Source organism: Pedobacter sp. MR2016-19 (assembly GCF_014947265.1).
Classification (GTDB): domain Bacteria; phylum Bacteroidota; class Bacteroidia; order Sphingobacteriales; family Sphingobacteriaceae; genus Pedobacter.
In genome coordinates this window covers 57,672-115,342 of sequence record NZ_JADCNK010000001.1, presented here as the reverse complement: position 1 = coordinate 115,342, position 57,671 = coordinate 57,672, and the positions used below count along the sequence as shown (strand labels likewise).

Annotated in this window: 51 protein-coding genes (2 of these 51 cut by a window edge); 29 read left to right on the top strand and 22 right to left on the bottom strand. The window is 38.1% G+C overall.

The window, feature by feature from the left end; translation table 11 throughout:
• A protein-coding gene (locus IM793_RS00520) for a TonB-dependent receptor (protein ID WP_193419247.1) crosses the window boundary here: on the bottom strand, positions 1-2,592 show its 5' portion. 591 nt of this gene lie to the left of the window's left edge; only the first 2,592 of its 3,183 coding nucleotides appear in the window; the start codon lies at positions 2,590-2,592; the stop codon falls past the left edge of the window.
• Between the two features lie 258 nt (positions 2,593-2,850).
• Here IM793_RS00520 and IM793_RS00515 point away from each other — a divergent pair, with 258 nt between their 5' ends.
• Positions 2,851-3,861: a LacI family DNA-binding transcriptional regulator gene (locus IM793_RS00515; RefSeq protein ID WP_193419246.1), complete on the top strand. Its 1,011-nt coding sequence runs from the start codon at positions 2,851-2,853 to the stop codon at positions 3,859-3,861.
• Between the two features lie 318 nt (positions 3,862-4,179).
• A complete protein-coding gene (locus IM793_RS00510; RefSeq protein WP_193419245.1) occupies positions 4,180-5,364 on the top strand; it encodes a class I SAM-dependent rRNA methyltransferase in 1,185 nt (394 codons plus the stop codon).
• Between the two features lie 112 nt (positions 5,365-5,476).
• Here IM793_RS00510 and IM793_RS00505 read toward each other — a convergent pair whose 3' ends face one another.
• The 4 genes from IM793_RS00505 to IM793_RS00490 form a co-directional block, all read right to left on the bottom strand.
• The gene (locus IM793_RS00505) at positions 5,477-5,911 is read right to left on the bottom strand and encodes a carboxymuconolactone decarboxylase family protein (RefSeq protein ID WP_193419244.1); all 435 of its coding nucleotides are present in this window, start codon (positions 5,909-5,911) and stop codon (positions 5,477-5,479) included.
• A 323-nt stretch (positions 5,912-6,234) separates the two neighbouring features.
• A complete protein-coding gene (locus IM793_RS00500; protein WP_193419243.1) occupies positions 6,235-6,804 on the bottom strand; it encodes a Crp/Fnr family transcriptional regulator in 570 nt (189 codons plus the stop codon).
• A gap of 55 nt (positions 6,805-6,859) precedes the next feature.
• Positions 6,860-7,642: a GLPGLI family protein gene (locus tag IM793_RS00495; RefSeq protein ID WP_193419242.1), complete on the bottom strand. Its 783-nt coding sequence runs from the start codon at positions 7,640-7,642 to the stop codon at positions 6,860-6,862.
• A 2-nt stretch (positions 7,643-7,644) separates the two neighbouring features.
• The gene (locus tag IM793_RS00490) at positions 7,645-10,449 is read right to left on the bottom strand and encodes a TonB-dependent receptor (protein ID WP_193419241.1); all 2,805 of its coding nucleotides are present in this window, start codon (positions 10,447-10,449) and stop codon (positions 7,645-7,647) included.
• Positions 10,450-10,585: 136 nt separating this feature from the next.
• On the opposite strand from IM793_RS00490, the gene IM793_RS00485 reads away from it, so the two are divergent.
• Positions 10,586-12,397, top strand: coding sequence for a DUF4153 domain-containing protein (locus tag IM793_RS00485; RefSeq protein WP_193419240.1), 1,812 nt, complete (start codon positions 10,586-10,588; stop codon positions 12,395-12,397).
• Positions 12,398-12,636: 239 nt separating this feature from the next.
• Complete coding sequence (locus IM793_RS00480; protein WP_193419239.1) at positions 12,637-13,275, top strand: GIN domain-containing protein; 639 nt, start codon at positions 12,637-12,639, stop codon at positions 13,273-13,275.
• Between the two features lie 142 nt (positions 13,276-13,417).
• Here the strand turns inward: IM793_RS00480 and IM793_RS00475 are convergent, their stop codons facing one another.
• Together IM793_RS00475 and IM793_RS00470 are read right to left on the bottom strand one after the other, a co-directional pair.
• Positions 13,418-14,959, bottom strand: a complete 1,542-nt coding sequence (locus IM793_RS00475) for an aldehyde dehydrogenase family protein (protein ID WP_193419238.1) — start codon at positions 14,957-14,959, stop codon at positions 13,418-13,420.
• 168 nt (positions 14,960-15,127) lie between these two features.
• A complete protein-coding gene (locus tag IM793_RS00470) occupies positions 15,128-16,240 on the bottom strand; it encodes a TlpA disulfide reductase family protein (RefSeq protein WP_193419237.1) in 1,113 nt (370 codons plus the stop codon).
• A 133-nt stretch (positions 16,241-16,373) separates the two neighbouring features.
• Between IM793_RS00470 and IM793_RS00465 the strand changes: the two genes are divergently transcribed.
• The 9 genes from IM793_RS00465 to IM793_RS00425 all read left to right on the top strand — a co-directional run bounded on the left by IM793_RS00465 (position 16,374) and on the right by IM793_RS00425 (position 26,525).
• The gene (locus IM793_RS00465) at positions 16,374-17,255 is read left to right on the top strand and encodes a TraB/GumN family protein (RefSeq protein ID WP_193419236.1); all 882 of its coding nucleotides are present in this window, start codon (positions 16,374-16,376) and stop codon (positions 17,253-17,255) included.
• 102 nt (positions 17,256-17,357) lie between these two features.
• Positions 17,358-19,868: a M1 family metallopeptidase gene (locus IM793_RS00460; RefSeq protein ID WP_193419235.1), complete on the top strand. Its 2,511-nt coding sequence runs from the start codon at positions 17,358-17,360 to the stop codon at positions 19,866-19,868.
• Positions 19,869-20,403: 535 nt separating this feature from the next.
• On the top strand, positions 20,404-21,807 hold the full coding sequence (locus IM793_RS00455) for a tetratricopeptide repeat protein (RefSeq protein ID WP_193419234.1): 1,404 nt from the start codon (positions 20,404-20,406) through the stop codon (positions 21,805-21,807).
• Between the two features lie 60 nt (positions 21,808-21,867).
• Positions 21,868-22,635 carry a phosphosulfolactate synthase gene (locus IM793_RS00450; protein WP_121285787.1) on the top strand — a complete coding sequence of 256 codons (768 nt, stop codon included), beginning with the start codon at positions 21,868-21,870 and terminating at the stop codon, positions 22,633-22,635.
• An 83-nt stretch (positions 22,636-22,718) separates the two neighbouring features.
• Positions 22,719-23,462 (top strand): shikimate dehydrogenase, encoded by a 744-nt coding sequence (locus IM793_RS00445; RefSeq protein WP_193419233.1) that lies wholly within the window; start codon positions 22,719-22,721, stop codon positions 23,460-23,462.
• A 75-nt stretch (positions 23,463-23,537) separates the two neighbouring features.
• Positions 23,538-24,125, top strand: a complete 588-nt coding sequence (locus tag IM793_RS00440; protein WP_132395499.1) for a gliding motility lipoprotein GldD — start codon at positions 23,538-23,540, stop codon at positions 24,123-24,125.
• 47 nt (positions 24,126-24,172) lie between these two features.
• Positions 24,173-24,811 carry an MBL fold metallo-hydrolase gene (locus IM793_RS00435; protein ID WP_193419232.1) on the top strand — a complete coding sequence of 213 codons (639 nt, stop codon included), beginning with the start codon at positions 24,173-24,175 and terminating at the stop codon, positions 24,809-24,811.
• A gap of 96 nt (positions 24,812-24,907) precedes the next feature.
• Positions 24,908-26,143: an ABC transporter permease gene (locus IM793_RS00430; protein WP_193419231.1), complete on the top strand. Its 1,236-nt coding sequence runs from the start codon at positions 24,908-24,910 to the stop codon at positions 26,141-26,143.
• 1 nt (position 26,144) lies between these two features.
• On the top strand, positions 26,145-26,525 hold the full coding sequence (locus IM793_RS00425; RefSeq protein ID WP_121285797.1) for a hypothetical protein: 381 nt from the start codon (positions 26,145-26,147) through the stop codon (positions 26,523-26,525).
• A gap of 372 nt (positions 26,526-26,897) precedes the next feature.
• Here the strand turns inward: IM793_RS00425 and IM793_RS00420 are convergent, their stop codons facing one another.
• From IM793_RS00420 to IM793_RS00410, 3 genes are all read right to left on the bottom strand, one after another.
• A complete protein-coding gene (locus IM793_RS00420) occupies positions 26,898-28,565 on the bottom strand; it encodes a sodium/sugar symporter (RefSeq protein WP_132395496.1) in 1,668 nt (555 codons plus the stop codon).
• 283 nt (positions 28,566-28,848) lie between these two features.
• The gene (gene xylA, locus IM793_RS00415) at positions 28,849-30,180 is read right to left on the bottom strand and encodes a xylose isomerase (protein WP_193419230.1); all 1,332 of its coding nucleotides are present in this window, start codon (positions 30,178-30,180) and stop codon (positions 28,849-28,851) included.
• A 60-nt stretch (positions 30,181-30,240) separates the two neighbouring features.
• Entirely contained in the window at positions 30,241-31,725 is a 1,485-nt protein-coding gene (locus tag IM793_RS00410; RefSeq protein WP_193419229.1) for a xylulokinase, read from the bottom strand.
• A 191-nt stretch (positions 31,726-31,916) separates the two neighbouring features.
• On the opposite strand from IM793_RS00410, the gene IM793_RS00405 reads away from it, so the two are divergent.
• From IM793_RS00405 to IM793_RS00390, 4 genes are all read left to right on the top strand, one after another.
• A complete protein-coding gene (locus IM793_RS00405) occupies positions 31,917-32,252 on the top strand; it encodes a tRNA-binding protein (RefSeq protein WP_193419228.1) in 336 nt (111 codons plus the stop codon).
• A 393-nt stretch (positions 32,253-32,645) separates the two neighbouring features.
• Positions 32,646-33,113: a nucleoside deaminase gene (locus IM793_RS00400; RefSeq protein ID WP_193419227.1), complete on the top strand. Its 468-nt coding sequence runs from the start codon at positions 32,646-32,648 to the stop codon at positions 33,111-33,113.
• A gap of 281 nt (positions 33,114-33,394) precedes the next feature.
• On the top strand, positions 33,395-34,003 hold the full coding sequence (locus IM793_RS00395; protein WP_121285811.1) for a superoxide dismutase: 609 nt from the start codon (positions 33,395-33,397) through the stop codon (positions 34,001-34,003).
• Between the two features lie 98 nt (positions 34,004-34,101).
• Entirely contained in the window at positions 34,102-34,563 is a 462-nt protein-coding gene (locus IM793_RS00390) for a hypothetical protein (protein WP_193419226.1), read from the top strand.
• Positions 34,564-34,837: 274 nt separating this feature from the next.
• On the opposite strand, the gene IM793_RS00385 is transcribed toward IM793_RS00390, so the two are convergent.
• Together IM793_RS00385 and IM793_RS00380 are read right to left on the bottom strand one after the other, a co-directional pair.
• Entirely contained in the window at positions 34,838-35,770 is a 933-nt protein-coding gene (locus tag IM793_RS00385) for a hydrogen peroxide-inducible genes activator (RefSeq protein WP_121285817.1), read from the bottom strand.
• A 137-nt stretch (positions 35,771-35,907) separates the two neighbouring features.
• Complete coding sequence (locus IM793_RS00380) at positions 35,908-36,834, bottom strand: GDP-L-fucose synthase (RefSeq protein ID WP_121285820.1); 927 nt, start codon at positions 36,832-36,834, stop codon at positions 35,908-35,910.
• Positions 36,835-36,947: 113 nt separating this feature from the next.
• Between IM793_RS00380 and trmB the strand changes: the two genes are divergently transcribed.
• The 6 genes from trmB to IM793_RS00350 are packed head-to-tail and all read left to right on the top strand — an operon-like array spanning position 36,948 to position 39,897.
• Positions 36,948-37,598 (top strand): tRNA (guanosine(46)-N7)-methyltransferase TrmB, encoded by a 651-nt coding sequence (trmB, locus tag IM793_RS00375; RefSeq protein WP_132395488.1) that lies wholly within the window; start codon positions 36,948-36,950, stop codon positions 37,596-37,598.
• Positions 37,598-37,933: an MGMT family protein gene (locus tag IM793_RS00370; RefSeq protein WP_193419225.1), complete on the top strand. Its 336-nt coding sequence runs from the start codon at positions 37,598-37,600 to the stop codon at positions 37,931-37,933. Before trmB ends, IM793_RS00370 begins: the two co-directional genes overlap by 1 nt.
• 59 nt (positions 37,934-37,992) lie before the next feature.
• Entirely contained in the window at positions 37,993-38,346 is a 354-nt protein-coding gene (locus tag IM793_RS00365; protein WP_193419224.1) for a carboxymuconolactone decarboxylase family protein, read from the top strand.
• A 57-nt stretch (positions 38,347-38,403) separates the two neighbouring features.
• Positions 38,404-38,766 carry a four helix bundle protein gene (locus IM793_RS00360; RefSeq protein WP_193419223.1) on the top strand — a complete coding sequence of 121 codons (363 nt, stop codon included), beginning with the start codon at positions 38,404-38,406 and terminating at the stop codon, positions 38,764-38,766.
• 1 nt (position 38,767) lies between these two features.
• The gene (locus IM793_RS00355; RefSeq protein ID WP_193419222.1) at positions 38,768-39,355 is read left to right on the top strand and encodes a DNA-3-methyladenine glycosylase I; all 588 of its coding nucleotides are present in this window, start codon (positions 38,768-38,770) and stop codon (positions 39,353-39,355) included.
• A complete protein-coding gene (locus IM793_RS00350) occupies positions 39,355-39,897 on the top strand; it encodes a GNAT family N-acetyltransferase (RefSeq protein WP_193419221.1) in 543 nt (180 codons plus the stop codon). Before IM793_RS00355 ends, IM793_RS00350 begins: the two co-directional genes overlap by 1 nt.
• Before the next feature lie 40 nt (positions 39,898-39,937).
• Here the strand turns inward: IM793_RS00350 and IM793_RS00345 are convergent, their stop codons facing one another.
• Entirely contained in the window at positions 39,938-40,618 is a 681-nt protein-coding gene (locus IM793_RS00345; protein WP_193419220.1) for a hypothetical protein, read from the bottom strand.
• A 58-nt stretch (positions 40,619-40,676) separates the two neighbouring features.
• Between IM793_RS00345 and IM793_RS00340 the strand changes: the two genes are divergently transcribed.
• The 3 genes from IM793_RS00340 to IM793_RS00330 all read left to right on the top strand — a co-directional run bounded on the left by IM793_RS00340 (position 40,677) and on the right by IM793_RS00330 (position 44,714).
• Complete coding sequence (locus IM793_RS00340) at positions 40,677-41,375, top strand: type II CAAX prenyl endopeptidase Rce1 family protein (RefSeq protein WP_193419219.1); 699 nt, start codon at positions 40,677-40,679, stop codon at positions 41,373-41,375.
• A 101-nt stretch (positions 41,376-41,476) separates the two neighbouring features.
• Positions 41,477-44,284: a DNA polymerase I gene (polA, locus tag IM793_RS00335; RefSeq protein ID WP_193419218.1), complete on the top strand. Its 2,808-nt coding sequence runs from the start codon at positions 41,477-41,479 to the stop codon at positions 44,282-44,284.
• Positions 44,285-44,375: 91 nt separating this feature from the next.
• Positions 44,376-44,714: a hypothetical protein gene (locus IM793_RS00330; RefSeq protein WP_193419217.1), complete on the top strand. Its 339-nt coding sequence runs from the start codon at positions 44,376-44,378 to the stop codon at positions 44,712-44,714.
• 200 nt (positions 44,715-44,914) lie between these two features.
• Here the strand turns inward: IM793_RS00330 and IM793_RS00325 are convergent, their stop codons facing one another.
• The 5 genes from IM793_RS00325 to IM793_RS00305 all read right to left on the bottom strand — a co-directional run bounded on the left by IM793_RS00325 (position 44,915) and on the right by IM793_RS00305 (position 48,833).
• Positions 44,915-45,592: a metal-dependent hydrolase gene (locus IM793_RS00325; protein ID WP_193419216.1), complete on the bottom strand. Its 678-nt coding sequence runs from the start codon at positions 45,590-45,592 to the stop codon at positions 44,915-44,917.
• A 71-nt stretch (positions 45,593-45,663) separates the two neighbouring features.
• Positions 45,664-45,969, bottom strand: coding sequence for a YbaB/EbfC family nucleoid-associated protein (locus IM793_RS00320; protein WP_121285851.1), 306 nt, complete (start codon positions 45,967-45,969; stop codon positions 45,664-45,666).
• A gap of 23 nt (positions 45,970-45,992) precedes the next feature.
• A complete protein-coding gene (locus IM793_RS00315) occupies positions 45,993-46,976 on the bottom strand; it encodes a hypothetical protein (protein ID WP_193419215.1) in 984 nt (327 codons plus the stop codon).
• 4 nt (positions 46,977-46,980) lie between these two features.
• On the bottom strand, positions 46,981-48,213 hold the full coding sequence (locus tag IM793_RS00310; RefSeq protein ID WP_193419214.1) for a serine hydrolase: 1,233 nt from the start codon (positions 48,211-48,213) through the stop codon (positions 46,981-46,983).
• A 68-nt stretch (positions 48,214-48,281) separates the two neighbouring features.
• Entirely contained in the window at positions 48,282-48,833 is a 552-nt protein-coding gene (locus IM793_RS00305; protein WP_132395476.1) for a cupin domain-containing protein, read from the bottom strand.
• A gap of 200 nt (positions 48,834-49,033) precedes the next feature.
• On the opposite strand from IM793_RS00305, the gene IM793_RS00300 reads away from it, so the two are divergent.
• Positions 49,034-49,411 carry a GxxExxY protein gene (locus IM793_RS00300; protein ID WP_193419213.1) on the top strand — a complete coding sequence of 126 codons (378 nt, stop codon included), beginning with the start codon at positions 49,034-49,036 and terminating at the stop codon, positions 49,409-49,411.
• A gap of 108 nt (positions 49,412-49,519) precedes the next feature.
• Here the strand turns inward: IM793_RS00300 and IM793_RS00295 are convergent, their stop codons facing one another.
• The 4 genes from IM793_RS00295 to pdhA all read right to left on the bottom strand — a co-directional run bounded on the left by IM793_RS00295 (position 49,520) and on the right by pdhA (position 55,510).
• On the bottom strand, positions 49,520-51,298 hold the full coding sequence (locus IM793_RS00295) for a DUF885 family protein (protein ID WP_193419212.1): 1,779 nt from the start codon (positions 51,296-51,298) through the stop codon (positions 49,520-49,522).
• A gap of 46 nt (positions 51,299-51,344) precedes the next feature.
• Positions 51,345-52,712: an InlB B-repeat-containing protein gene (locus IM793_RS00290; protein WP_193419211.1), complete on the bottom strand. Its 1,368-nt coding sequence runs from the start codon at positions 52,710-52,712 to the stop codon at positions 51,345-51,347.
• Between the two features lie 92 nt (positions 52,713-52,804).
• Positions 52,805-54,484, bottom strand: a complete 1,680-nt coding sequence (locus IM793_RS00285; RefSeq protein WP_193419210.1) for a pyruvate dehydrogenase complex dihydrolipoamide acetyltransferase — start codon at positions 54,482-54,484, stop codon at positions 52,805-52,807.
• A 30-nt stretch (positions 54,485-54,514) separates the two neighbouring features.
• A complete protein-coding gene (gene pdhA / locus IM793_RS00280) occupies positions 54,515-55,510 on the bottom strand; it encodes a pyruvate dehydrogenase (acetyl-transferring) E1 component subunit alpha (protein WP_121285870.1) in 996 nt (331 codons plus the stop codon).
• 485 nt (positions 55,511-55,995) lie between these two features.
• Here pdhA and IM793_RS00275 point away from each other — a divergent pair, with 485 nt between their 5' ends.
• Together IM793_RS00275 and IM793_RS00270 are read left to right on the top strand one after the other, a co-directional pair.
• Positions 55,996-56,553 carry a C40 family peptidase gene (locus tag IM793_RS00275; RefSeq protein ID WP_193419209.1) on the top strand — a complete coding sequence of 186 codons (558 nt, stop codon included), beginning with the start codon at positions 55,996-55,998 and terminating at the stop codon, positions 56,551-56,553.
• Between the two features lie 126 nt (positions 56,554-56,679).
• Positions 56,680-57,671, top strand: partial view of a CapA family protein gene (locus IM793_RS00270; RefSeq protein WP_227256084.1) — the 5' portion only. The gene runs 136 nt beyond the window's last position; 992 of the gene's 1,128 nt are visible here — the first part of the coding sequence; it begins with the start codon at positions 56,680-56,682; its stop codon lies beyond the right edge, outside the window.

Sequence of the window (57,671 nt, the reverse complement as noted above, 5' to 3'; positions counted from 1 at the left end):
TCCATCTCCGGAAATATCTTCTATTTTCATTGTACCAGGGCGTACTGTGCCTACAAATGAAGTCGCATCAACTATACCTGGCTTTAATGCCCATTTCCCGCTTGTAGCGTCGTAACCTGTAAAATCAGAAACTTCGTATCTGCCAGCGCTTTTATATCCGTAAATACGGCCAATTGATGCGCCTTCTTCCACCAGGTAATCTACACCAACTTCTGTTGATGCCCATCCCGAAGTACCATTAATGTTTTTAACCGAACCTAAAGAGATTACCTTGTTGCGGTTAAAGCTGATGTTTGCATTGACCGTTAGATCGAAATTCTTTTCTTTTATTGCATTCCAGTTTACAGAAAATTCTAAACCTTTGTTCTGCGTTTGACCAAGGTTACGGTATTGCGCATCATATCCTGTACCCCCAACCGGGAATAAGATCAGGAGGTCTTTTGTTTTATTTAAGTAGGCATCAATTGTACCCGTAACTTTCGAATTAAATAAAGAAAAATCCAGTCCGATGTTCCGCGTTACTGTTGTTTCCCATTTTAAATCAGGATTTGCCATGATCTTAGATGCCGCCCAGTAGTTATTGAAACCATTTATCCAGGTGGTGTTAAAATTCATGAACGATTGTGTAATCTGGCCGGCAGGGATATTGTTGTTACCTGCAGCACCATAACTTCCCCTTAATTTTAAATCGGTTAACCAGGATTTTGTATCCTTCATGAAATCTTCCTGAGAGATTCTCCAGCCGGCAGAAACTGATGGAAAATAACCCCAGTGGTTTACGGCAGAAAATTTAGAAGAACCATCTGCCCTGAATGTCGCGCTCAATAAATATTTGCCTTTGTAGTCGTAATTAGCCCTACCGAAGAAAGAGAACAATTTATCATCTGGCTGGAAATTGTTATCTATTATAGCGGCTTTACCTTGAGTGGTTAATACCCTTGTCTGCTCAAATCCAAATGTTTTTGGAAAACCATGAACTTCAGTCGTTAAGGTGTTCTGCTCCGTTTTGATAAATTCCTGACCCAATAAAACATTAAGGTTGTGGTTTTGGCCGAGGATTTTATTAAAGCTATAATTAAGTGTATTCGTATTCCTAAAACTATTTCTAGTGCTGTTCATCGAATTAAGTGTAGGCAGGTTGGGATAATCGGCAAGGTTTTTTACATAGTAAGTGGTAATGCCATAAAAGCGATCCTGATCATTCCTGAGCCCGTCGTAACCTACTTCAGACCGAAGTTTTAAGTTATCGATGATTTCATAAGTTGCTGCTCCGTTAATATTATAGGCTTTACGGTGTGCATACTGGTCGTTATCCGAAATGGCAACCAGTGGGTTATATAAGTTAAATTCATCATTGGTCTCTGTTGATGCTGTTAGGCCTGGTACCGGAAAGGGTGGGTATAGGATCGCATATTTTAAGCGCGAATCGGCTGATGATTTTTCATTCTGCTCGTTAGTACCACCACCATTGGTCTTGGTATCGGCATAGCGGAAACCAAAATCTAAAGCCAGCGAACTGTATAACTTATGGGTTAATTTAAAGTTGATGTTCTGTCTTTTAAAATCAGACATCTGCATAATAGCCTTGTCGCTTACGAAACTGTGGCTCAGGCTGTATTTGGTTTTGTCGCTTCCGCCTGTAATGCTTAAATTCTGGTTAAAGGTTGTTCCTGTACGACCAAAAGAAAGATCTTGCCAGTCATTTTCCGCAATATTATTGTACAGATCTATATCCTGATAATTTCCAAAATACTGAGTATAATCTGTTATTGAGCCATCTAAAAGCGCACGCTCATATTGCCAGTGTACGTAATCAGATGCCGATAACACATCCAGTTTCTTCGCTACTTTTCTGGTGCCACCAAAAACATTATAGGTGATATTCGTTTTTCCATCTTTACTGTTTTTAGTTGTAACAAGTATTACCCCGTTAGCACCCCTTGCCCCGTAAATGGCAGTTGATGAGGCATCTTTTAATACATCTATTGATTCGATATCCTGCGGAGCAATATCGGCAATGGAGGTTACCGGGAATCCGTCTACAATATACAATGGCGAGTTATCGCCGGTAATAGAACCGCCCCCTCTTACCCTTACGTTAATCTGTGCATCCGGCGAGCCTTCTGACGATGAAATATTAATCCCAGCTACCCGGCCCTGAATGGCCTCTAGTGCAGAGGATACCGGAGCCGCAGCAATAACATCAGCCCCTACAGAACCAACAGCACCAGTTAAGTCCTTTTTACGTACTGTTCCGTAACCAACATTAACGGTTACTTCTTCAAGATTGTTCGCATCTTCATCTAAAGTAACTGAAAGTTTCGTTTCGTTTGTTACCGTAACATTTTTGGTTTTATAACCAATGTAGGTAAAAGTTAAAACCGCACCATTTGCCGGGATACTGATCTTGAATGTGCCATTAGCATCGGTACTGGTTCCATTTTTCGTACCAGCAAGGGCAACACTCACACCAATCAGCGTCTGGCCGTCTTTTTTATCTTTTACCGTTCCAGTAAGCTGCCGGTTTTGTGCCTGAGCCAATGATAATCCGATAAAAGTGAGAAATGTAAATAAGAGTAAAACTCTGCTCATAATTATTAATTTAGTAGATAAGATTTGGTTTTTTAAGATAGTGCAATCGCTTGCACATAGAATATAATTCTATTTCGGAGCGTTATAGTTTGTTTATATTTGGTTATTTTTACTTAACAATTTTACAAACTAAAAAGCAATTGAAACCAGATTTAACTAAAAAAGTGTGCAAACGTTCCCAAAAACGTTATCTTAACGTTTATTAATGTTACGGAGTAAATCAACCATGAGATATTTTTTGTAACTTGTACGCAATACATGAGATTTGAAACATCTACCATAAAAGATATTGCTAAAGCATTAGGGCTGTCTACATCTACGGTTTCCCGGGCTTTAAGAGATCGTTACGAAATTAGTGAGGAAACTAAAAAGCTGGTTTTAGCCTATGCTGAAAAGGTAAATTATCGTGCCAATCCGATTGCCAGAAGTTTAAAGGAACGCCGTAGCTATTCAATCGGCATTATTGTAAGTGAAATTGCCAACAACTTTTTTTCTCAGGTAATAAACGGCATTGAATCAATTGCCTACGATAAAGATTACCATGTAATTATTTCTCAAAGCCACGAATCGTACAAGCAGGAAAAACTAAACGTTGAACACCTGGCATCGCGTTCTATTGATGGTTTATTAATTGCACTTTCTTCAGAAACACAGGATCTTGATTATTTAAGGCATTTATATGCAAAGGGTTTACCAATTGTATTTTTTGATCGCGTTCCCGAAGATTTTGAAACCCATAAAGTAATTGCCAATAACTTTAAGGGCGCTTTCGATGCCACAGAACACCTTATTTTATCAGGAAAAAGAACCATTGCCCATTTAACGAATTCAGAAAACCTTTCAATAACGAAAGAAAGGTTAGCAGGTTATAAAGCGGCTTTGATTAAATATCATATCGAATTTAGGCCCGAACTGGTGAAATATTGCCAGCATGGCGGTATGCACAGCGCGGAACTGGAAGAAGCGGTGAAAGAACTTTTGCCATTTATGCCCGATGGGATTTTTATCTCAAGCGACCGTTTAACCACAGGTTGTATTATGGCCCTGAAGAAAACCAATCCTGAAGTGGCACATAAAATTGCGATTGCAGGTTTTACCAATTCTAATCTCGTCGAGTTGTTCTCACCATCCTTAACTTCAGTTAAACAGCCTGCATTCGAAATGGGGCAGGTGGCCACAGAATTATTGATTTCGATGATCGAAGCTAAAAGGCCCGTTACCGAGTTCGAAACCAAGGTTTTAGATACGGAACTGGTGAAGAAGCGCTGAGCACCAAGCGGTTGGTGATTTCTGCAAAGCGTTGAGTGTTTGGCGCAGAGCATTCAGCGATAACTAAACGCTTAACGCTAGTCGACCAATGCTCGATGTCATTATTTAAGCCATTGGCACAGGTGAAAATAATTTAACCACAGATAAAAAGGATGGACACAGATATAAAAATCAGTGTTTATCTGTGTCCATCTGTGGTTAAAAATCTTAACTTAATGACATTGACCCAACTCCCTCCTCTCAACTCAAAACTTATCATCCATCGCTGAGCGCCAAACGCTCTACTCCAAACTCCCGGCAAATTATTACCTTTGCGCTATGGTAGAAATTACATTAAAAAAGGGCAAAGAAAAGGCGGCATTACAAAGACATCCATGGGTATTTTCCGGAGCATTAGAAAAAGTTAAGGGAAAACCTGAAGATGGTGATTTAGTCAAAGTTTTTGCTTTCGATAATGAATTTCTGGCCTATGGATACTTCAATAGCAATTCGCGTGTTGCTGTTCGCTTGTTAGAATGGGACGAAACACAAACGATTGATCACAACTGGTACCAGAACCGGTTAAAACAAGCCATTGCTTCGCGTCAATTTATTTTAAGCGAACAGACCAATACCTGTCGTTTAGTTTTTAGTGAAGCCGATTTTCTGCCTGGCTTAATTGTTGATCAATATGCTGATTTCCTTTCTCTTCAGATTTTAAGTTCCGGAATTGAAAAGGTTAAAACAGAGATTGTAGAAATACTAAAAGCAGAATTAAAACCAAGAGGCATATTCGATAAAAGTGATGCAACCGCTCGTACCCACGAAGGTTTACCTATTGAAAATGGATTACTTTGGGGCGAAAATCCACCAGAATTTTTGGAGGTAAAAGAAAATGGGATTATTTATCATATCAATATTGCTGAAGGACAGAAATCAGGCTTCTATTGCGATCAGCGGGATAACAGAAGTATTTTAGCCAGTTATACAAAAGGTAAAAAAGTTTTGGATTGCTTTAGCTATAGCGGAGGTTTTAGTCTAAACAGTTTGGCAAATGATGCGGCAAGTATTACCAGTGTTGATAGTTCTGGTTTGGCCGTAGAGACGTTAAAGCAAAATGTAGCTTTAAACAAATTTGATGTAAATAAAGTAACGGCCATCCAATCGGATGTGAACAAACAATTGCGTGCATTTAAAGATTCAGGAGAATTGTTTGATGTGATTGTGCTTGATCCGCCTAAATATGCACCTTCGCGTTCAGCGTTAGACCGTGCAGCAAGGGCTTATAAAGATTTAAACCGTTTAGGGATGCTATTGCTGGAAAAAGGAGGCTTATTAGCTACTTTCTCTTGCTCAGGGGCAGTTGATATTGAAACGTTTAAGCAAATTATTGCCTGGGCAGCGCTTGATGCAGGCAAGGAAGTACAGATTATTAAACAATTCTGCCAACCGGAAGACCATCCGGTTCGGATTTCTTTTCCTGAAGGAGAATACTTAAAAGGACTATTATTAAGGGTGCTGTAAATTTGGCCCTTTAGTGTTCAACTTTCAACCACAAAGACACAAATTACCAGGTTATTTTAAACATTAACCAGGTGTTATCGTGTCTTTGTGATAAGCTGAAAGAGGAATCTAATTATCCAACCATCACTTTAGCAGTAATGGCCAGTCTGTTCCAGGCATTAATGGTAACTATCGCCATAATTAGCTGTGCTAACTCCTGCTCGTTAAAAAAGTTTGCCGCTTTTTGATAAGTTGCATCAGAAACATGGTGGCTAATTAAGGTTACTTCTTCGGTTAAAGCCAGAACAGCTTCTTCTTGTGCCGTAAATAAGGTTGTTTCTCTCCAGGCATTTAATAAATACAATCGTTGTTCGGTTTCCCCTATTTTACGGGCATCTGTTGAGTGCATATTTAAACAAAATGCACAGCCGTTAATTTGCGATGCACGCATTTTAATCAGTTCTAAAAGAATTGGATCTAGTTTGCTGGTTGATAAATATTTCTCTAAACCGTACATGGCCTGGTAAGCTGCGGGTTCTACTTTTGGGATATCAATTCTACTTTCCATTTTATTTGTTTTTTGATTACGATGTAAAGTTCCGAATCCCGATCCTGAAAAAACTTAATGTAGTTTAAGAAATGAATTTTCTAAATGCAAAGTGCGCTAAGTAGGGTTAAAAGTCCTGTTAGTTCGCCATTTAAATGTTACTCGAAAAATTTATGCGATTCGTCATTTCGACCGCAGCGGAGAAATCTATAGGTAATTTATTTAATAACAGAACTTGCAGATTTCTCCATTCCGCTTCGCTACAGTCGAAATGACGCAAAAACTGTAAACCCACTCTGCATACTTTGCGTTTATTTCTCTGCGTCCTTTGCGGTTAACAACAACTATTTTTTTGCCCTGATCTTACTCAAAAACTCTGGAGTAAAACCCAAATAAGAAGCCAACATGTATTGCGGCACACGCTGTACAAATTCAGGGAATAAACTGTTAAAATGGCGGTATCTTTCTTCAGCTGTTTGGCTATAAAGGAATTTTATCCTTCGTTGTGATGCCTGGTGGTTTTTTTGCAGGATTAATCTGAAGTACCTTTCAAGCTTAGGGAGTTTATGGAACATCTCATCATAATGATGATGTTCGATAGCGATGACTTCGGTAGCTTCAGCCGCCTGGATATAAAATTCAGATTGTTCCTGGAAAAGAAAGCTGGTTAGATCGGTAATCCACCAGTTTTCTATGGCAAATTGAGTCGTCTGTTCAGCACCCTTTATATCAATGAAATAAAGCCTTAAGCAGCCTTTTACCACAAAATAATTTGTCCTGCAGGTTTGCCCTTGCGATAATAAAAAAGCTTTCTTTCTAACAGTAAAGGATTTAAGAAATGGTGCAAGAATTTCCTGTTCATCGTTACTCAGATCTATAAATTTATTAATGTGTTTATAAAGTGCGCTAACCATTTCCATACTATTGATCAGCTAAAATAGGTATAATTATAAAAATGAAATCAATGGCTTAAAGCGAAAAAGCCTTATATATTGGATGTGCATATTCTCCCCAGTTCTTCATCGCGCCAAGTAATATTGCTTTTAAACCTTTGTTATCAGTCGGCTTTCCTTTTGTAGGTGGCGCTAAATCTTTCTCCGGCACGGCAACTTCTGTAACTTTAGTTGCAAACCAGGTTACATTTTCATGAGGCAAAGCTAAACCTAAAATCATTCCAGGTAATCCGGTAAAAGATTCAGGACCACCGGAAACGGCAATCTGATTACTGTAATAAGCCACCACGTAAACCGAATCCATAATAATGGCATTTGCCCTACGACATTCATAACCTGCAATTTCTCTTGTTTCGTCGGTAATTTTCCAGTTAATCTTACGTATACTGTCTTTAACCAGGTAAGTATCTTCATATACGCTTTTTTGTGTGGTACTGGTTTGCAGATCGAAATTTGTGGCAATGGTATTTTTCAGGTCGGCCAGCACATCAGATGCCAACCAGTTATTGTTTACCGTTTCTTCTACCGTTGGCCATTTGTATAAACTTTTATCTTTAGTAAAATTTAAAGTGCTTTTGGTAACCTTAAACTGTGGATTGTTCTTTTTATACTGCTCAAAAGCCTCATTCAGATAGCTTTCATTGTCTTTGTTGATCTTCTTTTGGATCAAAGCATACATATTTGATCTCTTTTCAAACTCAATTATGCCATTTTGTACGAAGTGTATATTCTGTGCAAAAAGATCGCTGCTAATGAAAATCACAGCAAAAAGGATGATATATTTTAGTGTAGTTTTCATAATTATTTCTGTGTTTTAATGCCGCCGCCCATTTTGTTGAAGTCCCATGATACCGAGAACATTAAATATCGTTGGATGGTGGTGTTACGTGTTTCGCTGATGGTCGTATTGGTTGCCATGCGGTTGAATCCTACATTTTGGTTTAAAATATCGTTCACCGTTAAAGAGAATTTTAAGCTTTCTGATTTAAAGAATTTTTTACCCAGCGATGCATTCCAGATAAAACGTTCGAAACTTTTGTTAAGCACCTGTGTTTTACCGTTATACTGATAATCTCCGTCCGAAGATATTTCGAATTTGGCTGGCAACTGTACATTTCCGTAGAAATATCCAGTATATCCTATACCATCACTGTTGGAGCCTACGCTTACCCTCGAAATATTATATGTAGGACCAAAACGGACGTAAAAATTATACTTTTTCTCCTTGTATTTCGAAACGTTTAAACCACCACCATAAGTATAGTTTTTGGTGTTATTTAATACCCTGTTCTGGTTAGTAGTGATGTAGTTGTAGTTAGAATTTCCGTTTGCATCCACATTTAAACCAACATTCATATCCAGAAACTTAATTTTCCGACCAATCTGTCCGTACAGGTAAAAGTTTGTCTGCATTTTATCCGAAAAATTGATATAAGTGTAAGTACTCTTACCAGCACCATCGGTATTTACATCACCAATGATCGGGTTTGAGGTAAAACTATAAGAACCACTTAACCAAATGGATTGATTGGTTAACACTTTATAAGAGTTGTAATTTGTACTAATACTGCTTCTGAATGATGGCCTTAAATCCTGATTTCCTTTAACTACATTAAAAGGGTCATTGTTTACCCTAACCGGCTGTAACTGATCGAGTGAAGGCTGGTTGGTATTCCCGTCATAATTGATCCTGAGCGATTTCTGTTGAGAAAAACGATACTGATATGATGCCTGAGGCATATAATTCACAAAATTTCTGATGTATGTTCTGTTGTGGTAAACATCATTCTGTTTAAAGTTTACTCCGCTAAATTTCGAACCAAAATTGATTACCGTTTTACCCTTTTTATAATTGAAAATGGCACCACCCTGATTAATGGTTTGGTTCAGTTCAAAATTGTTACTGTATAGTGTATCCAGCATATCATATCTGCCACTTCCTGATTGATTGAATGATCGTCGGTCTGATTTTCCATTCATCAACGTTAAACCATAGTTCAAAATCACCGTTAAGGTTTTAGAGAGCGGTTCGGTATAAGCTGCATTTAATTTAAACGAATTGTTTGTGATATCGTTTACCTTTAACTGGTTGGTAAGACTATCCAATATTGTCCCTGTTTCTATAATACGTCTTTTATTTTCAGATTTTAAATAGCCTTCAGAATTGTTTTTATTAATTGATTGGTTAAGGTTTAAAGATAATGTACGCCCTTTTTTCTTCAGTTTTTTGGTTAACAACAAATTCATGTTGAAATTCTGGTCGTCCGCCTCGTTGGTGATCATTCTATCTGATGAATTTAAGAAATAGTCATTTTCTCCATTTGTAGTCGTTTTATAGTGGTTTGAAGTATTGCTTTTTTTCAAAGCGCCATCTACATTTACTTTCATGGTTAACGTGGTATCGATTTTTATTTCGTAGGTCGCATCCAGTTTTTGCCTGAACATGTCGTTATCAAAATCTTCATCTGAAGTGCTAAATTGCGAACCTGATGCTAAATTATTCTGGCTGATCGAATTCCGGCTACCTTTTACCCTGATCGATCCAATTTTATAATTCGTATTTAACGATTCTTTATCCTTATTCCATTTGTTATCGAAATGCAAACCACCTGTTCTGGCCATTGGCAAACCCTGACCATTGTACCTGCCATCATACGAATCGAAATCATCGCCCCCGCTATAGTTGAAATACATTCCGCCATCATCACTCACCGTTAAGCCACTCGAGCCGCTATATTTATCCCTATCATCCCAACCTAAACCTACCGTTCCGTTATTGCCTAAAATGCCGTAAGCCGAAAATTTCTTTTTGCCCCAGAATTTATTAAACATTCCCTGACCCTGATAAAAATCTTTCGTGCCATAACCACCCTGCGCTTTACCGAAATAACCGTTCTTTTTATCTTCTTTGAGTTTAATGTTTAGCGTTTTAGTTTTTTCGCCATCATCAATGCCTGTAAAACTAGCCTGATCGCTCGCCTTATCATAAAGCTGAACCGACTCTACCATATCAGCCCGAAGATTTTTCGTAACTAATGTTGGGTCGTCGCCAAAAAATTCTTCTCCATCTACCAATACCTTCGGCACCGTTTTGCCCTGAGCTGTAATTTTCCCATCCTTATCTACCTGAAAGCCCGGAAACTGTTTAATCAGATCCTCTACCTTTGAGTTTGGTTCGATATTATATGCTTTGGGATCAAACTCTGTAGTATCACCTTTAATTTTTATGGCTGTTCTGTTTCCTTTAATAATTACATCAGCGAGAATTTTGGCCATCCCGGTGAGGTTAATTTTTCCGTAATCTTTAACCTGAGTAGTAGAATCGAGCGTAAAATGATCTACAAAATCTGCATACTTAGGATAAGAAACTAATAAGATAAACTTCCCGTTTTTAATTCCGGTAAGCTCGAATGAGCCATTTTCTGCTGTCCGGGTAAATTTTACCAGAGTAGAATCTTTTGCATTTAAAACGGCAATAGAAGTTCCCGATAACAGGGTTGTCGATGCAGTGTCAATCGTTCGGCCCTTAATCGTATGGAGGCCCTGTGCTTTTGAATAAGTACTTGTAAAAATAAAAAAGAACAATGAGAGTAACAGCGGTTTCATAGATAGGATTTGGTTTTGTTTATCGAATTTAACTAATATATTAGTTGTTTTTGATAGTTTAACCTTTTTTAACAATTTAAAAATTGAGCTGTAGCCATTAACCATAAAAGATGATATCTTTAATCAAAAAAACCGGATGAAATTACCTTCTCTCCAACAGCTTTACTATGGTTTTAGAAACGTAATAAAGCGCTTCCCCTTACAATTTATTTTTGCCGTTGCTGCAACTATTTGCTGGTGCTATTACATCCACATTTCAGATTACCGATATCATTCGGAACCAAATGAAAAACTCGAAGGCCACCTGATAAAAGCGATAGCTATTTTAAATCTGGCGCTTACGCTTTTATTGGCTCTCGATTTAATTTCTGAACGGAACCAATATCTGCCAATAAAAAAATGGATGTTGCGCGTGGGAGGCATCCTGATATGTGCAATACTATATTTCAGCCTCGATCCTGCAAACTATTCGGCAGATCTTTACCGCATTTTCCTATTCGCCTTTGCCTTTCATTTGCTTGTGGCATTTGCTCCATTTATTGGTCATGCAAAAATGAATGGTTTTTGGCAGTTTAACAAAGCACTTTTTTTAAGGTTTCTAACTTCTGCGCTTTACTCTGCCGTTCTATATGCAGGTTTAGCAATTGCCTTGGTTGCCATTAACGGATTATTTAATGCGGATATCAGATGGCAAACTTACATGACTTTATTTGCCATTATTAGTGCGGGGTTTAATACTACTTTCTTTTTAGCAGGAATCCCAACGGATTATAAATTGCTTGAAGAAGATCAAAGTTACCCAAGAGGCCTGAAAATATTTACACAGTTTGTGCTTATCCCACTTGTAACCATTTACCTGGCAATCTTACTGATTTACGAACTTAAAATCGCAGTACAATGGCAATTGCCTAAAGGACTGGTATCGAGCCTGATTTTAGGCTATTCGGTATTTGGCATTTTATCGTTGCTGTTGGTTTACCCGGTTAAAGAAACAGCAGGAAATAATTGGATTAAATTATTTTCGAGATTCTTTTATGTCATGTTGATCCCCTTAGTGGTACTTTTATTATTAGCCGTGTGGAAAAGGGTTGGTCATTATGGTATTACCGAAAGCAGGTATATTTTAACGGCACTGGCACTATGGCTTGCAGGTATAACCATTTATTTTCTCTTCAGTAAAAAACAGAATATTAAAGTTATCCCAATAAGCTTGTGCATCACTTCGCTTTTGGCTACATATGGTCCGCAGAGTGCTTTTTCAGTTTCTAAGTTCTCGCAGTTGAGCCGTTTAAAAAGGATCATGAGCAGTACGAAAAAAGAGGATATAAAAGAACGACCTGCGGTAATCAGGTACCTGGTCTATACTCATGGGTTAAAAACTTTACAGTCTTTTACCAAAAAAGACCTGAGCAAAATAGAGCAGAAAATCGATACCTCTGATACTTACCGTTATAGTATGAAAGAAAAAAAAGTAGATACTGCTTTAGCTATTTTTAAGGTTAGGGATGAAAGAAAATACGATGAGGGTGTAAACATTAAACTTCAGAACGACGAAAACCAGGTTTTGAATGTTAAGGGCTATGATTACCTCATCCCAATTAATCAATACCCCAACGAAAATTTGATACGTCTTAATGGTGCAGATCTTAAAATAGAGAGAAGCAACCTAAATGTTTCACTATCAATTAACAATCAGCCGTCATTACATATCGATTTTAAAGCGTTGTTCGATCAGGCGGTAAAAGCCTACCAAAAAGGAGAATTAAAGGCGATTGATAAAAAACAGGCGTACCTCTATCCGGCAAAGCTAATGACTGTTTCCAAGAATATTAACGGATACCAATACACCATTGTGCTTACCACATTAGAAAGTACTTATTACGACGATAATCGTGATGATTATTTTTGGAACGAGACTACTACTTATCTGCTTATTAAAAAACTTTAAGCTAAATTTTATTCCAGGAGGCCGGGTTTTAATTAATCCGGCCTTTTTTTTCGTCGATGTTTCCAAAATACGCAGGATTTCGTATAGGTTAATTCGGCGTTCGTCTATAAATAAAAGTGCATGGTATAATAGCCAGTAACTGGCTGAAACGTTTTTGCCATACCGCAGTCTTAATTACAAAACCACCTAATAATTAGGGATTTAAAATAAAGTTTTATAAACATAAAAATATTAAGGTCATGAAAACTTCTATCAAAAATTTATTCGCAGCAGCATTGGTAATGGTTACTTTAAGCAGCGCAACAGCCGTAGCAAATTCAACAGAAAATAATGCCAGCTACACTGCATTAACAAATGTTAGAAACATCAGTAAAATTGTAGTTTCCGGAAACGTAAAACTGGTCCTTGTTCAGGATGCCAAAGAAAGTGTTGAGGTTTATAATCAATATTACACCAAAAATGCCCTGGTACAACAGCATGGTGAAGAACTTAGAGTTAGCTCTTTTGATAAAAATACCCTAACCGTAATCGTCCGCGTAAATAACTTAACTGCTATCGAAGCTTCAAATACTGCAAGTGTAAGTACTGCCGGAAATTTCAACCTGTTAAGCCTAAACATTGTTTTAAATGATGAGGCATCGGCAGATATTAAAGCCAACACTGTTAATTTATCAACAAATATTAAAGATGGTGCATCCTTAAAATTAGAAGGGATTACCGATTTACACCAAGCTGTAATGGGTGTAGCATCCAGAATAAACATGGCTGGTTTTACTGCGCTGGAAAGTAGTATCCGATTAACAGGAAAATCTCTTTTGGCTAACAACAAGTCCCGTTATGACGACATACAGGTTTCTTTATTAGAAAAACTATTCTAACTCCATCATATATTTTACCACAAAGGCGCTGAATTTTTAGTTCAGCGCCTTTTTTGTTAACGAAGGTTTCGGACACCCCTAGTTATAAATCCTAACCAATATAGATTGCTTCGTCGTTCCTCCTCGCAATGACGAATTTTCTTTACAAATCAAATTTTATCCCCTGCGCTAAAGGCAGTGTATCCGAATAATTGATGGTATTGGTTTGCCTGCGCATATAAGCTCTCCAGGCATCCGATCCGCTTTCCCTGCCACCACCTGTTTCTTTCTCGCCACCAAAAGCACCGCCAATTTCTGCACCTGAAGTACCGATATTTACATTTGCGATACCACAGTCAGATCCTTTGGCCGATAAGAACTGCTCTGCCTCTCTTAAATTCAAGGTCATAATGGCCGAAGATAATCCTTGCGGAACAGCGTTTTGCAAAGCAATGGCCTCCTCTAATGTTTTGTATTTAATTAAGTATAAAATTGGCGCAAACGTTTCGTGTTGAACAATCTTGAAATCATTCTGAACCTCCGCAATGCATGGCTTTACATAACACCCGCTTGTGTAGGCATCCCCGGATAAAACGCCGCCCTCTACCACAAAATTGCCGCCTTCAGCTTTACATTTAGCAATAGAATCTAAGTAGGCTGCAACCGCATCGGTATCAATTAATGGACCTACGTGGTTATTTTGATCTAAAGGATCACCAATGCGCAATTGTCCGTAAGCTTTAACCAGTTTAGCGGTAAAAGCATCATATACGCTTTCGTGGATAATTAACCTTCTGGTAGAAGTGCAACGCTGGCCTGCAGTACCAACCGCACCAAATACAGCACCAATTAAACTCATGTCTAGATCAGCATGTTCTGAAATAATAATGGCATTATTACCGCCAAGCTCCAACAAGCTTTTTCCTAACCGCGCCCCAACAGCAGCTCCAACTGCCTTGCCCATGCGTGTCGATCCGGTGGCAGAAATTAAAGGAATACGGCCATCATTTGTCATGAGTTCGCCAACTTCCCTATCGCCTAAAACCAGGTTGCAAACCCCTTCGGCGATACCGTTATCTTTAAAAACCTTTGCAATAATATGTTGACAGGCAATGGCGGTTAAGGGTGTTTTTTCTGAAGGTTTCCAGATGCAAACATTGCCGCAAACCAAAGCCAAAGCAGTGTTCCAGCTCCAAACGGCTACAGGGAAATTAAAGGCAGAAATAATTCCTACAATTCCCAATGGATGCCATTGTTCGTACATGCGGTGGTTCGAGCGTTCACTATGCATCGTTAAGCCATAAAGCTGCCTCGATAAACCCACTGCAAAATCGCAGATATCGATCATTTCCTGCACTTCACCAAATCCTTCCTGTAAACTTTTTCCCATTTCGTAAGAAACCAAAGTGCCCAAGGCGTCTTTATGCTCACGTAAAGCATCGCCAAACTGGCGAATAATTTCGCCTCTTTTTGGAGCAGGAACCGTACGCCAGTCCGCAAAAGCTGCTTGTGCCTTTACAACAACCGCATCATAGTCTGCTTTGCCTGCAACTTTTGCCGTAGCGATCAGTTTACCATCAACAGGAGAAAAACTTTCTAGTGTATCGGTATTCGATTCGCCTCCCCAATGGCTACCTGTACTATAGGCTGAATTGACCGCTTTTACGCCCAACTTATTTAAAATGGATTGAATATCTGTAGTCATATATCTAACGATTTACACAAAAAAACAAAAAAATAAAGGAAAGCAGGTATGTTTAGCACTTATCTTATCGCAATTTGTTTAAAACCTTTACTTAATAGAAAGATCAGATTATTTGTGATTCTCTTTTACCCGTTACATTGGGTTTAGGCTTAAGTGCAAAACAAAATATTAATTGGATTTTGTAGAGATCTGTCCAAGAACTTTATTAAATAGCGCTCCCTCTTCATAGCCTGACCATTTGGAGACGATTTTTCCATGTGGATTGATGAGTACAAAAGTAGGGTAACCTGATATACCATATTTGATGATTGTTTCACCATAAAATCCTTTCCCGTCCCAGAGGCTTAGCCATTTTGTTTGGTCTCTATTTAAGCCTTTCAGCCAGGTTTCTTTCCCGGCATCGCATGAAAAGGAGACTACTGATAAATTATCACTGAGCTTTTGAGAGATCTCCTTTAGCTCTGGAATTGAAGCAATACAAGGACCACAGAATGTAGATGAAAAATCTAGTAATATATATTTGCCCGATACTTCAGATAAAGAATGTTTCTTCCCATCTTTATCAAAAGCATTAAAATTGTAAAAACTATCTCCTTTATCGATAATGTCTCCAACCTTTAAATACGTATCAATTCTTTTTGCATATAACGTATTCTTAAAATCTGAATGAAGAGAATTATAAAATTTACGTATTGTATCTCTTGGAAAATCATTTTTAAGATAGAAAAGAGCATCGAGCGCTTCAAAACTATTTAAATTCTGCCTTACAAAATTCATTCTTGTAACCTTGTCTGTACTATCTATCTTTCCAATAACCTTCCATATTGCTTTAGCCTTTAATTTAGCGCTATCATCAGTCAGGGCAAAGTATTCTGCTACTAATTTATTCCGTTGCTTAATGCCTTCTTTGGTCAAGTCTATCATTTTATTGTGCATATCCTGCGTTTTTGATCCGGTTATCTTCAGATCAAAAGGCAAATCCTTAATGTCTCCCCTCACATTAATTTTTTCATTTCCCATCAGTAAGGTAAAGTAATAAGACTCATTTGCTACAATTGTTTTTACCCATAGCGATTGAGGCGTTTTTGTAAGGGTGCCTTTGAAATTTAGAACGTTATTTTCGATGATGGCACTATCAATGTCGGTATCAAGCTCCTGATCGTTTAAGTAAAACTTAGTTCCACTTTCAAAACCAGTGATTTGTGCATTAATAACATATTGCTGCGCAGAAACCAGAGTAGTGATGCAGATTGTAATGAGGAATAAAAGCGCCTTTTTCATATTTGACTAAAATAAGGATTTGTATTTGCGAAAACAATATTTTACGAACGAGCATTTTTCTCCTGGCCTACAGTAGCTTAACTTTAGCATAATTCTAATATCTTACCCTAATTTTACTCAACGCTACTATTCAATGAAAAACTTTAAATTATTATTCATCGCCCTTTTAGGGTTCGGGCTCAGCCTTAACGCACAAACTAAAAAGGCTACTAACACCCTGCTGTGGGAAATTTCCGGTAACGGATTAAAAAAGCCCTCCTATTTGTTTGGCACCTATCATTTAATCAGTGCAAAATTTGCCGATACCATGAAGGTTTTACAAGAGAAATTGGAATCGGCTGATGCAGTAGTTGGCGAAATTGTAATGGATAGTAGTACGCAATCTAAAATTGCCCCGTTTTTAATAATGAAAGACAATACACTAGATCGTTTATTAACAAAAGCAGAATTTAAAGAGGTTGAAGATTATTTTAAAACCAAACAACCAGGTTTTGAACTAGAGCAGATGAATAAGTTTAAACCTGCAATGGTATCGATAATGATGGTGCTTTTTGAAAGCCCGGATATGTTAAATGATATAAGCGAAGGTATAGATGACAGCTTTCAGAAATATGCCAGGAAAAACGGAAAGTCATTATATGGTTTGGAAACTGCCGAATATCAGGGTGCACTTTTGTTTGATAGCGATCTGCAAAAACAAAAAAAAGCATTGCTAAAATCAATTAGGGAAGCGGATAAAAGCAAACAACAAATGGAGGAACTGAAAACTAATTATATTGCCCAGGATATCGATAAATTAACCGATTTTTTCAAAATACAGGATGAGGAAACCAAAGAATTTATGACCGAATTGTTGAAAAACCGGAATAAAAGATGGTTAGATCAATTACCTGCCTTAATGCAAAACCAGTCGCTGTTTATAGCTGTTGGAGCTGGCCATTTAGTAGGTGCCGAGGGTTTAATAAAAGGGTTACAGCTTAAAGGTTACATTTTGCAGCCTGTAGCAACCAATTAAATTTTTTAATGTTTGTAAAAACAAAAGAAAGGGAACTACATTTGCGTTTTAGCTTTGGCACGAATAGCTTGTTTAAAGTGTACTAACCGTAACAACATAAAAATGAATAAAAAAATTATTGCCTGTGGTATGATGCTGGCTTCGGCCTTAATGGCTAATCCACTTTTTGCACAGGAGCAGCCTGCAGAAAAATCGAACAACTTAAATATTTACCGTGTAACTGCAACCAAAGTTAACGATCTGGTACATACCAAACTCGATGTATCTTTTGATTATGCTAAGCGATACCTGAACGGTAAAGAATGGGTTACATTAAAGCCTCATTTTTATGCTACAGACTCTTTAACCTTTGATGCACAGGGAATGGATATTAAAACCGTTGCATTGGTTGGCGCAAAAGGAAATACTCCGCTTAAATATGTTTATAAAGATAATAAGCTGTATATCACCTTAAATAAAAAGTACACCAATACCGAAAAGTACACAGTTTATATCGCCTACACCGCTAAACCAGATGAATTAAAAGTAAAAGGAAGTGCGGCCATAACCGATGCAAAAGGTTTGTATTTTATCAACCCGGATGGTACTGATAAAAATAAGCCAACACAGATCTGGACACAGGGTGAAACGGAATCATCTTCAGCATGGTTTCCCACTATTGATAAGCCTGATCAGAAAACGACCGAAGAGATTTCGATAACCGTAAAATCGAAATATACAACGCTCTCTAACGGAAAATTGGTGAGCCAGAAAGCAAATGCAGATGGAACAAGAACCGATACCTGGAAAATGGATTTGCCCCACGCTCCATATTTGTTTATGATGGCTGTGGGCGAATTCAAAATCACAAAAGATACTTATAAAGGCAAGGAGGTGAATTATTACCTGGAGCCTAAATATGCACCTTACGCCAAGCAAATTTTTGGTAAAACACCTGAGATGATCCGGTTTTACAGCAATTTGTTAGGTGTGGATTATCCATGGAACAAATATGCACAGGTAGTAGCCAGAGATTATGTTTCGGGCGCTATGGAAAATACTACCGCTACTTTGCACGGCGAACAGGTACAAAAAACCGATCGGGAGTTATTGGACGAAAATGAAGAAGGAACCATTGCACACGAACTTTTTCACCAGTGGTTTGGCGATTATGTAACGGCCGAATCTTGGTCTAACTTAACCATGAACGAATCTTTCGCCACCTTTGGTGAGGTAATCTGGCATGGGCATGATGCAGGTCAGGATGCGGAAGATAAATCGCGTTACGAAAAACTACAATCTTACCTTGGTTCGACTAAAAAAGGCGAAAGTCCGGTTTTAGCCCGCTTCTATTATAATGATAAGGAAGATATGTTCGATAATATCAGCTATGCCAAAGGATCTATTATTTTGTATGCCTTAAAAAACCAGATGGGTGATGAGGCTTTCTACAAATCGCTTAACCGTTACCTCACTACCAATGCCTTTAAAAACGGCGAAACACATCAATTGCGTTTAGCGATGGAAGATGTTACCGGAAAAGATTGGAGTCCTTATTTTAATCAATGGTATTACAATGGTGGTCACCCGGTTTTAAGTATCGATTATGGTTACGAAAACGGCAAGGCAACAATTAAAGTTAAACAAACACAGGATTCGAGCGTGCAGACCTTTACGTTGCCTATAAAAATTGATATTTACGCAGGAGGTAAAAAAATCAGGAAAGAAATTCTGATTAATAGTCGTGAGCAGAATTTTAGCTTTGACGTGAGTGCCAAACCCGATTTAATCGATTTTGATGTGGATAAAATTTTGGTTGGCGAAACCAATGACAATAAAACTGCAGAAAACTATTATTTCCAGTACAAAAATGCCCCAAGTTATGCCAATAGAATTGAAGCCTTACAATTCATTATGCAAAGCAAAGCCAACAGCGGTCAACAGGTGTTGTTAGAAGGTTTAAAGGATAAATCCGCAGATTTACGCGCTTTAAGTATAGATGGCATTAACTTAGAAGATGCTCAGATTAAAGCAGCCGCTTTGCCGGTTTTACTTCAGATCGCCAAAACAGATAAAAATACCGAAGCAAGATCAGCTGCAATTGTGAAACTAGCAGCAACTGGCGATCAGGCTTATAAAACTTTAGTATTGGAAAGTTTAAAAGATAGATCGTACAAGGTAATTGCTGCTGGTATTGATGGCCTGGCCAAACTGGCACCGCAGGAAACCATTCCGGCCATAGCATCGTTAGATGAAGATACAAGAGCGCACATTGCGCCTTCAATCGCATCCTTATACATCAACGAACCAAAGGATGATTATCAGGCATTTTACGATAACATTATGCTTACGGGCGATAGGAATAAAGTTTTTGGTGTAGTAGGTCAGTATTTTCAGTATCTGAGAGCCAACACTAACCCTGCGGTTACTGAGCAAGGTATAACGAACATTAGTAACGCCATTGAAAGATTAAAGTTACAAACTTATTTAAACAAGCAATTGGCCGGTGCTTATACTGCAACTGCACAGGGTAAAGCCAAACAGGCAGCTGCTGCAAGCGGAGAAGCAAAAGCAAAACTGGACAAACAGGCCGAATTATTTAAAAAAGGTGCAGCAGATTTAGAGAAAGAATAAATAATATTAACAATTCGTCATTGCGGGAAGGCTTTTTCAGCCGACGAAGCAATCTTACAACGATCGCTATAACCCATAGTAGTAAGATTGCTTCGTCGTACCTCCTCGCAATGACGAATTCTATGATAGCCTGACCTGCAATAAAATCTTTGAGTCCTAAACAACCATTAGTTCCACCCCTCTTTTCTCCTTGTATCAAGAATATAAATAATCTGCCAATCTTTGTGCAAATGTATTTGTAGCAAAACAGAGCAAAAACAGGATGAAAATGGCTAATCCTTTCATGACTTCTTAATTACGTATATGCCATAAATTTATAGTATTTTTGTAAAGAAGGGAAAAGGAACCGCGATGTTGCAAAAAAATCTATCGATTATCCACACATCTTAATCACAGTTAATACGCTTTATAGTCAGCTATTTACGCTGTTTTAACAGGTTTATGTTAATAATTATTTTAAAAACGGATAATTAAAATTGGTAAACTTATCATGTGTTTTTCTGCTAATTGGCACGGTTCTTTAATAGTATAATATATGGAAGAAGAATTCTTTTTTGAATCCAACGAAGATGCACAACGCTCGGTTGAACGTTACGAAGAAATGCTCCGGAACCAGGATCAGTATTTCTTCGATGCAGGGGCTTTCGAATACATTGTAGATTTCTACATTGAGAAAAATGATCCGGTCAAAGCTTTGCAGGTAGTTGATTTTGCAATCAGTCAACACCCCTATGCAACAGTATTTTTAATTAAACAGGCTCATCTTTACATCCTAACCAATAACAACGAAAATGCTTTTATTGCCTTGCAAAAGGCCGAGCTTTTAGAACCGTCTGAACCAGATATTTATTTGCTTCGCGGTAATATTTTCCAAAATACCGAACGTTTTGACGAGGCTTTGGAAAATTATGAAAAAGCTTTGGGACTGGCCGAGAGTACGGATGAGATTTTATTACAGATGGCTTATGTTTACCAGAGCATGAGTGATTATGAAAGCGCCATTACCTATATTAAGCTTAGTTTAGAGCAGAATATGGAGAATCAGGATGGTTTATATGAGCTGGCTTTCTGTTATGATGTATTAGATAAACAAGAAGAAAGTATTAAGTTTTACCAGCAATACATCGATACCGATCCATATTCTTATGCCGCCTGGTACAATTTGGGCAATAGTTTCCACAAGTTGAACCTTTTCGAAAAAGCGATTGACGCTTATGATTATGCAATATTAATCAAAGAAGATTTCAGTTCTGCTTATTTTAACAAAGGAAATGCGCTTGTACAGCTGGATAAATACGATGAGGCGATAGAGGTTTATAAACAGACTTTCGAATACGAACAGCCTAATGCCGACACTTATTGTGCTATTGGCGAATGTTGCGAGAAACTGGAAAAAATGGACGAAGCCCGTTCTTATTATAAAAAGTCGGTAAAAATGGATCCTAAAATGGCAGATGCCTGGTTTGGGATTGGTGTTACACTGAATTTTGAAGAACGTTATTTCGAATCGTTGCACTTTTATAAAAAGGCGATCGATTTAGAGGCCGAGAACCCTGATTTCTGGTTTGCTATGGCCGATGCTTATTATAAATTAGGTCAGATTGATGAATCGATCGAAGCGTACGAAAAGGTATTGGAGTATAATCCCCTGGATATTGAAGCCTGGTTAGATTTTAGTACCGTGCTTTACGAGCAGGGAAAATTACTGGAAGCATCGGAAACAATGGCCGAGGCGATTAAGAATAATCCGGAAGCAGCAGAACTGTATTACCGAATGGTAGCCTATCTTTTTGCCCAGGGGAATTATAGCGATGCACTGGGATATTTGGAAACGGCTTTAACAACCGACCCGGAAAAACACTATATTCTATTTGAATATTTACCGCAATTGCAGGATAATAGTGCCATTTTGACCGTTATAAACAGATATATAAGGTAACGACCTTGTGGGAAAAATTTAACAAATAAATCTCAAAATTTTTTTCACTTTTGTACGCATATGAATTATCCATTATTAAACGTTCCCGAACGTCCAGCTAAACCACGCCAAAAAGGCTTAACAATGGTTATGGATAAGGGATTGAGCCTGCGCCAGGTTGAAGATTTTATTGAAGTTGCCGGCGTACATACAGATATCGTAAAATTAGGTTGGGCAACATCACACGTAACACCGAAGCTTAAAGAAAAATTAGCTTTATATAAAAGTGCAGGCATTCCTACCTATTTCGGTGGAACATTATTTGAAGCCTTTATTATCCGTAACCAGTTTTCAGATTATCAACGTGTTTTAGATCAATACGGGATGGAATATGCAGAAGTTTCTGATGGTTCTATCGAAATTGAGCACGATAAAAAATGTGAGTTTATCCGCGAACTGTCTAAACAGGTAACTGTTATTTCCGAAGTAGGCAGTAAAGATGCCGCTAAGATATTTGCGCCATATAAGTGGATTAAATTAATGAAGGCTGAAATTGAGGCAGGTTCGTGGAAAGTAATTGCCGAAGCCCGAGAAGGTGGTAATGTAGGTATTTACCGTGGAAGCGGCGAAGTTAGGGAAGGATTGGTTGATGAAATTTTAACCCAGATTCCTGAAGAAACCATTATTTGGGAAGCCCCTCAAAAAGAACAGCAGGTTTGGTTTATTAAATTAATTGGTAGCAACGTAAACCTTGGTAATATTGCCCCGGCAGAAGTAATTCCTTTAGAAACCATTCGTTTAGGATTACGTGGAGACACTTTCGACTTTTTCCTGAACCAGGTAAAATAAAGACAAAATCGTCATTGCTAAGCGCATAGTTAAATAAACCTTACAGATTTCAAAAACCTGTAAGGTTTGCTTATTATATCAATATGAAAACATACGGCTTAATCGGGTACCCACTTTCTCATTCTTTCTCGAAAAAATATTTCACAGAAAAGTTTCAAAATGAGGGCATAGCCGATCATCAATACGAGCTTTTTCCCATCGCCGATATTAAATCACTGCCCGATCTGCTGAGTGAAAACCCATCATTATGTGGCCTTAATGTAACTATTCCACATAAAGTTAATGTGCTATGCTATTTAAATGAAGTAGATGAAGCTGCAGAAAAAATTGGTGCTGTAAATTGTATTTCAATCAAAACCTTTGAAGGCGCAACCTATTTAAAAGGTTATAATACCGATGCGTATGGCTTTGAAGAATCGCTAAAGCCATTGTTAAAGCCGCAACATACAAAAGCACTTGTTTTTGGCGATGGTGGCGCGGCTAAAGCTGTAAAATATGTTTTAGAAAAGTTAAATATCCAATATCAGGTTGTGGTCCGGACAGCTGTTCCTGATGCTATTCTATATTCAGAAATTACAGCAGAGATTTTAGCTTCACACCAGTTATTGATCAATACCACCCCACTCGGAATGTCGCCAAATGTAGATACCTTTCCAGAAATTGATTACAGTTTGCTTGGACCTGGGTTTTTAGCTTACGATTTAGTTTACAATCCACTGGAGACCGCATTTTTGGCTAAAGCTGCCGAACGTGGTGCCGCAATTAAAAATGGTTTGGAAATGCTGTACAAACAAGCAGAAAAAGCCTGGGCAATCTGGAATAAATAATTTAACTTACCGTTTTGCAGCAGGAACGACAGCCTGCCCCAACTTTTCGGGGGAAACAATCTTCGATAAAATGCTATGAAACTTAAACAACTGATCTGTGTTCCATTTGTACTGCTTTTATTCATAACAGCTTGTCAGAACCATGATTATAGTCCGAAGCCAAAAGCCTATTTCAGGATTATTTTTCCTAAAAAGGACTACATCACATTTACCAAACCTGTTCCCTTTACGTTCAAATACCCTACTTATGCTGCGGTAGAGCAGGATCAAAGCCGTGATGCCCAAAAAAACTGGTACAATTTACACTTTAAACAGTTTAATGGCTTTTTGCATTTAACCTATTACGATGTTTCAGGTAAAGTCGAATATGACGAAATGGTAGAAGATGCACGAAAACTTGCCTTTAAACATACGATAAAAGCAAGCGCAATTGATCAAAAAATCATCAATTTTCCTGATCACAAAGTTTATGGTATTTATTACGCCATTGAAGGGAATACGGCTTCTTCCGTCCAGTTTTTTTTAACCGATAGTGCCAGGCATTATTTTAGAGGAGCTTTATATTTTAATGAACGCCCACAATACGATTCCATTGAGCCTGTTGTTAAATTTATTAAAAAGGATATCGATACCCTGATTTCTACCTTTAGGTGGAAAAATTAATTTATTATTTGTTATCCTGCCCTTGAAAGCAGGTTTTTCTAAAATTTATGATTACAATAAAAACCTTCACCTTTAACGCTTATAGTGAAAATACCTACGTGCTTTACGATGAAACCAAAGAATGTGTCATTATCGATCCGGGCATGTACGAAAGTTTTGAGCAAAATGAATTGGCAGCTTTCATCAAACACGAAGGCTTAAAACCTGTTTTGTTACTCAATACACATTGTCATCTCGATCATGTTTTCGGCAATAAATTTGTGTTCGATACCTATGGCTTAAAACCACAGTTTCATCAGGGCGAATTGCCAGTTTTAAATGCCGTTCCCGGTTATGCACCATCAATGGGTTTTACCCGATATGAAGTATCCCCTTTGCCAGATACCTTTTTGCCAGAAACAGGAACGATTTCTTTTGGCAATAGCAAATTGACATTAATTTTTGCTCCCGGGCATTCTCCTGCACATCTTTGTTTTTACAGTGCTGCTGATGATATATTAATTGGTGGAGATGTGCTTTTTTATGGCAGTATTGGCCGTACCGATCTTCCAGGAGGCAACCATCAGCAATTAATCCAAAACATTTCCGATAAACTTTTTGTATTACCTGATGAAACCAAAGTTTATCCTGGCCACGGACCAGCTACCAGCATTGGTTTTGAAAAACAAAACAATCCGTTTTTTTGATGGAAGATGTACAATGGAAGAGGGATGATGTAATACCCATCTTAAATATTCCATCTTACATCACTGCCATCTTACATTTTACCTATCTTTGCCAGCGTGAATACATCGTTTTATATTGCTAAAAGGTATCTTTTTGCCAAGAAATCAACCAATGCCATTAACCTGATATCGGGCATATCTATGGTAGGTGTAATGGTTGGTAGCGCTGCTTTGATTATTATCCTTTCGGTATTTAACGGTTTAGAAACAGTGGTATTGAATATGTTCGATACCATTACCCCACAAATTGCCATTACACCAGCTAAGGGGAAAACCTTTGATCCAAATACAAGCTATTTTAATCAGCTCAGAAAAAATAAAGATGTTGCCGCTTTTACTGAGGTGCTGCAAGAAAATGCTTTACTAAAATACAACAACAAGCAAGCTGTTGGAATGGTTAAAGGGGTAAGTTCAGACTATTTGAAGAACAGTAAATTAGATAGTACCATTAAAGAAGGCCATTTTATATTACACAACAGGAGCGGCGATAATGCGGTAATTGGTTCTGCTTTACAAAGTTATCTGGCAGTAAATACTGTTGATCCATTTACAGAGCTGGAAATTTATTCGCCAAAGAAAGATATCGCAGCAAATACCATAAATCCGGCCGACGATTTTGTGGTAAAGAATATCCGGGTGAGCGGCGTTTTTGAGGTGCAGCAAGATTTCGACAATGGTATTATCGTTCCTCTCAATTTTGCCCGCGAACTGCTCGGAGAAGATCAAAATGTGTCTGCTATTGAGATCAATCTCCAGCCAGGTATCGACGTAGACGATTTTAAAAAGGAAATAATCGAAAAGGCTGGTAAAGATTATGAAGTCAGAAATCAGGCTGAACAAAATAAATCACTCTACCACATTTTAAATACCGAAAAATGGGCAGTATATATTATTCTTACTTTTATCCTGATTATTGCTATATTTAATATCATAGGGTCGTTAACCATGTTAGTAATTGATAAGGTAAAGGATGTTGCCATTCTGAGCAGTTTAGGCGCAGGCAAGAATTTAATCAAACGTATATTTTTATTTGAAGGCATGATGATCACCATGTCTGGCTGCGTATTGGGTTTAATTATAGGTGTGATATTTTACTATTTTCAGCATACCTATGGTTTAATTAAAATGGGCGATGAAGTAAACAAAACACTGGTAAGTTCTTATCCGATTGCGCTAAAATGGAAAGATTTTGTTTTAGTTTTTGTTACGGTAGGTATCTTCTCATTTTTGGCATCTGCTTTGTCATCCAATTTAAGTGTTAAAAAGATAGATCAAATTAATCAAACTATATAAAATGAAGTTATTTAAGCAAGCAATTGTACTCGTTGTGCTCCTTGGCGTAGCCGTTACAGCTTGTAGGAACGATAAAGCCGAAGGAGAAAAAAGTAATCTGAAAACCGTTAAAGGTTTGTATAGTTTTGGTCCTGAAGTTAAATCCTTTACTTTATGCGAAGACGGGCGTGAATATTGGGTTAAAGACAGTGTAAAAAATTTAGAGCTTTCTTATAGCAATTTAGGCTTCGAAAAACCATACGAGCCGGTATACGTAGAGTTGGAAGGTTATTTTGCGAAATCTGATACCGGTATAGTTTCCAGTGATTTTGATTCTACTTTAGTGGTAATGAAAGTGCTTAAAATTAGTAAAGAAATTCCTGATGGACCTTGCGCACAATAATTCATTTCTTTACCTGGTGCCCAAGACTAATTTACTGGTCTAATTCTAGTCATTTCCTGAAGCAGAATTTTATCTGTCGGTTGGTGTGTTAACGACCGGAATAATTGGTGTTAAGGTGCTTCTTGAGGCTAGCCTGTTTAACGTTGCGCAGAGTATCTCTAAGGTTAACGAAGAAATCGAGTTTAAACATAATACCTCTAAACAAGTCACAAACTCTTTTTAATCTATAGGCAGTTATAATTTATCCATATATGTTACCATCACTGAAATAGATTGTAGTTAAGATGGTTGTTGAGGACAACCAGCAAGTAGACGTACAAAAAAAGGCTCGCAACTTTCATTGCGAGCCTTTTGCATATTCTTGATTTAATTTTACCAGAAAGTCGAGTAAAGCGCAATTAAAATTCCGAACACAAGTATCGATCCAACGGCAAAAGAAGGATGAACTTTGAACATGCTCGAATCTACTTCTAAACCATTAGATTTATCACCTTTGCTGTTTTCGAACATACTGATGGCAAACATTACCACAATACAGACTACAAATACAATTCCCATTCTATCTAAGAAAGGTATTTCGTAGATTCCATCTGCATTGGCTACCGAGAATCCAAAATCGTGAAGGAAAGACAAATCCATCATTCCTGGTAAGAATTTTAACAATACCGATAAACCAAACCCACCTATAGTAGCAAATAAGGCTGCATTTGAAGTGGTTTTTTTCCAGAAGAATCCCAATATAAACATGGCAAAAATACCTGGACTTACAAAACCTGTATACTCCTGAATAAATTCGAAACCACCTTTTTTATCGATACCTAAGAAGGGAGAAATAGCGATTGCGATAGCCATTGCAATAATTACAACTACGCGTCCGGTACTTACCAGTTTTTTCTCACTGGCTTCCTTATTAATGTGTTTCTTAAAAATATCTAAAGTAAAAATAGTAGAGATACTATTAATTTTACCAGCTAATGAGGCAACAATTGCTGCAGTTAAAGCGGCAAAAGATAAACCTTTTAATCCTGTTGGTAAAATACTCAATAAAGTAGGATAAGCTCTATCTGGGCGAAGCTCTCCGCCAGGCATCATTGAATTTACATCAATACCTGTTTTTTCCTGGTATAACATATATACTGCAATACCTGGCAACACCACAATTAGTGGCATTAGCAGTTTTAAAAAAGCCGCAAATAAAATACCTGCTCTGGCTGTTTTCAGATCAGCACCTAAAGCACGCTGGGTGATGTACTGGTTACAACCCCAATAGTTTAAGTTTACAATCCACATCCCACCAAGCAATACCGTCATGCCAGGTAATGAAGCATAATTCGCACTGTCTTTCTTAAATATCATGTGGAAGTGGTCTGGTGCTTTTTCTCTTAAGAACGCTAAACCATCTAATACGCCGTGGCCACCAAAATGATCACTTACTAAATTAAGTGCTAAATAAGTAGTTGCTAAACCGCCGAAAATTAAAAATGCTACCTGGATTACATCCGTGTAACCAATTACTTTCATACCACCTAATGCTATAATTACCGAGAAAATGGCTAATCCCATCATACAATACCAAAAGCCAATACCCGAAATACTGCTTACAGCTAAAGCACCCAGATATAAGATTGAGGTTAAGTTTACCACAACATACAATAACAACCAAAACACAGCCATAATCATGGCTACAGTACCATTGTAACGTTGACTTAGGAATTGGGGCATGGTGTAGATCTTATTTTTAAGATATACGGGAATAAAAAATGTAGCAACAATTACCAATGTTGCAGCAGCCATCCATTCGTAAGTAGAGATGGCTAATCCCATTTTAAATCCATCGCCGCTCATGGCTACAAATTGCTCGGCACTAATGTTCGAGGCAATTAAAGATGTGCCAATTGCCCACCAGGTAAGTGAACCTTCTGCAAGAAAATAATCCTTGCTGCTCATCTGCTTTTGCTTTTTACGATGGTAAATCCAGAAACCATAAATTGCTACAATGGCAAAGTAGGCTAGAAAAATAATGTAATCTGTGACTTTCATTTAATTTATTTGGTTTAGAAATCTAAATGTAGTAAAATCATAAATTAATCTCCGCTTTTTTTGAATTAAAAAATGTTAAAATGACGTTTATTAATTTGACCTTCCTAAAATTCAAGTTTGTTGAGCTCAGGCGAGCTAAGTATATCGTCATTTCAATTTGCAGCGCAATGGAATGCCTGCCCATAAAGGCGTTGAGAAATTTTTAATTTTGCAAAAATTAATATGTATTCTCCGTGATCTGTGAAGACCACAGACCACGGAGAATACATATATAAAGATGAATTTAAATATATCTGTTAATTAGGTTTTCAAGATATTCCTGCTTTCCGCTGCGTACCGCTGGTTCGCCATTTTCTGCAGCGTAATTCCTTAAATCTTCTAAACTTAGTTTGCCCTGTTCAAATTCGGCACCTTTTCCACTATCAAATGAAGCATAGCGGTCGGCCCTTACTTTTTTGTAATCAGATTTTTGAAGAATGGCATCTGCAGTAACTAATGCTCTTGCGAAAATATCCATTCCACCTACATGCGCATAGAATAAGTCTTTCTGATCAGTAGAGTTACGGCGGATTTTCGCGTCGAAGTTTACACCTCCACCCTGTAAGCCACCACCTTCTAAAATGATTAACATGGTTTCGGTTAGTTCGTTAATATCGTTCGGGAACTGATCGGTATCCCAGCCATTTTGATAATCGCCACGGTTTGCATCAATAGAACCTAATAGGCCATTATCTACCGCAACCTGTAATTCATGCTGGAAAGTATGACCTGCCAGCGTTGCATGGTTTACTTCTAAATTTAATTTAAAGTCAGCCAACAGATCATATTGTTGTAAAAAGCCTTTTACTGTTGCCGCGTCGTAATCATATTGGTGTTTAGAAGGTTCGCATGGTTTCGGTTCAATAAAGAATGTTCCTTTGAAGCCCTGTTTGCGTGCATAGTCTTTAGAGGCGTGTAAAAATTTAGCCAGGTGCTCCTGCTCACGTTTCATGTTGGTATTCAATAAGCTCATATATCCTTCTCTTCCTCCCCAGAAAACATAATTTTCTCCACCAAGAGCAATAGTTGCATCTAAAGCTGCTTTAACCTGGGCAGCTCCGTGTGCCAGCACATGAAAATCAGGATTGGTAGATGCACCATTCATGTAACGCTTATGGCTAAATAAATTGGCTGTTCCCCACAATAGTTTTACACCGCTATCTGCTTGTTTTTGCTTTGCATATTCAACAAGGGCCTGTAATCTGCGTTCGTTTTCGGCGATATCGTCGCCATAATCTACCACATCTACATCATGGAAACAATAATAAGGGATCTGCATTTTGGTGATAAATTCAAAGGCCGCATCCATTTTATCTTTTGCCCTTTCTACAGCATCTTTCTTCTCATCCCAAGGGAAAATATGCGTTGCTCCTCCAAACGGATCGGCACCATTACCGTTGAATGAATGCCAGTAAGCACAAGCAAACTTAAAATGCTCATTCATGGTTTTGCCTGCTACTACTTTGTTGGCGTCGTACCATCTAAATGCTAATGGATTATCGCTTTCCAGACCTTCAAACTTGATCTGGTCAATGCCTTTGAAAAATTCAGTTGCTCCTGTTACTACTTTTGTCATATTTTTTGTTTTTGATTCGTGGTTGTTGGTTCATAGTTGATAGCCGATGGCTGTGAACCATTAACCAATTGCTAATTGTTTTTCTAATATTTTTTTCCAATCCTGATAGATTGCTTCATATTCAGCTGAATGTTGTGGTATTAAAGTCTTAATTACTTCGTGGTTGCTAAAAGCTTCTTCTGCGCTTTTAAAAATTCCGGCGCCTATACCTGCACCTAATGCTGCGCCTACACTGCCGTCGTTTTCGTAAAGTTCTACCGGAATGCCAGTAACATCTACAAAAGTTTGTGCAAATACATCACTTAAAAAAAGATTGGCTCTTCCGGCCCGGATGACTTTAGGCTGCATGCCATTTTCCCGCATGATATCCAATCCATAACGGAAAGAGAAGGCAATCCCTTCTTGTATCGCCCTGAAGATATCTGATTGATTGTGGAGGTTCAAATCTATGCCCAATAACTGTGCGCCTGTATATTGGTTGTTTAACATCCGTTCTGCACCGTTTCCGAAAGGAAGTACTTTTAAGCCATTACTACCTATTGGCGCTTTCGACGCCAGGATATTCAGGTCGGCATAACTAGACTGTGGCGCGAAATTATGTTTTGCCCAGCGGTACATGCTGCCGGTACCATTAATACAAAGTAAAACCCCAGTGTGCTTTTTTTCTTCTGAATAGGTTACATGCGCAAAAGTATTCACTCTCGATTGTTTATCGTAAGTAAGCCCGTCGCTTACGCCGTAAATTACTCCAGATGTTCCTGCTGTGGCCGCAACCTCCCCAGGTTTTAATACATTTAGAGAAAGCGCGTTGTTCGGCTGATCGCCAGATTTATAGGCAACCGGAATACCTGTTGGTAAGTTCAAAGAATGGGCAATATCGGCTTTTAAATAACCATGTTCGGAGAATAAGGGTTTTACGGTTGGGATGAGGTTGCCCGAAAAGCCATAATACTCCATTACATCTTTAGAAATTTCGTGGTTTTCAAAATCCCAGAAAATGCCTTCAGATAGTGCCGAAATACTTGTTGTAATTTCTCCCGTTAATTTCATGGCGATAAAATCGCCAGGGAGCATTATCTTATCAATGCGGTTATAGATGTCTGGTTCATTTGCTTTTACCCATGCTAGTTTTGATGCCGTAAAGTTACCTGGAGAGTTTAATAAATGTTTCAGGGATTTGTCATGCCCAATGGCCTCAAAAGCACTATTGCCCAGTTCAACTGCTCTGCTATCGCACCAAATAATACTATCGCGGAGCACCTGCTGATTTTTATCTACAACAACCAATCCATGCATTTGGTACGCAATACCAATGGATTTAATTTCTTTTGGGTCAAAAAGACCTGTCGAATTTAATTTCAGTATAGCCTGTTGAACATTTTGCCACCAATCATCAGGTGACTGTTCTGCCCAGCCAGACTGTAAAGATTTGATTGCTGTTTCCTCCTCCGGATATTGAGCGGTAGCTATGTTTCTTTGTGTAGTTGCGTCAACAATGGCAACTTTTATGGATGAGGTACCTAAATCAATTCCTAATAAATACATGCTTTCATCTAATTTTAATATTTGGTTATGCAAACGGTTGCATAAAGATAGTTGGAAAAATATAAAACGCAAATTTTTTATAAAATCGTTTGAATTAAATGCAATCTTTTGAATTGAATTAATCTGTATTTTGGAGCTAATGGAGAATTATTTAATAATTTATATTTTTGCCATTAATACATTGATTGTTTATGGAACAGATTACATGGGGCGATTTCGAAAAAGTAGAATTAAGGGTAGGAACCATTTTAGAGGCTTTCGAATTTCCTGAAGCCCGAAGACCAGCATATAAGGTAAAAGTAGATTTTGGCGAATTTGGCATTAAAATGAGTAGTGCACAGATTACCAAACATTATACATTGGAAGAATTACCTGGAAAACAAATTGTTGCGGTGGTTAACTTTCCAAAAAAACAGATCGGCAAATTCATGTCAGAATTTTTAGTTACCGGTTTTGCCGATGAAAACGGCGATATCGTATTAACTACGGTGCAAAGCAAAGTGCCCAATGGAAGTAAGCTGGTTTAGCCGACTTCCGAAGTTTGCCTGAGCCTTGGCCCATGTAAACTTTGAGGCATTTCCCGCAGATTTAAAAGGATAAGAAACACAGATCATTTTAATAATATAAATCTGCGATGTTTATCTGCTGCAATCTGTGGGAGAATAGAGTATCTATTTATACCGCGAAGTTCTCTTATTAAGCACAGGCTTCGCTAAATAGCCCTGATTGTAGTGGAAAGCCCGCAAACGAGGCACGAGTGCGGACTTGAAATGGAAAGCAGGACTGAAGTAACCGATTAGCACTGACACTGCGCTCCAAAACAAAAGCAAATTTTCAGCTTAGACTTCAGAAGTTTACCACTCCCATGGCCACCAAAACTTCGGAAGTCTTTTTGGCCATTATTACTCTATATTTGCCACATGAGTTTTTACAATTTCGAAAATACCGATCCGGAGGAAGAAGACATTCATTATATGAAACTGGCTCTGGAAGAAGCAAAAAAAGCTTTAGCTGAAGATGAAATTCCGATAGGTGCTATAGTGATAAGTAAAAACAGGATTATTGGACGGGGCTATAATTTAACCGAACGCTTTAACGATGTAACTGCACATGCAGAAATGCAGGCCTTTACCTCAGCGGCACAAACTATCGGAGGGAAATATTTAAGGGATTGTACCTTATATGTAACTATCGAGCCTTGTGTAATGTGCGCTGGTGCAAGTTACTGGACGCAGATTGGCCGCATTGTGTATGGTGCCCGAGAAGAAAAAAGAGGATTCATCTCCAAAAATGCAAATCTGCTCCATCCTAAAACCGTGCTAAAAGGCGGGGTAATGGCAGAGGAGTGCGGAGCGTTAATGAAGGGATTTTTTGCGAAGAAGAGGTAGATTGAGTTGATGGTCCATGGTAATGTAGTTCATAGCCTCTTAGTGAGATCCGCATTTGTATGCGTTTAAGGTATAAATGGTGATACAATCCGCCTTCTCATGCACCCTTATTGCAAAGCGGGATGATGGTAGTTTTTTCTAAAAACCTTCCAATATTAAAACCTTCAACATTACAACATTAACCCGGAAAACGATTTGATGATAATAACATGAACAAATCTTAACGTTCTAATGTTATATTTGCTACAAGAAACATTTTTAAATCTTAAAACATAAACATTATGGCTTTTGAATTACCTGCGTTACATTACGCAACCGATGCATTAGAACCGCATATTGATAAAACTACCATGGAAATCCACCATGATAAACACCATCAAGCTTACGTTACCAACTTAAATAAAGCGTTAGAAGGTAAACCTGAAGCGAGCTCTAGCATCGAGGAAATTGTAAAAAACATTTCAAAATTCCCTGCTGCTGTTAGAAATAATGGTGGTGGTCATTATAACCACTCATTATTCTGGAATATCTTAGGTCCAAATAAAGGTGGCGAGCCAACTGGCGATTTAGCTAAAGCAATTAACGAAACTTTTGGTTCTTTTGCTGATCTTAAAACTAAATTACAAGAAGCTGGTGCTACCCGCTTCGGTTCTGGTTGGGCCTGGTTATCGGTAGGTGCTGATAAAAAACTTCAGGTTTCTTCTACTCCAAACCAAGACAATCCTTTAATGGATGTTGCTGAGGTAAAAGGTACACCAATTTTAGGTATTGATGTTTGGGAACACGCATATTACTTAAAATACCAAAACAAACGCCCTGATTATTTAGCGGCAATTTGGAATGTAGTAAACTGGGATGCAGTTGCTGAACTTTACAAAAAAGCTTTGTAAGCTAAATCTTCCATAAAATTTAAAAGAAGTCCCGGTGCAAATCGGGACTTCCTTGTTTTAAGATAATTAAGTAACTTCGCAGATATAAAATATTCGAAATGAAAAGGCTTGTAATTTTATTCTTAATTGTGATTGGTGTAAATGGATTGGTAAGTGCACAGCAAAATAAAGTGCCTACTCCTTCAGAAATTGCAAAAAAGAATGTAGAGGATCTTGACAAAAGGTTAAAACTAAATGGCACGCAAAAAAGCGTTATCTACAGTTTCACTTTTAACCAGGCAAAAGAACAGGCAGATTTAATTAAAAGGCAGCAGACAGGCAATTCGCGCGAAGAGGATGTGGATAAATTCTATAAATTACAGAATGAGACCTCAAAGAATATCCGCAATGTTTTAAGACCAGAGCAGCAAACCGAATATGATAAAATCATAGAGGAGCGTTTAAGCGGCAAAGGCTTAAAAGCTAAAAACAAGAAAAAGAAAAAAGGCGAAGAGGACGAAGTGGAGAGTGATATTAAAGGCTTGCTGTCTGCACCTCCGGTAGAAAAACAAAATCAGTAGTATTTTTTTCAAACTAGCTTTGGTAATCGGTTAAGTCATTAACAAATGCCAGAGATCATCTTAGGTCCTATTTAATCAATAGTCGTCACCCCTGACCTGTAGCGAAGCGAAAAGCTACGAAGTAAACCGAGCCTTAAGCGAGCTCACCGAAGGTAATTTATTTCAGGGTCTATGCAGCGGTAAAGATGCTGAAATGAATTCAGCATGACGATTGCGTGGGTTAGACTTGCGAAGTTTTTCCTGCGCACTGCCCATTTAAACTTCGCAAGAAAGCCTAAATCCCAACAACATCCTTTTTCTTTTTTTGCTTCATTGCTTTTGGGATAATTTCTAAAATCTCATCTTTTAAAGCATTAAGCATCCGTTTTTTAATGAAGTTTTTATGTGTAACCAGACTGATCTCGCGTACAGGTTCAGGCGATTTAAAATGACGAACCTTATTGATCTGCTTTGCATTTAATTCTGTTATAGCAAGCTCAGGCAATAGTGTTGCACCTCCATTTAAATCAACCATACGCACCAGGGTTTCTACACTACCTGTATTATACTCCAGCCCTTGTAATCTGTTGTTTTTTGTGGAGCGGCAAATGTTTAATACCTGATTACGCATGCAATGGCCTTCGTTTAAGAGCCAGATGTTTTCTTCGTTCAGATCTTCAGCATCAACGGCCTTCTTTCTATAGAGTTTGCTGTTTTTGCTGATGTAGCTTACAAAGTTTTCGTAATATAATGGAATTTCGGTAATGTTCGGGTCGGTAAGTGGGGTGGCTAAAATACCACAATCGAGTACTCCTGTTTTTAGGTGATGAATAATGTCTTCGGTGGTGTATTCCCAGATTAAAAGTTTTAATTCAGGATACTTATCCAGCATGGCCGAAATCACTTCTGGAAGCAGGTATGGTGCAACAGTTGGGATTACGCCTATTCTTAATTCTCCTAAAACATCCTGCTGCTGACTGCTGATCAGTTCTTTTATTTTTCCACTTTCCTGTAAAATAATTCTGGCTTGCGCAATAATCTGGGCGCCAATTTCGGTCGGACTTACGGGTTGTTTGCTCCTGTCGAAAATTTTAACGCTGATCAGTTCCTCTAGTTTTTGCACCTGCATACTTAAGGTCGGTTGCGTTACAAAACATTTATCAGCAGCGGTAACAAAACTTCTGTAAGTATCTACAGCAACGATATATTCTAGTTGAACTAAAGTCATATAGTTGAAATTTATTTATCTTATCAAAGATATAAATTTTAACTATATAAAATTAATGAATGAGAGAATTAGTGATTGATTGAATGGGGTGGATTAAAACATTCTGTCATTCAACTCTTCTCTTATTCAGTCATTTCTTAATATCTGCTTTCGAAATCCTGATAAGCCAGGGCAATACCTTCTTTAAGCTCAATTTTATGTTTCCAGCCCAGGTTATGGAGTTTGCTTACGTCCATCAACTTGCGTGGTGTTCCATCCGGCTTAGTGGCATCGAATACTAATTCGCCTTCAAAACCCAGTACATCTTTGATTAATAAAGCAAGGTCTTTAATGGTTAAATCTTGTCCGGTACCCACGTTAATCAAGTGCGGTTCGTTATAGTTTTGCATCAGGAAATAACAGGCATCTGCCAGGTCGTCTGCAAACAAAAATTCGCGCATAGGCGATCCGGACCCCCAAACAACAATTTCCTTTTCGTTGTTCGCTTTTGCCTCATGTACCTTACGGATCAAAGCTGGTAAAACATGCGAATTTTGAGGATGATAGTTGTCATTAAAACCATATAAATTTGTTGGCATCACTGAGATGAAATTGCAGCCATACTGATCGCGGTAGGCATCGCACATTTTGATCCCTGCAATTTTTGCAATGGCATAAGGTTCGTTGGTGTGTTCTAAAGTTCCGGTTAAAAGATAATCTTCTTTTAAAGGTTGTGGAGCCATTTTAGGGTAAATGCAGCTCGACCCCAGGAACATTAATTTTTTAACGCCGGTTACATAAGCATTATGGATCACGTTATTTTGTATGGCTAAATTTTCGTAGAGAAAATCGGCCCTATATGTATTATTGGCTACAATGCCGCCAACCTTTGCCGCAGCAAGAAACACATAATCTGGCTTTTCATTCGCAAAGAAATCGGTAACGGCCTGCTGGTTGCGCAGATCCAGTTCATCTGAAGTTTTGGTGATGATATTTTCGTAACCTTCTTTTTGTAGTTTACGGTAAATGGCCGAACCCACCATTCCACGATGACCTGCAACATATATTTTAGCGTTTTTTTCCACGGTAATTTTTATAAGCTGCAAAAATACGATTCCTAAACAAGATTGCCATTAATCTTTATGGCAAAAGAAACTTCGATTATTGATTTAATTGTATTTTTGCAGAAAAAAAACTTTTGGGTAAAGATAAACTTAGGCGTTTTGCAGAAATCGAAACATTTGCAAACGTATATCAATTAGAACAAGGAAAAGCTTTAAAGGGAAACTGGGCTTCAGCACATTTTAAAAATGCGAACCCCATTGTGCTCGAATTGGCATGTGGAAAAGGCGAATATTCGGTAAATCTGGCAAGGTTGTTTCCGGATAAGAATTTCATCGGTGTTGATTATAAAGGTAACCGCATTTGGCGCGGGGCCAAAACAGCTATTGAAGACGGGATCGATAATGTGGCTTTTTTAAGGATACAGATTGAAAATTTGTTGGATTACTTTAACGAAGGAGAAATTGATGAGATCTGGATTACCTTTCCTGATCCTCAACCACAGGATAGCCGTGAGAAAAAACGTTTAACTTTTCCCGCATTCTTAAACCGGTATAAACTTGTTTTAAAACCAGGTGGTCATGTTAATTTGAAAACAGATAACGACCAACTGTATGCTTATACCTGCGAAAAGGTTGCAGAATTAAGTTTACCTGTACAAAAAAATACCGATCATTTATATACTTCAGATCTGGTTGATGAGGTATTGTCGATCAAAACCTATTACGAGAAAAAATACTTGCTACACGATAAGAATATTAATTATATTCAATTTTCTTTTGAATAATGGATACCAACTTTTACGAACAGGTTTATGAGATTGCCCGCTTAATTCCGAAGGGAAAGGTTACTTCTTATGGAGCTATTGCGAAAAGTTTGGGTGCAGCAAAATCATCAAGAATGGTCGGGCATGCCATGCTTTATGCCGGAACAGCCCATCCTCAAGTGCCCGCACATAGGGTAGTAAACAGTAGTGGCCTGCTTACCGGAAAGTTTCATTTTAAACCTCCTGAGCTAATGGAAGAGTTGTTAAGAAAGGAAGGCGTTGAAGTTAAAAATGATAAGGTGCTTAACTTTAAAAAGGTTTTCTGGAACCCGCTGGAAGAAATCAACCTTGACTAAGTAAATTAATGAATATCATGCTCTCATTCAAAAAATCATTCATTCAATAATTATTATACATGGGAAAGTTAGTAGAAGAATTTAATGGTTATCGTGAAAAAATGAACGATAGGATCATGGAAACGGCGAATACAAACATCAAACGTTTTTTCGCTTTAGATACCACTTCCTATGCTGACGGTGCCCTGGATGTTAAAACAAAAGAAATGTTGGGCCTGGTAGCCTCAATGGTTTTGCGCTGTGATGACTGCATTAAATACCATTTAGGCAAATGTTTCGACGCGGGTGTAAACAGCGACGAAATGAGCGAAATTTTTATGATCGCCAATCTTGTGGGCGGCAGTATCGTAATTCCACATTATAGGAGAGCTGTGGAGTATTGGGATGAACTAAGTTCTAGTCCAGAGTCTTAAGTCCTAAGTATATAGTCTCTTTCTCTTCCCAAATTATTATATTAGTTTAAAAAAAACATGGGAAAGTTTATAGAATTAATCGCTTATAAAAAAGGATTTGCTCTTTTGATGGACGTCTTTAATTTAACGAAAGATTTCCCTAAATCAGAGCATTACAGCCTGGTAGATCAGATGCGTAGATCTTCAAGATCTGTATGTAGCAGTATTGGTGAAGCCTACAAAAAGAGAAGATACCCTAATCATTTTATTAGTAAACTATCAGATGCAGATATGGAAAATGGTGAAACGCAAGTTTGGTTAGATGTAGCGCTCGCCTGTAATTATATCTCTGAAGAAAAATTCAATTACTTGGATGCTCAATGTGAAGAAATAAGCAAACTATTAAATTTTATGATTAGCCATCCTGCAAAATTCGCATAATATGACTCAAGACTCAGGACTCAAGACTCTGGACTCAATAGTACGTTGCACCTGGGCTGGCACCGATCCACTTTACATCAAATACCACGATGAAGAATGGGGAAAACCCGTCTACGATGATAAAATCCTATTCGAATTTTTAATACTCGAAGGCGCACAGGCTGGTTTAAGCTGGATTACTATCCTTCGAAGACGGGAAAACTACCGTAAAGCCTTTGCCAATTTTGAGGTTAAAAAAGTAGCTGCTTTTACTGAAAAAGATGTAGAGCGTTTGATGAATGATGAAGGCATTATCCGCAACCGTTTAAAAGTTAACGGAGCCATTACCAACGCTAAATTATTTATTGGGATTCAGAAAGAATTTGGCAGTTTCTCTAAATACATGTGGAGTTTTGTTCCTGGTGGCAAACCAATCCAAAATCACATCGAAAAAATGAGTGATGTTCCTCCACGAACAGAACTTTCTGATCGGATCAGCAAAGACATGAAAAAACGTGGTTTCAAATTTTTTGGCACCACCATCTGTTATGCACACATGCAGGCAACTGGGATGGTGAACGACCACTTGTTAAACTGTTGTGCCAGATAATGTTTACTTCAGCTACAATACTTACCGATAGATTTTTATTGAGGCAATTTTGTTCTGACGATCTGGTATTTATTTTTGAAGGATTATCCCATCCGGATGTGATCCGCTATTATGGTGTGCGCTATGCAAACCTGGAGGAAACCAATGAACAATTGATCTGGTTCAATGAGCTTCAAAAAAATGAAACTGGTATTTGGTTGGCAATTTGTGATAAAGAAAGCCTTGTTTGCTTAGGTGCCATTGGACTTAATGATTTAAGTAAAACGGATCAAAAGGCTGAAATCGGTTTTTGGCTGTTGCCCGAACATTGGGGAAAAGGCATCATTAAAGAAGTAGCAAATTCCATTTGTAATTATGCCTTTGAGAAATTAGGCTTAAGAAAAATCGAGGCTATGGTTGAAACTGAAAATGAAAACAGCAGAAAAGTGCTGCAAAAACTTGACTTTGACTATCACAAAACAATTGAGAACTGTGAATTTAAAAACGATAAGCTTATCAGTTTAGCCATATATGTAAAGCTAAAGCACGAAGATCTTATTTAGACGATCCTGCAACCCTAAAAATCTATTATTAATCCTGGCGCTATTTCCTTGTTGCATTATATTCCTTAACCCATTCAATTACCTCTCTGCTATTAAAATCCGTTCCGGCTTCTACCTTGGCTTTTAAGGCAGGTTGGTCTCCCATTTTCTGCAACAGAATATTCTTCACCTCAATCTTTTTGCTGTCCTCGGTTATCGCTTTCATGGGTACTTCCTGTAAAGGTCCGGCGCCAGGTTTTTCAATAAAGTAGCGCACAACAGGTGCGCCTGCAGGTCTTTCCAGTGCTCCATTACGTCCGCCGCCGATGCTGATGCCTCCGCCCATACCCATGCCACCATAACCACCAGTGCCTGTTCCAATACCAATTGAAGGCCTGAATTTTACCTTTTTCTCTTTCACCTGAGGAACCAGGGTGCCTCCGCCAAAGGAATAAAGGTTAACAGTTCCTATTTCGATTACTTTAACAAAACGATATTCGAAATTGCGCCCATTTGCAAATCCCTTGCTCACAAAACTATCACCATTCCAGAAGAAATTTTTCACATCCTTGGCCGGCAAAATCACATCAGCCTCATCATTGGCGCTAATAAACACCGAAAAATAATCGGTTCCTTTTATCGTTCCGCGGATTACATCGTCGTTATTTTTAACGATAAAATCCTGTGCATAAGTGGTGAACGCTATTGAAAAAAATAAAATAAAAAGGTTGAAAATCTTCATAAGTTAGCAATATCGGGATACAACGTAAATTATTTAAAAATAATATCCAAAAACAGTAATGATTGAAACGCTCTCTGCATTTTGGGATTTCTTAAAAAAGCCAAAACTTCTAAAACTCAGTAAAGATAATAAATCTCTTTGGAGAGATCTCTTATGGTTGCTCCTACTCGATTTAATATTTGCAGGTATTATAATGGGTATTTATTATATTCTGGTGCATTTTAAAGTTATCGATGAATATGTAGAAAAAATTGATGTCCTGAAAAAGTTTGGCCTACTGGTAGCGCTATTGATCGGGTGTATTTTAGCTCCTCTATTGGAAGAATCTTTTTTCAGGTGGCATTTAAGAGGAAAATATCTTCCTATATACTTTATATGCTTTACCCTAGCCCTGATATCTGATTATTTCATAAACAGCAATTTTCTCAAATTGCCAATTTATATTATTTTCTTTTTTATATCCCTCATTTTACGCAGATACTTTAAAAGAATGGATATCCGTAGAAGAATTGTTTTCCAACGTCAATCTTTCGGATATCTCTTTTACTATTCAGCTATAATATTTGGTTTAATGCATTTAACCAACATCAAAGACTTAACGCTTAGCGACCCGGCATTTATTATATTTGTTATCTCACAATTATTTGGTGGACTATCGCTGGGATATCTCCGCATTAAATATGGCTTAATCTACTCCATCTTATTTCATAGCCTCATTAATTTTATAATGATATTATTAGCGTTCTTTTTCAGTTAAATTGAATGTATATCTCTTCTAAACCTTTAACTTTGGTTAATTTATCACCAATAGGTACAATTAATGGACTATCGGTGTAATCATAAAATCGGTGTAATCACATGAATAAAAAACTCTTTCTCCTCGACGGTATGGCGCTAATGTACAGGGCGCATTTTGCATTAAGTAAAAATCCGCGCTTTACCTCAACAGGTATCAATACATCGGCAGTAATGGGCTTTACCAATACCTTATTAGATGTTTTGAAGAAAGAAAAACCGACACACATTGCAGTGGTTTTTGATACTGAAGCCCCAACTGAAAGGCATACCTCTTTTGAGGCCTATAAAGCACACCGTCAGGCCATGCCTGAAGATCTGGCAGCAGCAATGCCTTATGTAATTAAATTGATTACAGGTTTCAATATCCCCGTAATTACTTCTGATGGTTATGAGGCTGATGATATTATTGGTACACTGGCCAAAAAAGCGGAACAAAAGGGGTATCAGGTTTATTGTATGACACCTGATAAGGATTTTGCACAACTGGTTTCTGAAAATATTTTTATTTACAAACCAGCCCGTATGGGTAACGATATGGAAATATTGGGTGTAAAAGAAGTATTGGCTAAATGGGAGATCGAAAATGTATTGCAGGTGATCGATATCCTGGGCTTATGGGGCGATGCTGTAGATAATATCCCAGGTATTCCGGGCATCGGCGAAAAAACCGCAAAAGCCCTGATCAAACAATATGGCTCTATGGAGAACATTATTGCAAACTCCCACGAGCTAAAAGGGAAACAACGCGAAAACGTAGAAAACTTTGCACAACAGGGATTAATGTCTAAAAAACTAGCGACAATTCTCTTGGATGTTCCCGTTGAATTGGATGAGGCCAGTTTAGAACTCTGTGATCCGAGCCGTGATTTATTAGAACCATTATTTACCGAATTAGAATTCAGGACTTTAGGACGCAGGGTATTTGGAGATGAATTTTCGGTAACCACAGCGCGCTTTCAGGAGGGTACGCAAACAGATTTATTCGGCAATCAATCAGGAGAAACCATTCAATATACCAACACACTGGAAGAAGAACCGGCAGAAAAACTTCCAACCAAAACCATTGAAAATACTGAACACGATTACCAGCTGGTCGACTCGGCTGAGCAGCGTGCTGATTTGATCAAATTATTACTTGCCGAAAAGCGAATCTCCTTTGATACCGAAACTACTGGCACTGATGCAAACATGGCCGATTTAGTAGGCTTGTCATTCTCCATTAAACCTGGAACAGGTTATTATATCCCAGTGCCTGCAGAAAGGGAAGAAGCACAATTAATTGTTGATGAATTTAGGGTGATATTGGAAAATGAGGCCATTGAGAAAATCGGCCAGAATACCAAATATGATATCCTGGTTTTAAAATGGTATGGCGTAGAAGTAAAAGGCAAGCTTTTCGATACCATGCTTGCGCATTATTTAATCGATCCCGATACCCGACATGGGATGGATGTATTATCAGAGAATTATCTTGGTTACTCTCCGATCTCGATTACCAAACTGATCGGTGCAAAAGGTAAAAACCAGGGCACCATGCGCGATGTTCCGGTAATTGATGTTGTAGATTATGCAGCTGAAGATGCCGATGTAACTCTGCAGTTAGCACACATCTTTGAACCAAAATTAAAAGAGTTAAATGCAGCCAAACTTGCCGAAGAAATTGAAAATCCTTTGGTTTATGTATTGGCAGATATAGAAAAGGAAGGCGTTCGAATTGATATCGAAACTTTACAGGCCTATTCTAAAGAGCTTGAAACAGAAATTATCAAGTTCGAACAGAATGTGTACGACAAAGCCGGAATTAAATTTAACCTGGCTTCGCCGAAACAACTGGGAGAGGTTTTATTTGATAAACTTCAGCTCGACCCGAAAGCTAAAAAAACTAAAACCGGTCAGTACCAAACCGGAGAAGATGTTTTAATGGCGCTAGCCAGTAAAAGTGATATTGTAAAGGATATTTTAGATTTCCGCCAGTTACAGAAACTTAAATCAACCTATGTTGATGCATTGCCACTAATGGTTAACCCCAAAACTGGCAGGGTACACACATCCTACAATCAGGCCGTTGCAGCAACCGGAAGATTAAGCTCCAATAACCCGAATTTACAGAACATCCCAATCCGTACAGAACGTGGCAGGGAAGTACGTAAAGCTTTTATTGCAAGAGATGAAAACCACATATTGCTATCGGCCGATTATTCGCAGATAGAATTGCGCATTATTGCCGAAATCAGCAAAGAAGAAAATATGCTTGATGCTTTTAATAAAGGGATAGATATCCACACGGCAACAGCAGCAAAAGTATATGGTGTAAGCATTGAAGAGGTTGATGGAACGCAACGTAGAAATGCAAAAGCAGTTAACTTTGGTATTATTTACGGTCAATCGGCTTTTGGTTTGTCGCAGAACCTGGGTATTCCACGTAAAGAAGCTGCCGAAATTATTGAACAATACTTTGCGCAATATCCTGGTATTAAACGTTACATGAGCGATACCATGAATTTTGCCCGCGAGAATGGATTTGTAGAAACCATAATGGGTAGAAGACGCTATTTGAGAGACATTAACTCCGCCAATCAGACAGTAAGAGGTTTTGCTGAACGAAATGCCATTAACGCACCTATACAGGGCTCTGCAGCGGATATGATCAAGATTGCTATGATCAATATCCACAAAGAGATGAAAGCACAAAATTTGCAATCAACTATGACTATGCAAGTGCATGATGAGTTGGTGTTTGATGTATTAAGGTCTGAAAAAGAAGTAATGAAAGCAATTATTCAGGATAAAATGGCCAATGCGATTAAATTAACTGTACCGATTGTTGTAGAAATTGGAGAGGGCGATAATTGGTTGGCTGCGCATTAAAAATAAAAATTAGTTATCTTCATTAAAACTTCATATCGATTTATGAATTTTATATCAACAAAATAAACGAGTAAAACAAAAATCAGAAATTATGAAAAAGTTATTGAGTTTAATCGCAATCGCAGCATTTGGTTTAACAACAGCATTTGCTCAAACACCAGCTACAGCTACTAAAGCTAAAACTGTTGCCAAAAAAGAAGTAAAAACAACAACTGCACCTGTTAAAGCAGGCGTAAAACAAGAGGCTAAAAAAGTAGAAACTAAAACAACTACTACAGCTGCTAAAGTAAAAGCAGATGGTACGCCAGATAAACGTTTTAAAGAAAATAAAGCAAAAGCAGTAACTAAAGTTGCTGGTCCAACTAAAAAAGATGGTACAGCAGATATGCGTTACAAAGCAAACAAAGCTGCCGCTGCTAAAAAGAATTAGGTTCAGGTTTATAATTTGAAGGGTCTCCAATGAAAATCGGAGGCCCTTTTTTGTTTTTACGCCACATGGATTACTCCTTAAGCGTGCACTCTGCAAAAAAAATCGTCATCTCGACCGGAACGCAGTGTAGCGGAGAGATCTACCTCGAGATAGATTTCTCCATTCCGTTGCACTTTAGTCGAAATGACGGTTCGCCGAAACTATAAACTTATTGTCTCACCAATTTCTGGCAACAATAAAGTTTTGTTTTCGCGCTCAAATTTATCTAAAGCAGCTTTGGTATCAATTTCAATTACTGGGAAGGTATTGTAATGAACGCCGATCACCTTATCGCAATCGAAATATTTCGTTGCAATCAAAGCATCATCAACATCCATCGTGTAATTTCCACCGATAGGTAAAATGGCATAATCAAGGTTGTAAATATCAGCCAAAACCTTCATTTCTATGGTTAAACCTGTATCACCAGCAAAGTAAATCTGTTTGCCATCAACTTCAAGTACAAAACCAGCAGGATTTCCGCCGTAACTTCCATCTGGTAAACCTGATGAGTGTGTAGCGGGTACCATGCGTACAGTTCCCCAATCAAAAGTAAATTTACCAAAATTCATTCCGTGTACTTTTTCCACACCTTGTTTAGAAGCCCAATCGGTAATCTCAGGCATTGCAATAACAGTCGCCTGGGTTTGTTTAGCCAATTCAACCAAGTCGGCTACGTGGTCGCCATGACCATGGCTCACTAAAATATAATCAGCTTCAATCGCTTTAATATCTACATTTTTAGCTAGTGGATTATGTGATATAAATGGATCGAACAATAATTTTTTGCCAGCTGCTTCTAGTAAGAAACAAGATTGGCCATAATAGGTGTATTTCATAGTTTTAGTATCAAGTAGAGGGTTTTTAGTATCAAGTATGGAGAATTAAGTATCAAGATTGATTAACGATATTATTGGCCAAACATACCACCCAGGCCACCTAGCATATCCTGCGCCGAGGCCTGCATTTCGGCAGCACTAACCTGTTCGGCACTTGCCATCGCTTTGTTAATTGCAGTTAATAAAAGTTCTTCCAATTCTTCCTTATCGGCGTTTTTCAAAAACTCCTCATCAATGGAAATTCCTGTGATGGATTTGTTGGCTGTAGCGGTGATTTTTATTGCACCATTTTCAACTTCGCCAAACACCGAGATCGTATCCAGACGCTTTTTAACTTCTTCGGCTTTTTGTTGAGCCGCAAATAATTTATCGAACATAATCGTTTTGTTTTATAGTGAAACTAAATCCGGCCCAAAATCGTATTGGCCTCATCAAGGAAGCGCTCAATCTTTTTAGTACCTATAAAGCTTTTAAGGTTTAAGATGATTGTTTTATTTTTGGCAGGCAAAAAAATCTCTGCCCTGACTTCAGTGCCGGAATAAATAAGATTAGTTGTTTTACGGATCACCTGAAAACGGATTAGATCATCAAAAGGGTAATCTTTTTTAAAACGGCCGGCAAAAGTAGAACGGATAATTTTCCTTTGGCTTTTATCAAAGCGGATGTTGGATGTTGCTGCAAAAAGAAGTGCCAAGCCTATGGCTGCCGGGAAATAGGTCAGGAGTATTTTTTGAATAGATCCTTCGTTTGATAAAAAATCGGGGCTAAACAATATAGCAACAGTAGCACCGATAAAAATCAACCCCAAAATAAAACTTCCTATCTTATTATCCCGCAAGAGGTAAACACCTCCTCCTTCTTTGAAAAACTTAAAATCGTAAATGGTCTGCTTAGGAATTACCGGTGCATTGGCAAACACAAGCTCATCAATCTTTGGTAATACCTCCTGTTGAAAAGCGATCAGGTTGGCATTGGTGGCTTTACTATAACCGGAAGAAACAAGTAAGCCTCTGCCATGTCTGTTGCTTTTTTTGAACAGTTTATAATTAAAGCCGCTTCCCAGCACTTCGTATGGCTCTACTGAGGCGATATCATCAAAAGGGATTGATCCAGTCGGTAAAAACGCAATTTTTTTATATAAAACCCTGCTGTTCCCATCAAAAATTACTTTTGTTTCGGCAATAAAAATCAGCAGTAACGGAATTAATAACAGGAAGCCATAATAGCCAAGAGTGAGGCCAGGAGAATAACCCTGTACCGATTTCGATAAAAAGAAAATAAAGGTCGCAATCAGTACAAAAAATATAAGCCCAACTATCCTTAAATTTCTTTTAGGATAGATGGTTAATGTACCCGGTCCGATAATCCATTTTGTTTTTGCCATAAATTTAATCTTCGTCTGAACCTGGCAAACTGCCATTGCCATGGTATGCCCCTTTGCGGATAATCGGCATGTCGAAGTGTTTATACAGATCATCGAGATGCATTAAACTTCCGTTGGTCAGGTTGCCTAAAAACACAATAACAATGTTTTTGTTTAGATCTCTTACATAAATATGGCGGAAACCATGCCACCAACCCGTATGGTATACCACTTTGTCCATTTTTTCGCCATCAAACATTCTCCAGCCATAACCATAGTTGAAGTGACCATTAATAGGCTTATTGTGTCCGGTATAGGCAGAATCGAGGCTCTTTTTACTTAATAATCTTCCATTTTTCAAATATTTATCAAACAGCACCAAATCGTGTACCGTACTATAAATGCCTTTATCTCCAACTGGCCCATCCAGAAAGTTCTGTGCAACAGAGTATCTAAAACTATTGCGGTCGTGGCCAACTACGTCAACCGGAATTTTTTCATACTCGGTTGTGCTATATACATGTGTATGTTTTAATCCGGCTGGTTTAAACACATGTTCCATCATGTATTGCGAATAGCGCTGTCCGGTTACCTTTTCTATGATGGCACCCAACACCATAAAATTTGAGTTGTTATAATGGAATCGGTTATCTGGTTTGGTGTATGGGTTTGGTTTCCGCTCAGCAATAACATTCATTACTTCCTGATTGGTAACCCCTTTTTTCATATTGCGTTTTTCCTTACGCCAGATATCATCAATAAAGTAAACGTAATTCATCATGCCACTTCGGTGAGAAAGCAATAGTTTTACGGTAATGCCCTCATAAGGAAAATTAGGGTAGAACTTTTTTACGTTATCGTTTAACGAAAGTTTTCCGGCCTCCACCAATTGCATAATCGCCGTGCCGGTAAATGTTTTGGTAATGGAGGCTAATTCAAACTCTGAGTTGATCGTCAAACTATCTCTGTGGAGGTAATCGGCCCAACCGATCGCTTTTTCGTAAAGGATTTTTCCGTCTTTTGCCACCAGCATATTTCCGTTAAAACCATATTTTTTATGTAGATTATCTACAAAATCGGCAATCCATTTGTCGCCTTTTTGTGGGTTATAAACCAATAAAAGGCTATCCGCTTTATCATCTTCTTTGGTGCGGATTTTTTTTTCAGCAGCCTTTTTCTCTTCAGATTTTTTGCTTGAACAAGCAGTTAATAAAGTTGCAGAGAGGGCTAATGCTGAACATATATATCGAAAATTCATTTATAATAAGGGTAGTATATTTAAAACCCGAAAATTAAAGAATTTTAGACGGTTAAAACGAAAGAGTTTTACACATTTTCGCAATTTTGATTGTACCAGCACTCAAATAAGTGACCTTTACTTCCATAAACAGGGTCGTTGTCTGGATTTTTCACGTTGGCAATGGTTTCATCTGCTTCAGGTCGCTCTTCAGCTTTCCCATATTTCATGTCGTAATCTGAACCATTTGGATATGCGCCAACAACAGTGAAGTCGTCGCTTGAGTTCAGTTTTTTGTGTGCTACGCCTGCAGGGATGATAATTACGTCACCTTTATCCAGCTCTATACAAACGCCATGGTCCCCTCCAAACTGTACATCGGCCTTGCCGCAAAATACACCCATTACTTCGTGTGTATTGCTATGGTAATGGTGATAGTCAAAAATGCCATCTACCCAGGCATTTGTGTACCCATTCTGTGCGAAAACTTTTTTGATTACTTCTTCAGTATCATCAGGATGTAACCTGAACGTACCTTTGTAAATCATTAACGGTAATTTGGGATTGTTAGGGAAATTGCCGTTCTCCTCTATTTTATGTGCAACTAAGTAAGCTTCTTGTATCAATTTTTCTTTGTCCATGATTTTCGGGTGTTTAATAATTAACAAAGGAATTGGAAAAGGGTTTAGGTTTGTCAGGTTTTTCTCCCGCAGATTTAAGAAGATAAACGCAGAGTTGCTCTCTTTTTCTTAAACTGAATTTATAATTTTGATAATTACAGAGATTATAATATTTTTAGTTAATCATCCTCATTTAAGAATACCCATTAAATTTTTATACTATGGATGAGAATGATATCTCCTATCAAATAAGAGGTGCAATATTTACAGTTTACAATGCATTAGGCCCCGGTTTATTAGAATCTGTTTACGAAACGGTACTGACTTATGTTTTAACCAAAAATGGCTTAGATGTTAAGCAACAGGTAAAATTACCGGTTGTTTTTGAAGGTATAACCCTTGATGCCGGCTATCGGATAGATTTATTAATAAACGATCTGGTCATTATCGAAGTAAAATCAGTAGAAACACTTGCGCCAGTTCACCATAAGCAGGTACTTACTTATCTGAAACTTTCTGGCTTACGACTTGGATTGCTTGTTAATTTTAATTCTTCAAACATATCACAGTCAATCTGGAGAAAAGTGAATGGTCTTTGATGAGTGTTTCCTGCCGATCGCTACGAAAAACGCTGAGATGAATGGTTTATCTGCGTTCTTTGCGAAATCTGCGGGAAACACTTTCTAGTATCAATAAAAAGATATAAACTACTTCTGGCTCTCGGCCCAGGCATCCATCTTCGCTTCAAAAACTGATAAAGGAAACGACCCATCTTTTAAAACAGCGGTATGAAAAGCTGCTAATTTAAACTTCGGACCTAATTCCTTCTCATATTTGCTTCTCAATTCCCTTATTTTCATTGCGCCGGTTTTGTAGCCTAAAGCTTGTGCAGGAATGCCCATATAACGTTCAATTTCTGCTGTTGCACCTTCAGTACTAATCGCTTCATTGTCTGTCATGTATTTTATAGCTTCCTCCCTGCTCATGTTTTTGGTGTGAATGGCTACATCAACCACTAAACGGATGGCCCGGTGCATTTCATCGCCCAGTGCACCCATGTGTTGATAAGGATCCTGATATAGGCCCAGTTCTTTCCCTAACGATTCGCAGTATAAAGCCCAACCTTCTACATAAGCATTATGACCACCAAAACGGCGGAAATTAGGAAGTGATTTATTTTCCTGCGTTAAAGAAATCTGGTAATGGTGGCCTGGAATTGCCTCATGAAGAAACAGCGATTCCATACCCGAAGTAGTGTTAAATGTTTTCGCATCTAAAATGGGTACATAAAAGATCCCTGGGCGTGATCCGTCTGCAGAACCTTGATTATATTCAGCACTTGCCGATGCAGCCCTGAAAGCTTCTGTTTGCCGGATTTCGAAAGGTGTTTTAGGCTCTACCTCAAACATTTTTTTCAAGTTGGGTTTCATGCGCTGGTGGATATTTTCAAAAGCAGCTAGCACCTCTTGAGGTGTTTTATAAGGCATGAATTTTTTATCGGTTTTCATGTATTCGAAAAAAGCTTTCAAATCGCCCTTAAAGCCAACTAAATTTTTGATGCTGTCCATTTGACCTTTAATCCGGGCAACTTCTTTTAAGCCTGTTTGATAGATTTCTTCCGGTGTTTTGTTAGTAGTGGTTTGTTGTTTTACCAGATAAGTGTACCAGGCCAATCCGCCGGGCATAGCTGAATAGCCAGAGGTAGTTCGTGTTTTTGGCAGATATTCGTTCTGTAGATAGTCGGCCAATTTTTTATAGGTAGGGATAATTACATTAGTGATCGATGTGCGGTACGCTTCTGTCAGCTTTTGTTTATCTGAGGCAGAAAAACTTGCTGGCATTAATTTGATCGGTCCGTAAAATAAACTTTCTTCTGGTTTGGCTGCCACCATGCTTTGCATTTGAGGGATCATTTTTATCACCAATGCTTTTGGTAGTACAATGCCTGCTGCCGCACCTTTTTTAAAATTTCCGATGGCCGTATCGGCCCACACCGAAAATGCATCGACCCGTTTTAACCAATCTTCGTAATTTTTTACCGTTTTAAAAGGTTGTGCTCCTGTGCCTGAGCCCAATTGGCCAATGGTTAAGGGGAGCGCAAACATTTGGTTAAATGGGAGATATTCAGAATGGTATTTTAATCCTTCCAGATTAATTTCCAGTTGATCTTTCAGGTAGTCATAAGATAATTTATCGTTTTCGTCAAGGCTTTCGCGGTCATATTTACCCAGGCTATCCAGATAACGCTGATTGTAGCTTTTAAACTCTTTTAAATAAGCTTGCGATCCGTCATTTGCCAAAAGATCGTTATAACGTTCATCTCCGATGTAAGTAGCGCTTAAAGGATTTAATTTTAATCCATCCTGATAATATTGCTCGCAAAGGGCTGCAAAGGTTTTGTTTTCTGCGCCATTATCAGAACTGTTTTTTTGCTTACAGGCAAGCATTGCAGTAATGCAGATAGCAAAAAGAAATATTTTTTTCATTTATTTTGAGTTAAGGTTCTAATCAAAAGAGTATCTTGAGTTGTAATCATCGCTTTATCATCCTTATTAAGGAATTGTAATCATCCATAACATAAAGATTTTGATTATCATCTAATGCAATGTCACGAATAATATTAAATTTAGAATCTGTTACCAAGCCATCTTTAAAGCCATATTGATTGCCATTAATTACTGTAAAGACTTCTCCATCTGGGGAAATCATTCTTAATCTAGAAGAAGCAAATAATGTTTCGGCTACATATAAATTATCATATTTATCTACAACTATCCTTGTTGGTTGACTAAATTTTGCTTTTCTCCCGATACCGTCTGCGTAACCATCCTCACCGCTACCCGCAAAAGTAGATACAATGCCATTACTTATCTTTCTTATACAATTATTCAATTGATCTGCAATATATAAGTCACCTTTAGAGTCAATACAAATACCTTGCGGAAATCTAAACCCTGCATTAGCTAATAATCCATCTTTAAATTGGAATTGGTCCGCAGTTCTACACAATGTTGTAACGGTGCCATCTGGGGTAATTTTTCTAATTAATGAATTACCCCATTCAGTTAATATAATATTACCTTCTGCATCGAAAACCATACCACCAGGTGTCCAAAATCCTGCAGTCGTACCTTTGCCATCTACTGCTTTTGGTATTCCATTGCCAGCGATTGTTGTAACTTCGCCTGAAGGAGCAATTTTTCGTAATCTATTATTGTCAAAAATAAACAAGTTGCCCTTACTATCTGTAGCCATAGCAGAACCAGGTCCTTCAAATGCAGCCGATGTTCCAAAACCATCTTTATATTCCTGCCTGCCTGTGCCTGCTACCGTTATTACCTGTCCTACCGGGGTGATTTTTCTAATTCGTCTATTTAAATATTCATTTATCCATAATGTACCATCTTTACCCTTACATATACCTCCAAGTCCCCAAAAATGAACTTGATCGCCATATCCGTCTGAATACCCTGTTGTGTTTCCCCAGCTTGTATTAAACCCTCTAGTATCGCCAGCTAAAGTGTTTACTGATTTAAATCCTGGCTTCCATTTAGCATATAATGTTATTTGAGAGGTAATAAGTTCATTAATATCAAATTTTTCCTTATAGTCTACATCTTTATACCAACCATCAAAGTGCCATACATTTTTTTCAGGATTATTGGGTAAAACTATTGTTGCTCCGCTCTTTACTAATTGATTTTTTACGGGCGTGCCCCCATTTGTTTCAAAATTAATTAGGATTTGTTTATTCTCAGGACTGTCCTGCTTCTTACAAGAAATCGATCCCAGCAGTAAAATAATAGATATTAATTTGAATTTAAAATGCATCTTAATAATTGAAATATAAGCGTTAATTTTTGAATAACATTTCTTGAGGTAAGAAACATATCTAGCCAAATTTAATTAAATTTAATAAAAAAGCCATCCGAAAAGGATGGCTTTAAATTTTAGGTCTGAGATCCTTCGACAAGCTCAGGATGACAAATATATTACGCTAATAACCTGATTGGCTCTTCTAATAGACCTTTTAAGGTTTGTAAGAATTGTGCTCCTGTTGCACCATCAACCACACGGTGATCGCAACCTAAAGTCAATTTCATTACATTACCAGGAACAACAGCACCGTTTTTAACCACCGGAACTTGTTGAATTGCACCTACTGATAAAATTGCACCATCAGGAGAGTTGATAATTGAAGTAAACTCATCAATACCAAACATACCTAAATTAGAAACAGTGAAAGTAGAACCTTCCCAATCTGCAGGTTGTAATTTTTTAGCTTTTGCTTTACCACCAAAATCTTTTACTTCTGCAGAGATGTGTGATAAAGATTTGCCATCAGCGAAACGCACTACTGGTACCAATAAACCATCTTCAACAGCCATAGCTACACCAATGTTGGTATGTTCGTTAAATCTGATTTTATCGCCACCCCATGATGAATTAACAGCCGGGTGTTTTTTCAGGGCAACGGCAACCGCTTTAATTACGATATCGTTGAAAGAAACTTTAACAGGAGCAACCGCGTTGATTGCCGTACGTGCAGCCATTGCATTGTCCATATCGATACTTACTGTCAGGTAAAAATGTGGGGCAGTAAATAAACTTTCAGCTAAGCGTTTTGCAATTACTTTACGCATTTGCGAAACAGGTTGCTCGGTGTACTTAACCTCACCAACAAATGTAGGGATAACTGGTGCAGCAGCTGCAGCTTTCTCAGCAACCGGAGCTGATGCAGATTCAGTTTTAGCTGGAGCAGCTGATGGCTTGAAGTTTTCGATATCTTTTTTAATGATACGGCCACCTTCTGCACTACCTGCAACCTGTGCTAAATCGATCCCTTTATCTTTAGCAATTTTCTTAGCTAAAGGAGATGCTTTAACACGGCTATCTGATGCGCTTTCCGCAACTGGAGCAGATGCGCTAGCATCAGCAGTTGTAGCTTGTTTTTCTTCTTTAGGTGCTTCAGCAGTTTCAGCTTTAGGAGCCGGAGCTGAGCCGCCTGCTAAAATTCCGCTTACATCAGTTCCTTCAGGACCAACGATAGCGATAATTCCGTTTACTTTTGCAGCAGCACCTTTCTCTACACCAATGTGTAATAAAGTTCCGGTTGCATAGCCCATTACTTCCATAGTAGCCTTATCGGTTTCTACATCAGCAAGAACATCATCATCTTTTACTTTATCGCCAACTTTTTTATGCCATTCAGCAATTACGCCTTCAGTCATGGTATCGCTTAACAAAGGCATGCGGATAACCGTAACACCTTTTGCTGCTAATTCTTCTTCACTTAAGCCACCACCCTGAGCAGGTGCCGACTCTTCTTTTTTATCTTCAGCTTTAGGAGCTTCATCTTTGCCGTCAGACTTCGGGCTTGCCGACTCCTGACTTCCAGATTGTTCCGCTTCTAATGCAGCTTTATAATCTTCGCCTTCTTTACCAATAACGGCCATGATCGCATCAACAGGAACAGCTGTTCCTTCTTCTATACCAACGTATAAAAGGACACCATCCCAATAAGATTCCATATCCATTGTTGCTTTGTCAGTTTCTACTTCTGCCAAAACATCGCCGCTTTTCACTTTATCGCCCACCTTTTTATGCCACTTTGCCAAAACCCCTTCGGTCATGGTGTCGCTCATTTTGGGCATTTTAATTACATCAGCCATTATATCTAATTAATTGAAATCTTATTAATATTAGTCCATTACGTAAGGGTAGTCCTGTTGCATATATACATCTTTGTATAGTTCGGATGCATCAGGCCAAGGAGATTCTTCAGCAAATTTTACTGCCTGATCTACAATTCCTTTTACTTTAGCTTCTACCTCTTCAATCCAGGCTTGATCTGCATACTTCTCTTTAAGGATCGTTTCTCTCGCATGTTCAACCGGATCTTTTGCTTTGTAATCTTCTAATTCTTCTTTGGTACGATATTTTGCCGGATCTGACATGGAGTGACCACGATATCGGTAAGTTCTCATTTCTAAGAAAGTAGGTCCTTCACCTTTACGCGCACGTTGAATTGCTTCGTCCATTGCATTGTGTACAGCAACCGGATCCATACCGTCAACTGGTGCACATGGCATATCGAAACCTAAACCTATTTTATAAATATCGGTCATGTTGGTAGTACGTTGTACTGAGGTACCCATTGCATAACCATTGTTTTCGCAAACAAAAATAACAGGCAATTTCCAAAGCATGGCCATGTTAAAAGTTTCGTTTAATGCACCTTGGCGCACAGCACCATCGCCCATATAACAAATGTTAACATTATCAGTTCCTTTGTATTTTTCTGCAAAAGCAACGCCAGCACCTAATGGAATCTGACCGCCAACAATTGCATGACCACCGTAGAAGTTATGCTCTTTACTGAACATGTGCATTGAACCACCTTTACCTTTAGAGCAACCTGTAGCCTTACCGTACATTTCTGCCATAATACTATCAGCACTAACTCCTAAAGCTAAGGCATGAGCATGATCACGGTAGGTTGTAATCATTGAATCACCTTTTTGCATTGCAGATATTGCACCTGCAACTACAGCTTCTTGTCCAATGTATAAATGACAAAAGCCACGTATTTTTTGTTGTCCGTATAACTGGCCGGTTTTTTCTTCGAATTTGCGCATCAGCAACATCGACTCAAACCACTTTAACCAGGTATCTTTATTTATTTCTACTGCACTCATTTTAGGATATTTGTTTTTTGCGACAGCAAATCTAATTTTTTTATTGTAATTTTTGGCACTTTTAAGTGTAAAAACATCGTAGTTATAGGGCTAAAATCAGAATTAACACTTGTTTTACAATTAAATACAAACCATAAACACTTCTGCTGATTTCACATAAGTAAATCAATGCCCTTTATCATAATAAGTATTCAATTTATTCTAAAATTTAATTCTGTATAAGCGCATATTTCCATAATTTAAAAATAAAGCGCGTTTAACCAAAATAGGAATATCCGAAAAGAAAAAACATTTTAAAAAGATGGGTATTGGAGCCGAAATTTTACTCAAAAGCAGTGGATAAAAAATAAAAATGTTAATAACTTTCACTTTTTATAACATTACATTTGGATAACATTTGTATAATCAATACTTTTGACAACCAACAATAAGCCCATGTGGTGTACGTTAATGTGTAAGTGAATACCCAAACATAACTGTATAACATGATTAAAAAAATTTTGTTTTCTACCCTAATCGCTATCTGCACGCTCTCCAACGCATTTGCGCAAACAAAAACAAAAGAATCTGGTAAAGACTTAAATGATCCCGATAACCTTGCATCACAATATTTTTCGCAGGTAATGGGTGTTGCGGTAGATGCGACCTCGAATTTAAAACTGTATAAGTTTATATACGAATGGATCGGAACTCCTTATAGTTATGGTGGAAACACAAAAAGAGGGATCGATTGTTCTGCTTTTACCAAAGCAATTTACGATAAAGTTTTCAACACCACCATCAGAAGAAATTCGCGCGATATTTTCAGCATGGTAGATCCATTATCCAAAGAAGATTTAAAAGAAGGCGATCTGGTTTTCTTCAAAATTAAAAGCAGAAGTATTTCACATGTTGGTATTTACCTGGGCGATAACAGATTTGCACATGCATCAAGTTCTCGCGGCGTGGTCATCAGCAACCTTAACGAACCTTATTACAACCGTTACTTTTACAAAGGTGGCCGCGTTTTAGAATCGTTTAAGAAAGAATTTACAGTAGAATAATTCAGTTAACAGTGGCCATTTTCGGTTGACAGTAAAAAACATACACAATCCTCCTAAAGAAATTTTGGAGGATTTTTTTATTATTTAGCATTTTAATAATTGAATAGATGCTGAAATAAATTCAGCATGACGATTGCTGTAAACCATAAAAACCTGATGAAGTTTATCAATACGCTAATGATGTCCGCTCTTGCGCTAATTATTTTAATTAGCTGCACCAGCAATAATGCACAGATTACTCCGGCTGTAGCCAAACAAGATACCGTCATCAGAAAAATAAAGGATACGATATCCATTACCGCTGTAGGCGATATTATGCTTGGCTCTGCATTTCCATCCAAAACCAATCTCCCTCCCGATGATGCAGTAAATAGTTTCCAGGCGGTTGATAGTTTATTAAGAGGCGATATTGTATTTGGAAACCTGGAAGGCTGTTTTCTTAATTCGGGCAATTCGAACAAATGTAATGGCATTAATCCGAATAACTGTTACGCTTTTAGAATGCCGGAGCGCTACGCCGGGATATATAAGGGTGCAGGATTTAATGTTTTGAGCATCGCCAATAACCATGTTGGTGATTTTGATGCAAAGGGAAGGAAAAATACAGCAAGGATTTTAGATTCACTGAAGATCCATTATGCAGGACAGGTAAATAAATCTTTTGAAGTTTTTGAAAAAGATAGTGTAAAGTATGCGTTCTGCGCTTTTGCCCCGAATGAGAATACGGTATCCATTAATAAAATTGATAGTGCGAAAGCTTTGGTGGCCCGTTTAAAATTAATGGCTGATATTGTGATCGTTTCTTTTCACGGCGGAGGTGAAGGAGCAAGATTTGAACATGTTCCACGTAAAAATGAGATCTTTTATAAAGAAAACAGGGGGAATGTTTATGCCTTTGCACATGCAGTTATTGATGCAGGTGCCGACGTGGTGCTAGGGCATGGTCCGCATGTAAGCCGGGCAGTCGAAGTTTATAAAAATAAATTCATTGCTTACAGTTTGGGTAATTTTTGTACCTATGGAATGTTCAGCTTAAAAGGCAATAACGGTATTGCCCCCTTGCTGCAGCTAAAAATAAATGCAAAGGGCGATTTTCTCTATGCTAATATTGTATCAAT

What these genes read in the sequence shown, in the direction of transcription:
- IM793_RS00475 (WP_193419238.1), bottom strand. Translation starts at nt 14,959, where the DNA reads ATGACTACAGATATTCAATCCATTTTAAATAAGTTGGGCGTAAAAGCG.
- IM793_RS00355 (WP_193419222.1), top strand. Translation starts at nt 38,768, where the DNA reads ATGACTCAAGACTCAGGACTCAAGACTCTGGACTCAATAGTACGTTGC.
- IM793_RS00275 (WP_193419209.1), top strand. Translation starts at nt 55,996, where the DNA reads ATGATTAAAAAAATTTTGTTTTCTACCCTAATCGCTATCTGCACGCTC.
- IM793_RS00345 (WP_193419220.1), bottom strand. Translation starts at nt 40,618, where the DNA reads ATGAAGATTTTCAACCTTTTTATTTTATTTTTTTCAATAGCGTTCACC.
- IM793_RS00490 (WP_193419241.1), bottom strand. Translation starts at nt 10,449, where the DNA reads ATGAAACCGCTGTTACTCTCATTGTTCTTTTTTATTTTTACAAGTACT.
- IM793_RS00400 (WP_193419227.1), top strand. Translation starts at nt 32,646, where the DNA reads ATGAGTTTTTACAATTTCGAAAATACCGATCCGGAGGAAGAAGACATT.
- IM793_RS00445 (WP_193419233.1), top strand. Translation starts at nt 22,719, where the DNA reads ATGAAAACATACGGCTTAATCGGGTACCCACTTTCTCATTCTTTCTCG.
- IM793_RS00330 (WP_193419217.1), top strand. Translation starts at nt 44,376, where the DNA reads ATGAAAAAGTTATTGAGTTTAATCGCAATCGCAGCATTTGGTTTAACA.
- xylA (WP_193419230.1), bottom strand. Translation starts at nt 30,180, where the DNA reads ATGACAAAAGTAGTAACAGGAGCAACTGAATTTTTCAAAGGCATTGAC.
- IM793_RS00500 (WP_193419243.1), bottom strand. Translation starts at nt 6,804, where the DNA reads ATGGTTAGCGCACTTTATAAACACATTAATAAATTTATAGATCTGAGT.
- IM793_RS00435 (WP_193419232.1), top strand. Translation starts at nt 24,173, where the DNA reads ATGATTACAATAAAAACCTTCACCTTTAACGCTTATAGTGAAAATACC.
- IM793_RS00470 (WP_193419237.1), bottom strand. Translation starts at nt 16,240, where the DNA reads ATGAAAAAGGCGCTTTTATTCCTCATTACAATCTGCATCACTACTCTG.
- IM793_RS00460 (WP_193419235.1), top strand. Translation starts at nt 17,358, where the DNA reads ATGAATAAAAAAATTATTGCCTGTGGTATGATGCTGGCTTCGGCCTTA.
- IM793_RS00360 (WP_193419223.1), top strand. Translation starts at nt 38,404, where the DNA reads ATGGGAAAGTTTATAGAATTAATCGCTTATAAAAAAGGATTTGCTCTT.
- IM793_RS00310 (WP_193419214.1), bottom strand. Translation starts at nt 48,213, where the DNA reads ATGAATTTTCGATATATATGTTCAGCATTAGCCCTCTCTGCAACTTTA.
- IM793_RS00455 (WP_193419234.1), top strand. Translation starts at nt 20,404, where the DNA reads ATGGAAGAAGAATTCTTTTTTGAATCCAACGAAGATGCACAACGCTCG.
- IM793_RS00285 (WP_193419210.1), bottom strand. Translation starts at nt 54,484, where the DNA reads ATGGCTGATGTAATTAAAATGCCCAAAATGAGCGACACCATGACCGAA.
- polA (WP_193419218.1), top strand. Translation starts at nt 41,477, where the DNA reads ATGAATAAAAAACTCTTTCTCCTCGACGGTATGGCGCTAATGTACAGG.
- IM793_RS00410 (WP_193419229.1), bottom strand. Translation starts at nt 31,725, where the DNA reads ATGTATTTATTAGGAATTGATTTAGGTACCTCATCCATAAAAGTTGCC.
- IM793_RS00510 (WP_193419245.1), top strand. Translation starts at nt 4,180, where the DNA reads ATGGTAGAAATTACATTAAAAAAGGGCAAAGAAAAGGCGGCATTACAA.
- IM793_RS00450 (WP_121285787.1), top strand. Translation starts at nt 21,868, where the DNA reads ATGAATTATCCATTATTAAACGTTCCCGAACGTCCAGCTAAACCACGC.
- IM793_RS00480 (WP_193419239.1), top strand. Translation starts at nt 12,637, where the DNA reads ATGAAAACTTCTATCAAAAATTTATTCGCAGCAGCATTGGTAATGGTT.
- IM793_RS00515 (WP_193419246.1), top strand. Translation starts at nt 2,851, where the DNA reads ATGAGATTTGAAACATCTACCATAAAAGATATTGCTAAAGCATTAGGG.
- pdhA (WP_121285870.1), bottom strand. Translation starts at nt 55,510, where the DNA reads ATGAGTGCAGTAGAAATAAATAAAGATACCTGGTTAAAGTGGTTTGAG.
- IM793_RS00340 (WP_193419219.1), top strand. Translation starts at nt 40,677, where the DNA reads ATGATTGAAACGCTCTCTGCATTTTGGGATTTCTTAAAAAAGCCAAAA.
- IM793_RS00420 (WP_132395496.1), bottom strand. Translation starts at nt 28,565, where the DNA reads ATGAAAGTCACAGATTACATTATTTTTCTAGCCTACTTTGCCATTGTA.
- IM793_RS00385 (WP_121285817.1), bottom strand. Translation starts at nt 35,770, where the DNA reads ATGACTTTAGTTCAACTAGAATATATCGTTGCTGTAGATACTTACAGA.
- IM793_RS00320 (WP_121285851.1), bottom strand. Translation starts at nt 45,969, where the DNA reads ATGTTCGATAAATTATTTGCGGCTCAACAAAAAGCCGAAGAAGTTAAA.
- IM793_RS00370 (WP_193419225.1), top strand. Translation starts at nt 37,598, where the DNA reads ATGGATACCAACTTTTACGAACAGGTTTATGAGATTGCCCGCTTAATT.
- IM793_RS00485 (WP_193419240.1), top strand. Translation starts at nt 10,586, where the DNA reads ATGAAATTACCTTCTCTCCAACAGCTTTACTATGGTTTTAGAAACGTA.
- IM793_RS00315 (WP_193419215.1), bottom strand. Translation starts at nt 46,976, where the DNA reads ATGGCAAAAACAAAATGGATTATCGGACCGGGTACATTAACCATCTAT.
- IM793_RS00505 (WP_193419244.1), bottom strand. Translation starts at nt 5,911, where the DNA reads ATGGAAAGTAGAATTGATATCCCAAAAGTAGAACCCGCAGCTTACCAG.
- IM793_RS00495 (WP_193419242.1), bottom strand. Translation starts at nt 7,642, where the DNA reads ATGAAAACTACACTAAAATATATCATCCTTTTTGCTGTGATTTTCATT.
- IM793_RS00365 (WP_193419224.1), top strand. Translation starts at nt 37,993, where the DNA reads ATGGGAAAGTTAGTAGAAGAATTTAATGGTTATCGTGAAAAAATGAAC.
- IM793_RS00405 (WP_193419228.1), top strand. Translation starts at nt 31,917, where the DNA reads ATGGAACAGATTACATGGGGCGATTTCGAAAAAGTAGAATTAAGGGTA.
- IM793_RS00295 (WP_193419212.1), bottom strand. Translation starts at nt 51,298, where the DNA reads ATGAAAAAAATATTTCTTTTTGCTATCTGCATTACTGCAATGCTTGCC.
- IM793_RS00425 (WP_121285797.1), top strand. Translation starts at nt 26,145, where the DNA reads ATGAAGTTATTTAAGCAAGCAATTGTACTCGTTGTGCTCCTTGGCGTA.
- IM793_RS00350 (WP_193419221.1), top strand. Translation starts at nt 39,355, where the DNA reads ATGTTTACTTCAGCTACAATACTTACCGATAGATTTTTATTGAGGCAA.
- IM793_RS00390 (WP_193419226.1), top strand. Translation starts at nt 34,102, where the DNA reads ATGAAAAGGCTTGTAATTTTATTCTTAATTGTGATTGGTGTAAATGGA.
- IM793_RS00325 (WP_193419216.1), bottom strand. Translation starts at nt 45,592, where the DNA reads ATGAAATACACCTATTATGGCCAATCTTGTTTCTTACTAGAAGCAGCT.
- IM793_RS00465 (WP_193419236.1), top strand. Translation starts at nt 16,374, where the DNA reads ATGAAAAACTTTAAATTATTATTCATCGCCCTTTTAGGGTTCGGGCTC.
- IM793_RS00305 (WP_132395476.1), bottom strand. Translation starts at nt 48,833, where the DNA reads ATGGACAAAGAAAAATTGATACAAGAAGCTTACTTAGTTGCACATAAA.
- IM793_RS00300 (WP_193419213.1), top strand. Translation starts at nt 49,034, where the DNA reads ATGGATGAGAATGATATCTCCTATCAAATAAGAGGTGCAATATTTACA.
- IM793_RS00440 (WP_132395499.1), top strand. Translation starts at nt 23,538, where the DNA reads ATGAAACTTAAACAACTGATCTGTGTTCCATTTGTACTGCTTTTATTC.
- IM793_RS00395 (WP_121285811.1), top strand. Translation starts at nt 33,395, where the DNA reads ATGGCTTTTGAATTACCTGCGTTACATTACGCAACCGATGCATTAGAA.